This window comes from Citrobacter sp. T1.2D-1 (genome assembly GCF_950098555.1).
In the GTDB taxonomy this organism is placed as follows: domain Bacteria; phylum Pseudomonadota; class Gammaproteobacteria; order Enterobacterales; family Enterobacteriaceae; genus Citrobacter_A; species Citrobacter_A telavivensis.
Map to the genome: position 1 here is coordinate 1 of NZ_CATNHH010000002.1, position 55,341 is coordinate 55,341.

At 51.1% G+C, this 55,341-nt stretch carries 65 protein-coding genes and 4 pseudogenes (1 of these 69 only partly in view); 24 read left to right on the forward strand and 45 right to left on the reverse strand.

What is annotated here, in order from left to right; translation table 11 throughout:
- Nucleotides 1-163 precede the first annotated feature (163 nt).
- Both QQZ17_RS03420 and QQZ17_RS03425 read right to left on the reverse strand, forming a co-directional pair.
- Nucleotides 164-682, reverse strand: coding sequence for a hypothetical protein (locus QQZ17_RS03420; RefSeq protein WP_152405009.1), 519 nt, complete (start codon nt 680-682; stop codon nt 164-166).
- Between the two features lie 221 nt (nt 683-903).
- Complete coding sequence (locus QQZ17_RS03425) at nt 904-1,113, reverse strand: Fur-regulated protein (protein WP_235922385.1); 210 nt, start codon at nt 1,111-1,113, stop codon at nt 904-906.
- A gap of 19 nt (nt 1,114-1,132) precedes the next feature.
- Here QQZ17_RS03425 and QQZ17_RS03430 point away from each other — a divergent pair, with 19 nt between their 5' ends.
- On the forward strand, nt 1,133-1,747 hold the full coding sequence (locus QQZ17_RS03430) for a hypothetical protein (RefSeq protein ID WP_235922384.1): 615 nt from the start codon (nt 1,133-1,135) through the stop codon (nt 1,745-1,747).
- A 120-nt stretch (nt 1,748-1,867) separates the two neighbouring features.
- On the opposite strand, the gene QQZ17_RS03435 is transcribed toward QQZ17_RS03430, so the two are convergent.
- From QQZ17_RS03435 to QQZ17_RS03580, 30 genes and pseudogenes are all read right to left on the reverse strand, one after another.
- Entirely contained in the window at nt 1,868-2,323 is a 456-nt protein-coding gene (locus QQZ17_RS03435; protein WP_152405012.1) for a hypothetical protein, read from the reverse strand.
- A 237-nt stretch (nt 2,324-2,560) separates the two neighbouring features.
- Nucleotides 2,561-2,830, reverse strand: a complete 270-nt coding sequence (locus tag QQZ17_RS03440; protein WP_152405013.1) for a hypothetical protein — start codon at nt 2,828-2,830, stop codon at nt 2,561-2,563.
- A gap of 6 nt (nt 2,831-2,836) precedes the next feature.
- Entirely contained in the window at nt 2,837-3,451 is a 615-nt protein-coding gene (locus tag QQZ17_RS03445; protein WP_044266508.1) for a glycoside hydrolase family 19 protein, read from the reverse strand.
- 156 nt (nt 3,452-3,607) lie between these two features.
- Nucleotides 3,608-3,889, reverse strand: a complete 282-nt coding sequence (locus tag QQZ17_RS03450) for a phage holin family protein (RefSeq protein WP_152405014.1) — start codon at nt 3,887-3,889, stop codon at nt 3,608-3,610.
- Complete coding sequence (locus QQZ17_RS03455; protein ID WP_152405015.1) at nt 3,876-4,271, reverse strand: phage holin family protein; 396 nt, start codon at nt 4,269-4,271, stop codon at nt 3,876-3,878. The genes QQZ17_RS03450 and QQZ17_RS03455 overlap by 14 nt, the downstream gene beginning before the upstream one ends.
- A 189-nt stretch (nt 4,272-4,460) precedes the next feature.
- Nucleotides 4,461-4,895 carry an IS200/IS605 family transposase gene (gene tnpA / locus QQZ17_RS03460; protein ID WP_152406345.1) on the reverse strand — a complete coding sequence of 145 codons (435 nt, stop codon included), beginning with the start codon at nt 4,893-4,895 and terminating at the stop codon, nt 4,461-4,463.
- Nucleotides 4,896-5,063: 168 nt separating this feature from the next.
- The gene (locus QQZ17_RS03465) at nt 5,064-5,438 is read right to left on the reverse strand and encodes a hypothetical protein (RefSeq protein ID WP_152405016.1); all 375 of its coding nucleotides are present in this window, start codon (nt 5,436-5,438) and stop codon (nt 5,064-5,066) included.
- 83 nt (nt 5,439-5,521) lie between these two features.
- A complete protein-coding gene (locus QQZ17_RS03470) occupies nt 5,522-5,857 on the reverse strand; it encodes a hypothetical protein (RefSeq protein WP_152405017.1) in 336 nt (111 codons plus the stop codon).
- 41 nt (nt 5,858-5,898) lie between these two features.
- On the reverse strand, nt 5,899-6,438 hold the full coding sequence (locus tag QQZ17_RS03475) for a hypothetical protein (protein ID WP_152405018.1): 540 nt from the start codon (nt 6,436-6,438) through the stop codon (nt 5,899-5,901).
- Nucleotides 6,439-6,533: 95 nt separating this feature from the next.
- Nucleotides 6,534-7,331, reverse strand: a complete 798-nt coding sequence (locus tag QQZ17_RS03480; protein WP_152405019.1) for an antitermination protein — start codon at nt 7,329-7,331, stop codon at nt 6,534-6,536.
- Nucleotides 7,321-7,467, reverse strand: coding sequence for a YlcG family protein (locus QQZ17_RS03485; RefSeq protein ID WP_152405020.1), 147 nt, complete (start codon nt 7,465-7,467; stop codon nt 7,321-7,323). The genes QQZ17_RS03480 and QQZ17_RS03485 overlap by 11 nt, the downstream gene beginning before the upstream one ends.
- Entirely contained in the window at nt 7,464-7,820 is a 357-nt protein-coding gene (locus QQZ17_RS03490) for a RusA family crossover junction endodeoxyribonuclease (RefSeq protein WP_152405021.1), read from the reverse strand. The genes QQZ17_RS03485 and QQZ17_RS03490 overlap by 4 nt, the downstream gene beginning before the upstream one ends.
- Nucleotides 7,817-8,107 (reverse strand): DUF1364 domain-containing protein, encoded by a 291-nt coding sequence (locus tag QQZ17_RS03495; protein WP_152405022.1) that lies wholly within the window; start codon nt 8,105-8,107, stop codon nt 7,817-7,819. Before QQZ17_RS03495 ends, QQZ17_RS03490 begins: the two co-directional genes overlap by 4 nt.
- Nucleotides 8,108-8,109: 2 nt before the next feature.
- Nucleotides 8,110-8,310, reverse strand: coding sequence for a hypothetical protein (locus QQZ17_RS03500; protein WP_152405023.1), 201 nt, complete (start codon nt 8,308-8,310; stop codon nt 8,110-8,112).
- A 5-nt stretch (nt 8,311-8,315) separates the two neighbouring features.
- Nucleotides 8,316-8,783 (reverse strand): DUF1367 family protein, encoded by a 468-nt coding sequence (locus QQZ17_RS03505; RefSeq protein WP_152405024.1) that lies wholly within the window; start codon nt 8,781-8,783, stop codon nt 8,316-8,318.
- A gap of 34 nt (nt 8,784-8,817) precedes the next feature.
- Nucleotides 8,818-9,066, reverse strand: coding sequence for a hypothetical protein (locus tag QQZ17_RS03510; RefSeq protein WP_152405025.1), 249 nt, complete (start codon nt 9,064-9,066; stop codon nt 8,818-8,820).
- Nucleotides 9,067-9,182: 116 nt separating this feature from the next.
- The gene (locus QQZ17_RS03515) at nt 9,183-9,374 is read right to left on the reverse strand and encodes a DinI-like family protein (RefSeq protein WP_268878927.1); all 192 of its coding nucleotides are present in this window, start codon (nt 9,372-9,374) and stop codon (nt 9,183-9,185) included.
- Nucleotides 9,375-9,766: 392 nt separating this feature from the next.
- Nucleotides 9,767-9,996, reverse strand: a pseudogene (locus QQZ17_RS03520) (hypothetical protein).
- Nucleotides 9,993-10,295: a hypothetical protein gene (locus QQZ17_RS03525; protein ID WP_152405026.1), complete on the reverse strand. Its 303-nt coding sequence runs from the start codon at nt 10,293-10,295 to the stop codon at nt 9,993-9,995. The pseudogene QQZ17_RS03520 and the gene QQZ17_RS03525 overlap by 4 nt, the downstream one beginning before the upstream one ends.
- Nucleotides 10,292-10,546, reverse strand: a complete 255-nt coding sequence (locus QQZ17_RS03530; protein WP_152405027.1) for a DNA polymerase III subunit theta — start codon at nt 10,544-10,546, stop codon at nt 10,292-10,294. The genes QQZ17_RS03525 and QQZ17_RS03530 overlap by 4 nt, the downstream gene beginning before the upstream one ends.
- Before the next feature lie 270 nt (nt 10,547-10,816).
- Nucleotides 10,817-12,895: a TonB-dependent receptor domain-containing protein gene (locus QQZ17_RS03535; protein ID WP_152405028.1), complete on the reverse strand. Its 2,079-nt coding sequence runs from the start codon at nt 12,893-12,895 to the stop codon at nt 10,817-10,819.
- 81 nt (nt 12,896-12,976) lie between these two features.
- Nucleotides 12,977-13,417 (reverse strand): DUF2946 domain-containing protein, encoded by a 441-nt coding sequence (locus tag QQZ17_RS03540; RefSeq protein ID WP_235922383.1) that lies wholly within the window; start codon nt 13,415-13,417, stop codon nt 12,977-12,979.
- 347 nt (nt 13,418-13,764) lie between these two features.
- Nucleotides 13,765-14,127 (reverse strand): annotated as a pseudogene (locus tag QQZ17_RS03545) (DUF550 domain-containing protein); the annotation flags it as partial.
- A 477-nt stretch (nt 14,128-14,604) separates the two neighbouring features.
- Complete coding sequence (locus QQZ17_RS03550) at nt 14,605-14,913, reverse strand: DNA-binding protein (protein WP_152405029.1); 309 nt, start codon at nt 14,911-14,913, stop codon at nt 14,605-14,607.
- Nucleotides 14,910-15,644 carry a hypothetical protein gene (locus tag QQZ17_RS03555; protein ID WP_152405030.1) on the reverse strand — a complete coding sequence of 245 codons (735 nt, stop codon included), beginning with the start codon at nt 15,642-15,644 and terminating at the stop codon, nt 14,910-14,912. The genes QQZ17_RS03550 and QQZ17_RS03555 overlap by 4 nt, the downstream gene beginning before the upstream one ends.
- Before the next feature lie 11 nt (nt 15,645-15,655).
- The gene (locus tag QQZ17_RS03560) at nt 15,656-16,351 is read right to left on the reverse strand and encodes a replication protein P (protein WP_152405031.1); all 696 of its coding nucleotides are present in this window, start codon (nt 16,349-16,351) and stop codon (nt 15,656-15,658) included.
- A complete protein-coding gene (locus QQZ17_RS03565; RefSeq protein ID WP_152405032.1) occupies nt 16,348-17,346 on the reverse strand; it encodes a replication protein in 999 nt (332 codons plus the stop codon). Before QQZ17_RS03565 ends, QQZ17_RS03560 begins: the two co-directional genes overlap by 4 nt.
- Nucleotides 17,347-17,568: 222 nt before the next feature.
- Nucleotides 17,569-17,718: a hypothetical protein gene (locus QQZ17_RS03570; protein ID WP_284554112.1), complete on the reverse strand. Its 150-nt coding sequence runs from the start codon at nt 17,716-17,718 to the stop codon at nt 17,569-17,571.
- A 9-nt stretch (nt 17,719-17,727) separates the two neighbouring features.
- Nucleotides 17,728-18,271: pseudogene (locus tag QQZ17_RS03575) on the reverse strand (toxin YdaT domain-containing protein).
- A 2-nt stretch (nt 18,272-18,273) separates the two neighbouring features.
- Entirely contained in the window at nt 18,274-18,507 is a 234-nt protein-coding gene (locus QQZ17_RS03580; protein WP_152405034.1) for a transcriptional regulator, read from the reverse strand.
- Nucleotides 18,508-18,610: 103 nt separating this feature from the next.
- On the opposite strand from QQZ17_RS03580, the gene QQZ17_RS03585 reads away from it, so the two are divergent.
- Together QQZ17_RS03585 and QQZ17_RS03590 are read left to right on the forward strand one after the other, a co-directional pair.
- On the forward strand, nt 18,611-18,997 hold the full coding sequence (locus QQZ17_RS03585; RefSeq protein WP_152405035.1) for a helix-turn-helix domain-containing protein: 387 nt from the start codon (nt 18,611-18,613) through the stop codon (nt 18,995-18,997).
- 105 nt (nt 18,998-19,102) lie between these two features.
- A complete protein-coding gene (locus tag QQZ17_RS03590) occupies nt 19,103-20,044 on the forward strand; it encodes a hypothetical protein (RefSeq protein WP_152405036.1) in 942 nt (313 codons plus the stop codon).
- 27 nt (nt 20,045-20,071) lie between these two features.
- On the opposite strand, the gene QQZ17_RS03595 is transcribed toward QQZ17_RS03590, so the two are convergent.
- Together QQZ17_RS03595 and QQZ17_RS26360 are read right to left on the reverse strand one after the other, a co-directional pair.
- A complete protein-coding gene (locus tag QQZ17_RS03595) occupies nt 20,072-20,278 on the reverse strand; it encodes a hypothetical protein (protein WP_152405037.1) in 207 nt (68 codons plus the stop codon).
- A 358-nt stretch (nt 20,279-20,636) separates the two neighbouring features.
- Entirely contained in the window at nt 20,637-20,867 is a 231-nt protein-coding gene (locus QQZ17_RS26360) for an ECs_2282 family putative zinc-binding protein (protein ID WP_442548503.1), read from the reverse strand.
- A gap of 119 nt (nt 20,868-20,986) precedes the next feature.
- Between QQZ17_RS26360 and QQZ17_RS03605 the strand changes: the two genes are divergently transcribed.
- From QQZ17_RS03605 to roxA, 12 genes and pseudogenes are all read left to right on the forward strand, one after another.
- A complete protein-coding gene (locus QQZ17_RS03605; RefSeq protein ID WP_257791121.1) occupies nt 20,987-21,112 on the forward strand; it encodes a hypothetical protein in 126 nt (41 codons plus the stop codon).
- Nucleotides 21,109-21,303, forward strand: coding sequence for a DUF1482 family protein (locus QQZ17_RS03610; protein WP_152405039.1), 195 nt, complete (start codon nt 21,109-21,111; stop codon nt 21,301-21,303). Before QQZ17_RS03605 ends, QQZ17_RS03610 begins: the two co-directional genes overlap by 4 nt.
- Nucleotides 21,303-21,461, forward strand: coding sequence for a YdaE family protein (locus tag QQZ17_RS03615; RefSeq protein ID WP_152405040.1), 159 nt, complete (start codon nt 21,303-21,305; stop codon nt 21,459-21,461). The genes QQZ17_RS03610 and QQZ17_RS03615 overlap by 1 nt, the downstream gene beginning before the upstream one ends.
- 21 nt (nt 21,462-21,482) lie before the next feature.
- Nucleotides 21,483-21,834 (forward strand): annotated as a pseudogene (locus tag QQZ17_RS03620) (DNA breaking-rejoining protein).
- A gap of 127 nt (nt 21,835-21,961) precedes the next feature.
- The gene (locus tag QQZ17_RS03625; protein ID WP_152406348.1) at nt 21,962-24,970 is read left to right on the forward strand and encodes a RecE family exodeoxyribonuclease; all 3,009 of its coding nucleotides are present in this window, start codon (nt 21,962-21,964) and stop codon (nt 24,968-24,970) included.
- Between the two features lie 10 nt (nt 24,971-24,980).
- Nucleotides 24,981-26,063 (forward strand): RecT family recombinase, encoded by a 1,083-nt coding sequence (locus QQZ17_RS03630; RefSeq protein WP_152405042.1) that lies wholly within the window; start codon nt 24,981-24,983, stop codon nt 26,061-26,063.
- A 41-nt stretch (nt 26,064-26,104) separates the two neighbouring features.
- Complete coding sequence (locus QQZ17_RS03635; protein WP_042997814.1) at nt 26,105-26,344, forward strand: DUF4060 family protein; 240 nt, start codon at nt 26,105-26,107, stop codon at nt 26,342-26,344.
- Between the two features lie 64 nt (nt 26,345-26,408).
- The gene (xisR, locus tag QQZ17_RS03640) at nt 26,409-26,624 is read left to right on the forward strand and encodes an excisionase family protein (protein WP_044266475.1); all 216 of its coding nucleotides are present in this window, start codon (nt 26,409-26,411) and stop codon (nt 26,622-26,624) included.
- A complete protein-coding gene (locus QQZ17_RS03645; protein ID WP_152405043.1) occupies nt 26,624-27,910 on the forward strand; it encodes a site-specific integrase in 1,287 nt (428 codons plus the stop codon). Before xisR ends, QQZ17_RS03645 begins: the two co-directional genes overlap by 1 nt.
- Nucleotides 27,911-27,983: 73 nt before the next feature.
- Nucleotides 27,984-28,655 carry a two-component system response regulator PhoP gene (phoP, locus tag QQZ17_RS03650; RefSeq protein ID WP_187696627.1) on the forward strand — a complete coding sequence of 224 codons (672 nt, stop codon included), beginning with the start codon at nt 27,984-27,986 and terminating at the stop codon, nt 28,653-28,655.
- Nucleotides 28,655-30,118: a two-component system sensor histidine kinase PhoQ gene (gene phoQ / locus QQZ17_RS03655; protein ID WP_152405045.1), complete on the forward strand. Its 1,464-nt coding sequence runs from the start codon at nt 28,655-28,657 to the stop codon at nt 30,116-30,118. The genes phoP and phoQ overlap by 1 nt, the downstream gene beginning before the upstream one ends.
- A gap of 96 nt (nt 30,119-30,214) precedes the next feature.
- Nucleotides 30,215-31,336: a [50S ribosomal protein L16]-arginine 3-hydroxylase gene (roxA, locus tag QQZ17_RS03660; RefSeq protein WP_152405046.1), complete on the forward strand. Its 1,122-nt coding sequence runs from the start codon at nt 30,215-30,217 to the stop codon at nt 31,334-31,336.
- A 103-nt stretch (nt 31,337-31,439) separates the two neighbouring features.
- On the opposite strand, the gene pepT is transcribed toward roxA, so the two are convergent.
- A complete protein-coding gene (pepT, locus tag QQZ17_RS03665) occupies nt 31,440-32,666 on the reverse strand; it encodes a peptidase T (RefSeq protein WP_152405047.1) in 1,227 nt (408 codons plus the stop codon).
- A gap of 251 nt (nt 32,667-32,917) precedes the next feature.
- Between pepT and potA the strand changes: the two genes are divergently transcribed.
- The 4 genes from potA to potD all read left to right on the forward strand — a co-directional run bounded on the left by potA (nt 32,918) and on the right by potD (nt 36,823).
- Nucleotides 32,918-34,054, forward strand: a complete 1,137-nt coding sequence (gene potA / locus QQZ17_RS03670) for a spermidine/putrescine ABC transporter ATP-binding protein PotA (RefSeq protein WP_042319574.1) — start codon at nt 32,918-32,920, stop codon at nt 34,052-34,054.
- Complete coding sequence (gene potB / locus QQZ17_RS03675; RefSeq protein WP_152405048.1) at nt 34,038-34,895, forward strand: spermidine/putrescine ABC transporter permease PotB; 858 nt, start codon at nt 34,038-34,040, stop codon at nt 34,893-34,895. Before potA ends, potB begins: the two co-directional genes overlap by 17 nt.
- Nucleotides 34,892-35,683, forward strand: coding sequence for a spermidine/putrescine ABC transporter permease PotC (gene potC, locus QQZ17_RS03680; RefSeq protein WP_152405049.1), 792 nt, complete (start codon nt 34,892-34,894; stop codon nt 35,681-35,683). The genes potB and potC overlap by 4 nt, the downstream gene beginning before the upstream one ends.
- A 93-nt stretch (nt 35,684-35,776) precedes the next feature.
- A complete protein-coding gene (gene potD, locus QQZ17_RS03685; protein ID WP_152405050.1) occupies nt 35,777-36,823 on the forward strand; it encodes a spermidine/putrescine ABC transporter substrate-binding protein PotD in 1,047 nt (348 codons plus the stop codon).
- A gap of 97 nt (nt 36,824-36,920) precedes the next feature.
- Here the strand turns inward: potD and cobB are convergent, their stop codons facing one another.
- The 5 genes from cobB to lolC all read right to left on the reverse strand — a co-directional run bounded on the left by cobB (nt 36,921) and on the right by lolC (nt 41,896).
- On the reverse strand, nt 36,921-37,742 hold the full coding sequence (cobB, locus tag QQZ17_RS03690; RefSeq protein WP_152405051.1) for a Sir2 family NAD+-dependent deacetylase: 822 nt from the start codon (nt 37,740-37,742) through the stop codon (nt 36,921-36,923).
- Nucleotides 37,743-37,757: 15 nt separating this feature from the next.
- Nucleotides 37,758-38,669 carry an N-acetylglucosamine kinase gene (gene nagK, locus QQZ17_RS03695; RefSeq protein WP_152405052.1) on the reverse strand — a complete coding sequence of 304 codons (912 nt, stop codon included), beginning with the start codon at nt 38,667-38,669 and terminating at the stop codon, nt 37,758-37,760.
- 89 nt (nt 38,670-38,758) lie between these two features.
- On the reverse strand, nt 38,759-40,003 hold the full coding sequence (lolE, locus tag QQZ17_RS03700; protein WP_152405053.1) for a lipoprotein-releasing ABC transporter permease subunit LolE: 1,245 nt from the start codon (nt 40,001-40,003) through the stop codon (nt 38,759-38,761).
- Complete coding sequence (gene lolD / locus QQZ17_RS03705) at nt 40,003-40,704, reverse strand: lipoprotein-releasing ABC transporter ATP-binding protein LolD (protein ID WP_152405054.1); 702 nt, start codon at nt 40,702-40,704, stop codon at nt 40,003-40,005. Before lolD ends, lolE begins: the two co-directional genes overlap by 1 nt.
- The gene (lolC, locus tag QQZ17_RS03710; protein WP_152405055.1) at nt 40,697-41,896 is read right to left on the reverse strand and encodes a lipoprotein-releasing ABC transporter permease subunit LolC; all 1,200 of its coding nucleotides are present in this window, start codon (nt 41,894-41,896) and stop codon (nt 40,697-40,699) included. Before lolC ends, lolD begins: the two co-directional genes overlap by 8 nt.
- Nucleotides 41,897-42,147: 251 nt before the next feature.
- Between lolC and QQZ17_RS03715 the strand changes: the two genes are divergently transcribed.
- The 3 genes from QQZ17_RS03715 (at nt 42,148) to ldtC (ending at nt 47,928) form a co-directional block, all read left to right on the forward strand.
- Nucleotides 42,148-43,221, forward strand: coding sequence for an acyltransferase family protein (locus QQZ17_RS03715; RefSeq protein ID WP_152405056.1), 1,074 nt, complete (start codon nt 42,148-42,150; stop codon nt 43,219-43,221).
- A 95-nt stretch (nt 43,222-43,316) separates the two neighbouring features.
- Complete coding sequence (gene mfd / locus QQZ17_RS03720; RefSeq protein ID WP_152405057.1) at nt 43,317-46,763, forward strand: transcription-repair coupling factor; 3,447 nt, start codon at nt 43,317-43,319, stop codon at nt 46,761-46,763.
- A 199-nt stretch (nt 46,764-46,962) separates the two neighbouring features.
- Entirely contained in the window at nt 46,963-47,928 is a 966-nt protein-coding gene (ldtC, locus tag QQZ17_RS03725; RefSeq protein ID WP_152406349.1) for a L,D-transpeptidase LdtC, read from the forward strand.
- Between the two features lie 103 nt (nt 47,929-48,031).
- Here ldtC and bhsA read toward each other — a convergent pair whose 3' ends face one another.
- Nucleotides 48,032-48,289 carry a multiple stress resistance protein BhsA gene (gene bhsA, locus QQZ17_RS03730; RefSeq protein ID WP_152405058.1) on the reverse strand — a complete coding sequence of 86 codons (258 nt, stop codon included), beginning with the start codon at nt 48,287-48,289 and terminating at the stop codon, nt 48,032-48,034.
- Nucleotides 48,290-48,532: 243 nt separating this feature from the next.
- On the opposite strand from bhsA, the gene comR reads away from it, so the two are divergent.
- Together comR and QQZ17_RS03740 are read left to right on the forward strand one after the other, a co-directional pair.
- Nucleotides 48,533-49,168 carry a TetR family copper-responsive transcriptional repressor ComR gene (gene comR / locus QQZ17_RS03735; protein WP_152405059.1) on the forward strand — a complete coding sequence of 212 codons (636 nt, stop codon included), beginning with the start codon at nt 48,533-48,535 and terminating at the stop codon, nt 49,166-49,168.
- 233 nt (nt 49,169-49,401) lie between these two features.
- Entirely contained in the window at nt 49,402-51,588 is a 2,187-nt protein-coding gene (locus QQZ17_RS03740) for a TonB-dependent siderophore receptor (RefSeq protein WP_152405060.1), read from the forward strand.
- Nucleotides 51,589-51,645: 57 nt separating this feature from the next.
- On the opposite strand, the gene QQZ17_RS03745 is transcribed toward QQZ17_RS03740, so the two are convergent.
- The 4 genes from QQZ17_RS03745 to nagZ form a co-directional block, all read right to left on the reverse strand.
- The gene (locus QQZ17_RS03745) at nt 51,646-52,185 is read right to left on the reverse strand and encodes a glycine zipper 2TM domain-containing protein (RefSeq protein ID WP_152405061.1); all 540 of its coding nucleotides are present in this window, start codon (nt 52,183-52,185) and stop codon (nt 51,646-51,648) included.
- A gap of 185 nt (nt 52,186-52,370) precedes the next feature.
- Entirely contained in the window at nt 52,371-53,675 is a 1,305-nt protein-coding gene (ndh, locus tag QQZ17_RS03750; protein WP_152405062.1) for an NADH-quinone dehydrogenase, read from the reverse strand.
- A 246-nt stretch (nt 53,676-53,921) separates the two neighbouring features.
- Complete coding sequence (ycfP, locus tag QQZ17_RS03755) at nt 53,922-54,464, reverse strand: alpha/beta hydrolase YcfP (protein WP_152405063.1); 543 nt, start codon at nt 54,462-54,464, stop codon at nt 53,922-53,924.
- A 21-nt stretch (nt 54,465-54,485) separates the two neighbouring features.
- Nucleotides 54,486-55,341 carry the 3' portion of a beta-N-acetylhexosaminidase gene (gene nagZ, locus QQZ17_RS03760; protein ID WP_152405064.1) on the reverse strand. The gene runs 170 nt beyond the window's last position, so 856 of the gene's 1,026 nt are visible here — the last part of the coding sequence; the start codon falls outside the window, past its right edge — the gene reads right to left on this strand; it ends in the stop codon at nt 54,486-54,488.

Here is a 55,341-nt window from a genome sequence, read left to right on the forward strand (position 1 = left end):
CGCGATCAACAACCTGTTTGACTGCTTCAATTTTAAACTCTTCGGGATAACGCTTACCGCTCATGGGCACCTCTCTTTAAGCCATCTTAAATGACTCTGAGGTGTCTGTTAAACCCGTGGCGATTCAATCTGATTTGTCACTGTGACGATTCAGATGTAGTAACTAGGTCGAGGGCTCAAAGTACATATCAATAACTAACAAAGCGTCCAACGCTGAAATGAAAAATTTCTGGTTCTGGCGACCCTGAGTGTACTCATTATACGCTTTGTAAATTCCTTCCCACAAATTTTCAACATTTGTTCCTTTGAATAAGCCTTCGCTAGCAAACCACAAGCGGGCACAGTTTTGCATCGCATCCTCAAGCTTTTCAAACTCCCGCGCATACCCTTCAAATGCTTTAATCTGTTTATCAACTAATTGTTCCCTGGCTTCACCTTGTGTTCCATACAACAAATCTCGCCCAAGCATTAGATGCCCTACGTTGATGGTTTCAGGTAACCAAAGGACAACAAACTTCATTTCAAGTAATGCCAACTTAAAATCCTTCTTGGATTTGAGAATTTCCTGGGCCTTCCAAGTACTAAGCGCAGATTTTGCGATAAGAAGCGTAGCAACGGACGCAGCGGCTGATACAGACGAAACAATCACACCGGATAGCGTAATCACATCTGAAGTAGTCATATTCAACTCCATGAAATATATAGAGGAATAATAACACTATTTTCAGTTCCATAGAATATCGAAGCCCTTCAGTGAACCTCTTCTGTAAGCCTATCCACACTCTCGCAGTAGCCACGCTCGTGCCCGTAAGTTCTCATTTTGCAAGGCTCACCACTGAAAGCTCTCTTTGTGATGCGCGTGTGATGCGCTTGGAAGAACTGCTTTGGCTGTCTGTTTTTATATCAGGATTCATTACCTGACTGTTTGCGGGTAAAGTTCGTAGTGCGCTGATCGTGCAATATGATTTTCCTTGGGAACAGATAGGTACTCTGCCCCAAAAAAATCTGAATATTTCCATCTATTCCATATCCAGCGCATTGACCATCGGGATACTGAAGGGAGATTCCATCATCTCTTAGAAAGATCACCATCTCTTTTGTTTCATTTTGCATATAGCTACCTGGAGGGTTTATGAATGCAAGGATTTTCATGGACTATTACCATGAGATTGATTTTCCATCTTTATTCGCGAGAGCAGTGGAAAGCGATGACGATGTGGGTACTACATTGCGCATTCACCTACTTTGTGAGCGCATGGCCGAAGCATGGATATGCGCATACTGTGACTGCCAAGATCTCTTTGGAAGAGATAAAAACAAACTTTTAATCGAATGTAATACTAAAATATCCATGGCGGGAAACTTGGGAATTCCCCCAGAACTTGTGAAATCACTTAAAACCATCAACTCAATGCGTAATGACCTTGCACACAACCCATCAATACAAAGCATTGCAGATTCAAGGATCCAGAGTCTGAAGGATACGCTGACTGAATATTTTAAACAGCACCCAGTGGAACCCTGCATGGAAGAATCAAAACTGGGTATTTTTAACACCGAGAATCAATTAATCGAAGAAGTTTCCTTGGATAGTGACAGTTCAAAAAACAGACTTAAGCTAATCTTGCTTTTCAGCAAGTTAATGCAGGCGTTAGTGCAATTAGTTGCCGCTAATCATAAGGGGCGTTGGGATAACCAATTTAGCCAATTCGTATACCATGTCACCATGAACGCAACAAAGAGATAAATCCAAGCCCGTTTTGTGCGGGCTGTTGCATTATCACAGGCACTCAGTGAATGCCTGCTGAAAAACCTAAACTAATGGCAACTAACCGGAGGTGGTGATGAAATCATCACGCCAAAATAATCAATCTTGCAACGTGTTAACTACGCTGCGCAGATCATTTTTAAGCTGCTTAGTTATGATTTCAATATTAGTATCGAACCAACCCGTATCCTGATCAGAAAACTCATAACCAGGTGAAATGAGCCCAAGCATACCTTTCTTAGACTCTAACGGGGAACGACCTTCCACTCCTTTCGTTATGGCAAGCACTTGATACGGAAGATAACTTAAATCCTCCTCGGTCATACCTGCTCTAGACGCCACATCAGCAACACACGTCATGATTGTGCCACTACAAACTTTTTCCTCAGTAATTGCAGTACTAATAATAACAAGACTAATTCTATCTAAATCCTTCTGGTCAATATAATTCCCTGCCATAGAATTTCTGAATGTAAGCGACATAACTTCCATCCAATGAGCGATATACTTTCTTATCTTTGCAGAAGCGATATTGCGTCTGAATTGCTTGAACATTAGATTCTCCATTTTATGAGAACTAATAGTTTAACCTAAAGATAACAAAGCCAAAAGCACAGTGGTCACATCAGCTAAAAATTCCTCTATTGCGAGGATCTACCTGATTTCTGGCAGTTCACCTGCCACGCTTTGTTATGCGCCAGGATGTCTTTCTTCGTCTGCTGCTCCAGCACATCCCAGTCGTGATCCGTTCCGTAGATGGGTTTAACCCAGTCACAGGCAGTGTCCGTTACTTCAGGTTTTGCGGGTAAATTTCTCACGCAACTCGCGGTCAACATCATCATCAGGAAGATGATTAACGGTCTGCTGTACATCCCTAGCTCCTTTTGTTGCCTCTACCCGGCGTTCTGCAACGGCTTCAGTAGCTGCTGCTCGTTCTTCGGTGCGCTGGATTGCCGCTTTGGTCTCAGCGATAGTGGTTCCGCGTGATTTCCCAAAACCAAAAGCACCTGCAATTGCTGCCAGGACAGCAACAACCAGGCCAATAATCATTTCAAGTCCCATATGACCTCACACCAATGCAGCTTTAGCTTTGGCGTAACGTTCACGCCGGTCTTTAATGCCGTTCTGTCCGCCGTTGATAATTTGCGTGACGCGTTCCACATCCCCCGAATGCAGGAGACAACCGCGTAACGTGAAATACCACGCCGCCGAACGGGCCGAATGTCGCTCTTGCGTCAAAAGTTCTGGCGTACTGACAACGTCAAGCTTCAGCGCCGAGCCACATTTGGTGTAGTTCTCACGTCCAGTGATTTGCAGCAGGCCGCGACCGCGATATTTCCAGCCATCACCCGGGCAGTTATTACCCATGCGGTCACCGTAAACCAGATTGGCAATTTGCGGCTGGTGAGCGACCTGCTTACCATCAACGCGCCCCAGTATTTCGCACTGATACGGCGTTAGTCGTTTACCGAATGTTTTCTTCAGCCCGTTTACCGAGTAGTTAAAGCTCTCTACCAGAGAGGTAAAACCAGCAGATTCATGCCCGACTTGTGCAATGAACATGGCCTGATCATTAATTGCTGTAATGCCAAACTCTTTCATTGCCGCATCGATGTGCGGAAACCAGCGCGCAGCTAATCCGGCGCTTATACCAGCCGCCTGCTGAAATTGTGATTGTTTCATGTGATTAATCCGAAATTGAGGCAGGACAAAACCCAAATCAAAGGATGTGATGTAATACCCGCGAAACAGAGTTTGACTAAAGTCGACACTCCACCTCATTAAAACAACACAAAGCCTCGAACTTTCAGGGAAGCGGAGATGTCGCGCTTCCCTTTTTTATTTCTGAAGAATGTTAATTAAGCGTGCCAGGTTCCCCCGTGCGCGAAGCACGATGGCGCAGATGACCAGATTGACGATGACCACCATCCAGTGTGATTCCTGATAGAGACCAAACAGATACCTGAACGGGATGCTGGCGTATATCAGCACAACAAAGTAGGCCAGCAAAGATATCATCGGGCGATGTCTCGCCCCGTCACGTTGATAGAACATCAGAACAAGAACGATGACCCCGCAGATTAACGCATTGATCATCGCAGAAGGATCATTTGTTACCATTGCTGGTCCCTCCTCCGCGTAAACGAGAGAGAATGCCAAACAGGCTGCCCAATTCCTGGCTGTTGACGAACGTCAGCAGCTTAATGGCAATTGCTGCAACGAGCACCGCACCCAGCGCATCGAGTGGCCTGTCACTGTATCCCGTCCATTTAGAAAAAAACGAACCAACTAGTGGAGCACCAAGAACGCCAAAGATGAAAGAAGTGATGAAGTAACCCACCAACTTAAAGCGGCTGATGTTCACCGCCGTCGCAACGTAGAATACTGCACCAGCAAAGGCGCCAAACACTACGCCGTAATCAATACCGGTTGCCAGGCCGAACATGCTGGCCCCCATCAGTCCACCAGCCGCTACAGTAGAGCCAGAAACAGGATCGGACATTTAGCCCCCTCTTATTGCTGTGAGTCCTCTCAGAAATGAGGGGAAATAGAATCAGGCTTCACGGGCTGGATTTATCAACAAAGCACGTAGTAAGTGATACCCGTGAGCCTGAAAGTAAAAGACCACCTTCTGAGAAGGTGGCTTTTGAGAATGCCCCCTGTAAGGGGGGCTATTGTCTCCTTCCGCTTACTACTCCAGCAATTCCATCTGCTGTTCATGCGTTTGTTCCGTTTTCTCCTGATGCCGCACATATCGTCTGATAATTTCCTCGTTCACACCGACCGTATCTACAAAGTAACCACGTGACCAAAAGTGGTTGCCCCATAGCTTCTTTCGTATATGTGGAAAACGATTGTAGAGCCTGATAGCACTGCGGCCTTTCAGATGCCCCATCAGAGTTGATATCGAGATTTTAGGTGGGACAATTACTACAAGATGTACATGATCTGGCTGTACATTTAATTCCAGAATCTCACAATCTTTTATACCGCAGAGTATGTAGATTGTCCTGTAAAGCTCCTTGCCTAACTTATCTCTCAGGATCCTGAAACGGTACTTGGGCGTCCAGACTATGTGGTATTTGCAACGCCAATATACATGTGATGAACTCCTGTAAAGCCACATGTCGGTTTGTCTCCTTTTACTTGTGGTGAGTAAGCAGAGATATTCCGGCATGGGCATTCTTCAGGCTATAGCCTTACAGGATCAATCACCACCTCCCCAGGAGGTGGCCTAAGATTGACAGTAAAAAAGGCCGCCTCTTGGCGACCTCTTGAATTTCATGACTAATAACTACTTTTTATTATCAATTCCTGTTAGTACGTTTTTAATACAGATAGGCATCATTCTATTTTTGAGAAAATCTCGCGCTTCAGAGTAAGGCGTATCCATTTCCTTAATCATTTTTCGACTTCCGTCAGCACCTTCAATTGATACTTTAATAAAGTCAGTTTCATCAATAGAAAAGTCAGAAAAGGCGTAGCCCTTAGCTTTGAAGGAAGCTACCTCATCGCTAACGATATTGGTAGTATTTTCATTCGTACCAGATGCCCTATCCGTTATTTTCCACTCAGTGTCGCAGAGATCCTGAGCCGCCTTCTCATGATCAACAAGAGCAGCATTTGAAGAGACGCTCCATATCAATAATATTGATAACAGATACCTCATGATTTAACCCCATGTAATTCATTGTTATTAATAAGTTATATTAATCTACATGGTAGCTTAAAACATTGATAGTCCACACAACTTCAACTATAGATGCCCCCATAAAAGGACAGGGTTGAAGGGTATTGCTGTGTAAGTTGAATTAATGCCGCAAATAAAAAAGCCTGGCAATCACCGAGGCTTAAATTGTTGCCAGTTACCGCTCCGGCGCGATCAGCAAAAGCTATCGCGGTATCAGATTGTGGTCCTGCCCATGTGAGCTTTTGCGGACGGTTGGAACATGTAGGCTCCGCAACACTCCCCGCACTTTGTCTTATTGGCGTCGGGAATCCATAAAAGAAAACCCCGCCGAAGCGAGGTTTTTTAATTCTTGTAACGTCACAGGTGTAATAACCCATCGTTGGAATCAGGTTAGCCATTTTCCGCCACAATTACAAGCACTGATGTCACATTTTGCGCATCACTTGTGGATGTATGACGCAGCCTCATAAGCTGGTTGTTGTTCTTTGATGAGCGCGTCAGCTTCTTTGGTGACAGCATCAAGCAATATTGTGTTTTCTGCTAAGTCCTTAGTTTTCTCTTCGAGCGTTAGCGTGAATAACGGATGATGCTCAGATCGATATATGACTGCAGTTGATAGCTCGATAGTTGCGTCAGACTTAAGCACCATGTTGTCAACATTGAGATCCTTGTTTTTATCTTTAGATTTCCCAGAATTAATTAAATCAATTTGCTCCTGAAATTTCTTTCTCACTTCTTCTTGGTACCCATTCACGCCGACTTCGTTAGTCAGCACCCAGTCATCGGTGAATTTTTCATCCTTAAATTTTACCTTGATGGTAATAACATTTTTTTCCTGGTAGACGTTACCCAGCTTCACTGCACCGTTTTCAAGTTCAATAACGTGCTCATCTTTCAGCTTGATGGTATCAGATACAATCAGCGCAGAGACTATTAAACAGGCACCAACGAAAAAGCCGCTAATTCCTAATATTTTCATACATAATCCTTTGCAATGGAATTATATTATTTACTAAATAATTCATAACCTTACATTATCAATAATCTTACATTTACGAATTAACGCAAGACAAATTATCTGGTCACCCATTGCAGCACCTTTTCTGCAAACGATTCTTCAATATGGCAATACTCCACCAGCCGATCGAAGAACAGTTTGAAATTTCTGCGCCAGGTTGTTTCGGTTACGCCAAGAGCCTTGAATACTTCAGTATCCTTTAACCTTGGGTAGCCACGACCAGTGCAACGGGGGCATTTTTTAAAAACAGGAAGCCCCTGCAACTCGGATTTTTTCTTATCCAGTACCTCGCCGCGGCCACGGCACCGGCATTCATTTTTTGTGTGCCCCTTTCCGTTACACGCTTTGCAGATCACCCTAACCTGCTCGCGGACGGTTTTCGCTTCCTCCCAATCTGATGGTGAGATTCCCTTCGTAACCTTTACCCACTTCGGAGGTTTCCCGTCCGGGTATGTCACTTTGTTGGTGAATATCTCAGCATCAATAAATCCGGATCCGGCGCAACTACTGCATGTCACTATGCTGGCAGCGCTTAGCGAATAATCCCGGAAAACATATCCTGCCAGTACCCGCAAGAACTCAGCGCGCTGCTGCTCTGACATTGCCTGCAGAGGCTTATTCCGGCTGGCGCGCTGAATGGCAAGTTCGTTAATGAAGGAAATAATATTATCAGGTTGCAGAACACCGGCTTTTGCCAGGTAAAGCTCTATGCCTATCGCTGATTTTGACGTTGCCAGACCCAACGCGGCCATCACATCAGTGATCGTCAGCGTATCTGCTGAAATACCGCATGGAACGGCGCCGGGCATCATGGATTTAGGCGAAAAATATTTTGGTAAGGAATCAAGCTTCATTTCGATGCTCCCGTTTTGCTTCAATGCGGATATAATTGCGAAGGATGCGGTATGCCACCGGAAAAGATCCCCGGTAACGATAAATACGAAGACGTAGCCAGCGCCAGCGAAGAGACTCAATAACTTCAGGCTTCACTTTGCCTCCTCGATGATGATCTGCCCTTTCTCGCCCCAGATTTTGGTAACCCGGCCATCCCAGACGTGACTATCTTCATCAAACACTGCATCCAACAGCGCCTTTTCCAGATTGTCTTTGTCAGGTTTCTGCTGATGTGGCTTCCCGGCGTGTCGGGCTCGCTTCTTCTTGCTCCAGCTTTGGGGCATGGGGATAACGAATGTGATGTGATAACCGGCTTCCGGTAACTTGATGCCCAGAAGACGAACCTGCGCTTTGTATGACCAGTACGCCGCTGTCGCTGGCCGTTTGTGCCACCTGTCGCGCTGAGTCATTCTGGGCTTGCCGATCGGCGTGATGTCGTAGACTGTCATGATTTTATGAGGCCCTCCTTCAACCAGATAACCTGGGTTCGGGCCATCCACTCCAGCGCACACTCCTTCGCATATTCCGCATCAACCAGATGAGTTCGGCGATCAATCTCGTCATGGCATGATGAGCGTGCGATAGTCGCGATAAGGTCAGGCGGCTTGATGCCGGTGCCACATAACCCGGCAATGCGAATATGAGCCAGCACAGATGTCTCAGGGTTACCGTTGCATACTCCCGGAATACGCACCTGACATTCCCGGCCACGCGCAGCTTTTCGAAGATTAGCCATGTTCACCCCCAGACCTTTTGTCGGAAGGTTCTCGGCGTCCGTGCCAGACGTCCGCACTCCGGCAATTTCACGCTGACCGTCCAGGTAAGGAAATCAGGATTGAGGCTTTTTTCGGTCCTGATACCGCGAGCCCGATAATCTGCAATCAGGCGATCTGCCTGCTCGGTGGTACATTCCGTGTGGTGAAAATATGAATATTTCATCACCCTCACCCCGCAAAGCTCATAAGCTGGGCGGCGGCATTCTCGGCCTCTTCCCTGCTGTTGAAAGTGCGGGACAATATCCAGCGCCACAAAACATCGAGTGCAGTTTTATACAGGTCCTGGAATTCTGTTTCGTCCATGTTCGCGAAGGCGATACTACGGGGATGTTTGCGGAGAGTTCCATCAGGTAACTGGATTGCGTCATAGTGCCCGGCTTCGACGGTCACCCATGCGCGGTAAGCGTCGAAGGATTTGCACAGACTTATGCCGTTCGTGATACGCCGACTGGCGATCTGCTCCAGATACTGCTCAGCAGCATCCAGCAGAGCGCTTTCATTGCCGCCGTATGAGGCAAGGAATCTGGCATAACCATTAACGAGTTTGATTTTTGATTGCAGAATATCGCTGGTCTCCGGCGTTGCGGGGATCAGGATTCCTGAGGACTGCTTGATGAGTTGTAATTCGTGCGCCATGGTTTTCTCCGTGGCGCAGCAGGTTAACGGCTGTTCAGACCGTTGATTTCATATTATCAAAAGGTGGAGTCACCCGATAGCCGAGACGACGAATAAACTGCGCAAAGCCATTGGGAGTAAAAACTTCTTCGTCATCCAACAAGGGCCGCATTGAGACCATGCCGTTGACGCGATAGATAAGATGCCTGCCCGATGAAGGAAAGCTAAACACCACGCAGCCGTCAGACCTTCTTACAATGTCATACCAGTTGTCTTCTGACGTTTGCAAAGCTGAATCACTCACATTCTGTTCTCCCTTCGAGCGACGTACAGACGCGATTAAAGATTGTCGGCAGCAGCATCAAAGGGATACGCAAATTGCGGTATTCTGAAAAATGCGCGCCACCATTAAGCGCAATGTTAGTAAAACCAGTCGTCAGCGCTTTCCCGTATCTCCTGCAGGATGTTTTCGATTTTTTTTATCATCTTTATTCCACAGAAACCGCTCAAACCATCAAAATCAGTATGACGGATTATCAGACTGCAATCCCCATACTGATGACTAAGGCGTTTGAGCAGCCCTTTCTCCAGTGCTGATAGCGCTCCTCTCAGAAGTTATTTAGCGCGATCAATGGTTAATTCAACTTTCATAATAGCCCCCACCGGACATACTGTATTTTTATACAGTATACCTATGTGAGAAAATGATCAATGTCTTAAGAGCACAAATTGCTAATATACTGTCAGGATAGAAAATTAAAAACCGCCGTAGTGGTTTGAATTGAATAGTGTTTTTTGACAGAGATTTCTTTTGGTTGGCAAAGCTCCGGCAAATTCGCGTGCACAAGCACCTCAACAAACGGCTGCGAGCTCCCATTTTACGCTAAGTAGTAGTCCATCCATCAAATTGGCTATGCACGAATAGTTTCTGGGGAGATAGATTATGGAAAACCAATTTACTTGAAGGGGGGGTGGTAATGTCAGGGTATCAAATGAATAACTATTTAGCTTTCGTCTGTCATTTTTTTGTAAAACAACCATTCATCCCAGACATTTTCAGGATCGATGTCAGGATATCCTCTTTCTTTCACCATATCCCTGGCGACCTCAATTGGAACTCTGATTGCAGCAGCAGAATCGCGTATTGACTCAACCTCTTTTCGGGTTAACTCCCGGCCGGCATCTCTTTCTTTACCAGAACTGCAACCAAGGCAGGGATGAACACAATAGTCATTTTTTGTTGGTATCCAATTTTCGACGGGATTCAATCATATGAACATAGAACGCGTGAAACTCTTCGTCCTGACTAACGACCATCTCCGGAGGCAGTGACTCTCGCTCCTTATCCCATTGAGCAAGTACGTCCTGACATTTTTCATATGCCTCATCAACGATTTCAATAGCTGGCCTGTCGGTGTTGATATACGGGATTGTATTATTGTTGAGGCATACAGCAATTGGAGACCCATAACTGTATTCTTCCCCCAAAACTGGGGTAGCAAAAACGATAATAGCCAGTGTTATCCATTTCATTTCTTATTCGCATCTTCCATTTCAATGTAACGCGGATCGCTACTCTTCGGCAGCGTCACGCTGATCTCCCTATAATGCCTCAAGCGCTCCAGAAAGTAATCTCTCAGATGTTCAGACTGCTCACGCATTACCTGTTCAGCTATAACCGGCATGTTCAGGCGCTCTTTGTACGCCACGCCAGATGCGGCGAGGTCAACGTTAACCTTGTCACGTTCTTCCTGACTCTTTGCTGCGATATTATGACTCAGCATGATGAATCCCCCCTCGATGCTATAAAGGGATTATACATTACATCACCATTTCTTTCGGCTGGTGCAGTTCCAGCTAATTAGCACGCACCAGAGCTTCAGTGAAGAGCGGCGAAACCACTTTACCGCAACAGGCTACCGACTAGCCTTTCGCATACTTCACACTACGGAAGTCCCGGTCAATAATATACTGCTCCGATAAACGCTGGAGCAGTATATAGAGTTATCAAGGCAAAACATAAGTGGCACTTTTACTGTCATGCAAAAATGTCATTAAAAAGTGAGATTTATTTTACCCCAAAAGGTTCTGCCTGATTCATTAACTGATGTGTTTGCTGAATAACCGAAACTGCTGTTTCCAGCAAGATTCAGGTGTTCGCTGTACGTTTTGTCAAACAAGTTATCAACGCCGGCGCTAATTTTAACGTACTTATTAACTTTGTATGCAGCATTCGCCGAAAACACAGCAAAACCAGGACTACTATTAAAATCTTTACCAACGACGTTGCCTTCGTTAATAGCAACACGGTTCTGGCTGCTGACAAGACGCAAAAGGCCAGTACTGCTCCAGTCGCCCTGTTCCCAGGTCAGCCCCAGACGGGCTTCAAGCGGTGGCGTCTGTGGTAAAGGCTGATGGTTAGATGTATTTTCCCCCCAGGAATAAGCAATGCTGGCATCCGTTTTCCATGAGTCTGACCATTTATACGCAATACCTGCCTCTCCCCCCATAATGGTTGCATTGACGTTATCAACCTGGCTGATAGAGGCATTATCAGGATCATAGCGGAACAGAATAAAATCATTAACACGACCAATATAAGCGGATACCCAAGTGTTTATACGTTCACCGTTGTACTGAGCGCCTATATCAATCTGAGTTGTTTTTTCCGTTTTGAGTTTATCGAAGGCATCACCCGAACCTCCAGGTCCATAAGTCGGCGAAAAAATCTCCCAGTAATCGGGGAAACGCTCCGTGTAGCCTATACCTGCATAAAACATAACCGGTAGATCAGCCATATTATGTTCGAAGCGAACAAAACCGGCCGGTAATGTATCAGTCCGTTTTGCTGAACCCATATCAGTGTAATTATCAACCAGAACGCGATCGAGACGTGCGCCCCCCTTCACCTTGTTCTGCTCAGTTACACTCCAGGTCAGTTCGCTGAAAAGACCGTAATCGTGGAAACGGGCGTCCTTATTCCAGCGATCATCAATTTTATTACGGTGTGTACTAAGTTGCGTATCTGCGCCACTGCGAAGCTCAAAATCTGAGAAAAGGAAGGTTCCCATCATTCTTCCACCAACAGTACGGCGATCAACCTCCATCGCCATTGGCATACTCATATTCATCGAAGAGTCTGAGTCCATTGCTGAGTCCATTGAGGAACCCATAGCATCTCCCATCTCATCACCTGACATCCCCCCCGACATACTACTGCCCGGAGAGCGCAGGGAATAGTTATCCATAATATGATCTGCATAGTTGTAATATACATTTGCCTCAAACTTATCGAATACCTCGCCAATACCCGATTTTTCAAAGCGCATTCCTAAGCTTTCCCTCTTAAACTGCGAACCATCCATACCGCGACCAGCATAGCGTGCTTCACCATCGCCTTTACCTGCAGTAAGCTCGAGAAGTGTGTCTTTGTCTGGTGTCCAGCCTATAGCCATATCGCCATTCCACTTATCCCATCTGGAGGGCACGCGGTCTCCATTTCCATCCTTGTAGTCATCCGAACGTGACTTATTGCCAATGAGGCGAAGATATCCCTCCTCACCGCCCAGACTGACATCAGCGTTTTCATCCCAGCGATTGTTTGACGCAGCAAGAAGACTGGCAGTACCCTGCACCCCCGCTTTTTCAAAGCGCGGCTGTTCACGATCAAAACGGATAGTTCCCGCCGAGTTTCCAGGCCCCCAGAGCACAGTTTGTGGGCCTTTAATCAGAGTTAATACATCAAAGCTTTCAGGAGAAATATAGGAGCTTGGTGCATCCATGCGTGCCGGACAGGCACCAAGCATTTCACCATTATCAGTCAGAATTCTCAGACGAGAGCCAAACATGCCACGAAACACAGGATCACCGTTGGTTCCACCGTTACGTATCTGTGAGAATCCAGGTATAGTTTTCAGATAATCCGAGCCGTCGCTTGCCGGAACTGGCTGACGGGGTATTTTGGGCGAGGTAACAATTTCGAGCGGAGTGGAAAGTGGCGCAGTTACAATCATCACAGAATCATTCGTTATCTGAGAATGGTCGTGCTTTTCTTCTGCAAAAGTAGTGTCTGATATCAGCGCCATCAGGACAAGAGAAGCAACTGGCGTACGTACAAAATAGTGGGTTTTCATAAAATACCTTACTGTTTTTCAGGCGTAACAAAATCTGCCCTTAAAAATGAGCATGACGTTACTGACTTACTGTTTTGTTGTTTAAAACGAAGACTGAAATACAGCAGGCGGGGCACGGGCACGCTGAGGTGCCCAGGGTTGAAAGAGCGTGACGCAGTTAAGCGGAATTAATGAGAAGCGAAGGACAAAAAGCAGGAGCAACCACAACAAAAATACAAGCGCAAACTGGATAAACGGCAGTTGCACAAGTAACTGACAATATCCGCAGGCAATCTCTTCCATCGGAGACATTGCCTTACCAGACATCATCAGCTGATCCATCAGCGAAGACGGTTCACAGACCGCAGACATCGCCATGTCATGGTGTATCCCTGACATGGTCCCTGGCATAGAATGCGTGATGTGCTGACAACCTGTCCGGTGGGCTATCGTTCTGGAGATGGCCGGAGCAACGAACAGCATGGCGACAGCAATCAGCGCCAGCCATGCGGCTATGTGATTAGTTCGTATGCGCCCTTGCAAAATGTTTCCAGTTATTAATTTATCTGCCGAAAGTGTATCTGATTTAATCTTTGAGTGTTACAAAAAACTGAATAGGAACGATAAGTATTCTTATTATCTTGGGAGTGTAGGATTATGTGCTCTTAGAGTGGAAGAACAAGAATCACTTTCGAAATATTTGCAATTACATAGCGAATATTGCTGCCATCACGTTGTATTGAAGCTTAATAGCTAAAACATTATGCTGACTTCCGCTGGCCCGACGGTTTCAGGAACATCCGCCAGCGGGAGGTTTTCCAGCTCGACAACCCTGTTGGTGGCCTATTGCAGTAGCTGACCCATCACTTGTGCTCCTGCTGTTGATCCGCTTTGATGTGCAGCCTCGGTTCTCCGTCTTTCGGCTCGGGCCATTGCCGCGTCATATTCACCGCCAACTTTTCTTCCATCGCTGCGGTTATTTCCGTATCGCTGATACCGGAGCGGCGTTGGGCGTCCCAGAGCAGGAACTGCATGTCTGCCCACTCACTGAGGTCGTCAGGTTCAGTTGCGGCTTCCAGCGCTTCTTTGCTGAGGTGTTTAAGCGAGCCAACCGGGCCAACATTGCCGAACGTCTTATCTGACCATTCGGCATGGCGCTGACGGATTAGATTGCGTAGTTGGAGTGATGCGTCTTTCTCGTCTGGCAACACAGCCTTACCCTGAAGCAAGGCGGCAGGCAATACGGTTACCATGCTTGTCTCGTCCTTATTGGCTGTTTGTTCCGGGTACGCACCGTGGGAATATAAATCAACTGACACCTTTAATTTCCCAGCAAACACATCAAATCCATTGACGCCATCTTTTTGCATGTACTCTGCAACAACCATTGTTAGAAGCTTCAAAGTTGCATCAATATCGTTGCAGTTCAACTTCTCAAGAAATTCCGTAACCAGCTTCTTCTTATCGCTTATATTCATCTCACTCACCCTTACCGATGCCAGCGGCTATTCTGGCGTAAACAATAACGCCGTCATCAGGACGCTTACGCGGTAGATAAATTCCCGGTCTTGGCCATAAAGCAATGAATCGAGACTCGCTGCGTTCAAGTCTGTGAAATGCTCTCTCGCTCATAACACCAATTGGACGCAACGCCGCTTTCTCAGCCTCCAGCTCTGCTATGCGCTTCTTTGTGGCTTCCAGTTGCCCCTGAAGATGTTTGTATGTTGCTATCACGCCTGTACCCTCCGCTCGAAATAGACATACTGGTTAATTGCGCTGAGCGGCATTTCCAGCTTTTCGGCAATATCCCGGCGGCTGACGCCCTCCTGATGTAACTCCCTCGCCAATTCAACATCATGCTGACGGTACCGGGCCGACTGATGGTGATCACCACGCAGATACAACTTGATTCCCTGCTCACGTGCTTTTGTGCGTACCGCAGCGCCAGTTCTTCCAATAAGTCGGCCAATATTTTCTACAGTCATGGTCCCGGCGGACTGCCGAATAATCATGATTTCTGCCCTAACCCACCTGCTCATAAATCCTCCCCACTGAATAAACTCAGCGCACGGCGATGTTTGTTAACTTCCCGAACGGCTACACGGAGTTTCTCCAGTCCTTGCAGGTTGGATTTGACTTTGCGGATCTGGTTGCTGATTTCCCGTAGTGATGGGAGCTGCATTGGCTGAGATGGTTTTCTCAGTACAGGGATGCTCTCCAGGAATGTTTCGGTCCCTGCCGAAGGTATCGCAACTCTCGGCGTGATCTCAATTTCCGGTAGTTCTGCAAACACTGGCTCCGGGGTAATTTCCGTTTCGTCAGGAAGTCCCCACTTAACGCCTTTCCCCTGACCGATTTTTTTGATGTGTCCGCGCTTTGCCATCAGGCAGAGATTTGACGCTAAGCCTCTTGGATCTCGTCCGACAGCCGACGCCAGCGCTACGGTATCCATGTTCCCGTTTTCGGTTAGTAGTGCGACGATTGCCTCAGGTTTGATCGGCTCAGTAACCTCACCGCGCAGCAGTTTCTTTGGGGTGTCGTTTAAATTTTTCGCACGCAGTACGGTCTTCGCTGGCGCTGACCGAATACTTGTTTTTCCGTCAGCATCGCCTGTTACTTCCCATCCACCATCGAAAAAATCACACAATCCCTGTTCACGCTGTTCGCGGAGTATATTCAGCGCTTCAACAGGTTCGATTTCCAGGCGTGCCGCGACTTCACGGTATGTTGCTTTACCCATTGCTTTTAAAACATCGATTACGGTTTCCATAGTGTCTCCTGTTAAATCAAACCGGCGTCTTTGCGTTGTTTGTACTTAGCCATCAGCATCTCAACCGGAGTAGGCCCGGCTGCTACTTTTGGCGCGGACAGTGTACGGCGGATAGGGGGAACCGGCTTACCGGACAGCGCTCGCTTTTCCCAGTCATGCAGGATGTCACCAGCGGCACGGATAAGTTCCTTTTCACTGAGTTGTCCATCTGTTCCCCGACGACGCAACTCAAGGCAGACGTGGTAATACAGCGGGTTTTTATCCCTCCATGGGAACTGCTCACTCGCCGGATAGCGAAAAACAAGTTTCCGCCAGCGCCAGTATTCGCTCATTATGTCGTCCACACTGACGCCCATCGCACCACTCCCCTCACGGCACCACGAAATAAACTGACCCGGCGATGGCCAGAACGGCGACTGACTGGAGCGGGCTTTCTGCATTCCGACGGAAATCTGTTCACGGGAGGTGATGCCTGACTCGGCGAAAGCGGCGATCCATTGCTGCTTCGCAACGCGAATATCATCGTCAGTGCGGAGGTTCGTCTGAGTGGATGCCGGAAATACCTGCATGAGGTTTTCAAAAAGCATATCCACCAGTTCTTCAGCGTCAGTGTTAACAACCTTTCTGTCGTCATAAGAATTGCCAGCTATGCGCGATAGCATTTCGCTGTCGCGATTCTGAATCGCACGATAAAGATCCGGGGTCATATAAATTTCTCCCATGCTTTAGCACTGTTCCAGTGCGGGCCAGTTTCGGATTTGTTTGCGCTGACATCTGAGCGTGGCTTGCGGGTAGTGTCTTCGCGGTGAAGGGTTAACGTGTCCCACTTGGCGCGGAGCTTTGCGGGGGAGAGAATATTTTTGTACCAGAACGAGTCTTTGCAGGCCCATCGGAACAACTCACAAATCTCTTTGTGGGTGCGTCCGTCCAGTTGGCGCATAAGGCGTATATCATTCGCCCAGCCAGCCATGTTCGGCTTTTTCAGGGATGGTTTGGTGATGTCGCGCAGCGCCAACATCCACTCTGCGCAGCGGAGATCGTCAGATGTCCCCCACTTGTCACCTTTCGGTGTCTGGACAGCTGCATCAGGAACAATTTTGGAAATTCTCTGACGTACATTAAATACGTTAGTATTTAATATATATTGTTCATGATGTGCGCTTGTTTGTGCGGATGTATGTGCGCTTTCATGTGCGCCACACCCATCCAAACCAGCACTGTTACTGGCTTCGCCATGTGCGGTCATATGTGCGCTTGTATGTGCGGAAGTTTGTGCGGGCAAATTGTCCACTTTTTGAGCATATTCAGCATAATTTGAGATCGTGATCACACGCCCTCTTTGCCGCTCCCCCTCAATGGAAATCATCCCTTCACGCACAAAAAATGTCAGCATTCTCTCAACAGCATCACGACTTGTTGGGTTGCCTTTTCTGTCACGTAGTTTCTGGCCCAGATCGGCCGCCGTAGTCACCAGTTGTCCGGTTTGTAGCGGCCATTGGCGACCTTTAAAGCTCGCTGTATATGGCTGGCTGGCAGCGCCCAAAAGTAGGTTATCCCACAACGTGCGTAGGTAAACATCTTCTGACCATGGCTGCTTGAGTACACTCCGGTACAACGGGATGAATCCGGTCTTCTGGTTTTCCATCCGGTTGCTCCTGACGGCGGTACGCGCCGCAAAATCGGCGTAGGCGACATTAGACATAGCTATGCCTCCGTTGCCTGGTGTTTTGAAAAACTCTTTGTCATAATGACCTCGTGATTTCGCCTGGAATTACACTCGAAGACTGGCTGTGTTGGCGCACAACAGTCTTCACCCTTTCAGAACAAACCTTGCCGCTTGCCCCGTTTAGTCCGTTTTGAATCAAACCGATCCGCCGGCAACGTTTGTTGCTCAGCCCATAATTTCGCGTGGCGTAAAACATCATCAAAAATCCTCCCTTTCCTGCTCGCCTGGCTCATGCGCTTGTACATGTCGACAGCCAGAAATGCCCCCCCCCTGCGCTACTGCCGCAGTGAAGCCCTGCCGGATTAACTCTTCCCGGACATGCTTTTCGATAAATTCCATATGGTTCATCTGAACACCTCATATGACACCTGGAGCCATAGCAGCGATACCACTCAGAACCTGAACAACGACCTCACCTGGCAACATGTTCAGCAGATGCTCAATCCCTTCCCTGACCTCTTTCACCAGTTGGTGTTGTGGTGCATTCAGCATTACGGCCTGTTTTGCCTCGCTGATTTCCTTCTCCATCGCTGCATAACGCGTCATGAAACAATCCTGTCCGATAAGGCGCCCACGAAATTCCAGCGGCAAAACAGCCAAGATTGCCGGAGTCAGCTGACGGATGTTTTCGCGCGCATATCCGGTGTCGCTGTCCAGCCAGCGGAAAAGCTTCTGTCGCTTACGGCTCAAGTCGCGAGGAAAATCCAGCCCGGCCCCCCCCCTGTCGTTCCCATTCTTCAATGATGATCCCGGCGACTACGTCCTGGTTGTCCAGCGATGCCGACCACGCACGAACAGCAGCACGAATCTGGTCATGCTTATCTGCCTGATGCTGGTGATTGCGATTTATCATCGCTGCCGGATGGAATCCGGTATTTTGTTGAACTGAAATTGAATGCACGGTTACGCCCTCACTTCCTGCGCCGGTAATCCATCCGTGGGGTTCGGATACAAATCAGGGCGCAATTCGTGGGGAGTAACACCAGTTGCATTGAAAATTGGTAAAACACGATCGGCTGGAACGACGCCCTTGTATCGTGTTTTCCAGCGACTAACCGACATCGGTTTAATACCTAGCTTTGTGGCTAAGTTGCTGGCAGTGCCAGCTTTCTGAATGGCCTTTTCTAATCCGTTCATGAGTATCTCCACAAGATTTACAAACAAATTAAGCCTCAGACTTAAATAAAGATCAAGTCTTGAGCGAATTTTAATTTATAAGCAAAAGGCTTATTCTTCTGATATGGCTGAGAAAAAAATACTTAACCCAACTCTCATCGAGCGTTTGACAGAACTGACGCAACGAGGGATGACAAAATCTGATATGGCAAGGGTTGCGGGTATTACCCCGCAATCCGTAAACGGCTGGTTCAAAAAAGGTGTTATTAGTAAAGAATCTGCGTTAGCTGTTGCCGACGCTGCTGGGGTATCCGTCCCTTGGCTACTTGGTGAGGATGTTGGAGAGAAGGATGGCCTTAAGCCTGACGAACAGCGCCTGCTGGAGCTCTACCGCCAACTGCCAGAAGAAGAACAACAGAACATGTTGCGGATAGTGTCGCTGCGGCTGAAGGAGCTCGATGAGCTGTACGCGAAGTATATGGGGCGCAGGATTAAGGGTGATGCGGAGTAACATATAGCAGACGTACAGGAAGCATGGGTAATCATGCAAAAGAAGTCCGTTGAACCTAAAACAATATCGTAAATTAACTGTATATGCGATCAGGTGAGTGCCATAATGGATGCAGGCAGCAACTCGGAAACTAATGATATGAAGTTCAGGATAGTATACGACGGTCCAGCACTGGAGACGCACGAAATGAACGTGCGTGACCTTGCTCCTGCCCTCCTGTCCTTGTCAGATGCATTAGAGGAAGCCGGAAAAACAGTTTATGGAAACAAGACCGTTGTTTCCGTAAAGGTTAACGCATCATTCAAAGCTGGATCATTTGGAATAGATCTGATTGCCTCATCTACATCCTGGATCAAACAGGCTGTTGATTTTTTTTCTGGCGATACAGCAACAGCTGCCGCTAATCTTATTGCTTTAATTGGTTTTTGCCCTGGCCCTAGAGAAAAAATTTGCAAGGGTCTAATCCAACTAGTTAAATGGATTGGACCAAGAGAAATAAAAAAGTTACACAATCTGCCTGATAGCAACGTTGAAGTCTTTGTTGATGACGATAGTGAAATTTTCGACAGCAAAGTGATTGAACTGTATAGAAATATTAAACTTCGTTCTTCCTTGCAAGAAGTCATAAGCAAGCCATTAGAGCAAGAAGGCATCAACAGTTTTGCTTCCACTGTCGATGATGGGCTGACATTCATGACGATCGACAAGCAAGAAGCGCATTATTTCAAAGTTGAGCTACCTGCAGAGTCAATAATTTCAGAGTCCACGGTAGAGAAAGCTCTTCAGATTAAAAACATTTCTTTTAATGAAGGCAGCCGATGGAGATTTACTGATGGTTCCAGTAGCTTTTTGGCTGAAATTAAAGACCAGAAGTTTATCAGTGATATTGATAACAACACCTTAAACTTTTCTAAAGGTGACATGTTGCTTGTTGACCTAAAGGTAACTCAGTACATGATTGGCGATACCATAAAAACCACATTCGAAATTGAGCATGTGAAAAAACAGCTGAATCCACAAAGACAAATAGATCTCCCATTCGAATGAATATACCCGGCCACCGCGCCGGGTTTTTTATTGCCCTTTTCTCACCATAGCAGCCACATCTCGCAAACCCTCTTTGTATATGGCGTTACCCACAGAGTGACGCTTGGCTTCCAGACTATCCACAATCGTATCTTGGCTTATCTCCATTCCGGCGATTATCAACTCAACAACCGCACCACCAATCTCACCCGCAATGAATGCTGCACGGACCTCTTCCATTTCGTCACGATCCATAGCCCACTCTCATTGATGTTTATCTGACCATAAGCATCATCCACTCCCGTACATTCGTCATAAAAATAAGTCTAAAACTTAATTATGTTTTCAGTCTCACGCTTGACACCAGTTAAGTCTAAGACTTAATATAAGCTCACAGTAACACAACCACCTAGGCAGGACGCCCACGAAGTAGCCGTCCGGGGCATACGAAACACCGGATGAGGTGGAGTTATCAACGCGCAGTAGGTTTAAAAGTTCCGCTGGCCGGCGACAAGGCAATGAGGGTTAGATGAGTAAGGTAGTAAAGGTGGCGCCTATTGAACTCGAAATAGACGCCACGGAAGTAATCAATCAGGTCGAGGAACTACTGGGGTTACTTGAGCTTCCAGCCCGTTCCCTTGAAGGCATCCCTGAGGATGTCGTCAACCTGCTTTTTGACAACATCCGTCCCTTGCTTAACGACATCGTCCTTAGTGATTTCTCGACCACAGTCGGCACAACTGACGCCAACAAAATTAGTCTCAAAGTCGAAATTATCGGGACGCTTGAGCATCTCGCTACCGCAATCAGGACAGGCGACCTTCATGGTTTGCTTTTCGAGCATAGATTAATCCTTCCTTCTGTTGGGGGATTAAAGGTTAACCAAATTCTTGCTGTTGGGGAATAGCAGAATCCACTGAGCCTGAAGTGGTGAAAAGACAGGCATAACAGGAGGATATAAAAATGATTGATTTCGCACGTCAACCAGCACGCATCCAGGCCGTTCGCGGGAATGCTTTTACTGCACCACTGCGTTTCCTGTGGCGAGTTCTGAAAAATGGTAATAGTGCAACGGTAGCTAACAAATGAACACGCTGTACGCATTGGTGCTGACGATCGCCATGGCTAACGGAGACTTCCAGGAAGGCATCATCGGCGTATACGGAAGCAAGGAACAGTGTGAATCCGCAGCCAGTGAGCAAAGCAGTATCACTGATTGTTATCCGCTCGAAGGTATCGTTCAAAACGGAGAGTTGCCAAAACACTTTAAGGACAGGTGATGAAAAAAGAATGTGGTTATTGCCACAAGCCTGTTGAAGAAGGCGCAGAAGTAAAGAGTACCCTGCTCTATCTCAACGGTACGCAACTGGCACAGAAAGAAAAAGAATATTGCTCTAAACAATGCGCTGAATACGACCAGATGGCGCACGAAAGTTAATTAGTACCCCTGAAATATGAAATGAAAAATTCGCCATTAATTTGGCGCGGCTTCTTACACCCTTAATTTAATAACTGGAGATGTTATGGAAATCGTAAAAATCGAAATAAACCTGAAAGCAGTGAATAAAGAAGTGGCTGTATTCAACTGCGAGAAGAAAGTATCAGGCGTTATTCATTCAGCCGCAACGGGCGCGGTCACGGTCATTCTCGACGGTGGCTATGTATTCGGCAAGTTCGACAGCCCTTTCTGTGCTGTAGATGCAATTTCAATGCTGTCCATGAAAGTAAGTGATGGCGATAGCGCAGGGTTTGGTAACTACCGCAGCTACAAACTCGATTACTCAGAAAAAGCTTTCAGAACCGTTCATTAAGCAAAAGCCCACACGAGGTGGGCTTGCCCTGTCCGGTCTCACCGACCAAAGCGAACCGGACATTCTACCTGGTAAAACCGAGGTGCCACTAAGGCGCCTCCATTCTACACGAAGTGAGGATAAAACAATGAGTGGAACTAATCCCGTATTTTTAGTCCGCAAAGCAAAAAAATCATCAGGCCAGAAAGATGCAGTTCTCTGGTGCTGTGATGATTTTGAATCGGCAAATGCCACACTGGATTATCTCCTGATTAAATCAGGCGCAAAGCTGAAAGATTATTTCAAAGCTGTCGCTACTAATTTCCCTGTCGTCAACGAGCTGCCGCCGGAAGGCGAATTGAGTTTAACCTTTTGCGATTTCTACCAGCTCGGCAGCGACAACATGACCTGGGCGCAAATTCCAGGCGTGACACTGCCATCATCTGAAGCCGTTGCCGCCGCCCGTCAGCGTATCGTTGATGGTGTTGATACCGAAACAGGCGAAGTGCTGGAAGACCATACAGAAACCTTTGGCAACGAAAATAACGCTGTAAAGCCTGGAGATCTCCCTGCTTACGCTTACAACGTCAACGGCGAACTGATGGAGGAAGTGGAAAAGGAAATGAACCAGCCGGTCGCCAGAATGAGCGAACGCCACCGTATACTCTCTCAGTTAATTCTTGATGATGCATTCTCACATCACGTGACACCGGTACAGCTTGCCGAAGTAAGCCGCCTTGAACTGGACATGAGTAACAGTTATATCCAGGACATGTTGCTTGCCTGCCATAACGTACCAGCCATTCAAAAGCTGGATACTCCAAACCTGTGGAAATTTACTGACGCCTTTAAACGGATTTTCCCGCAGGACAAACGACACACCCTGCATTTGATGATGAATTTTGCACAGGCATTTGTTGATACAGAATACATCGATCGTGGCCTGCTCGTTAAAGAATGGGTGAAAGGCAATCGTGTGTCTGAAATTAATCGCACACCATCTGGCGCGAACGCCGGTGGCGGTAATAAGACTGACCGTCTTACTCCACTGACAAAAACCGGGCTCGAATATGAAATAGCACTTGGCCTGATCGCCCGTAACAAAGAGTTCGATATTTACAGCCCTTCCTTCGAGATCGATGTTGAAGCCAACGCCATTATTAATCTCTCCCGCTCAGGGGAAGATAACGTACTCGATGAATTTATTGCGACCTGCAAATTGTTTGAAGAAATGCCTGGTGGGATGGATTACTCACGCGCCTGCAATGTCGCTACGGTAAAAACAACACCAGAGGAACTGTTTAAATCTCCTTTCCGTCATCGCGAGTATCTCAATCGTGTCATGACAGAAACCGACCACGCACACCCGGATGAAATTATCGTTGATATTGCCTGCGGTCGCTCATCAATGCCAATGCCTCAGAAGGTGACAGCAGAAGAAGTTAATAAAATTCTTGCGGCTTCACGTGGTGATTACGTTGAAGGTATCAGCGACCCGAACGATCCGAAATGGGTGAAGACAGAGTCAAGCCAGCAGACCACGCAACCGGAAAAAGCGACCGATGGCGTTTTCGACGCTGCCACTTTAATCAAGAACTCTTCGACTCATGGCACTAAAAAGGATCCGGAGACCACCAGCAATGTGCAGGTTCAAGAAACTAACGGTGATGAAAAACAGGCTGGTGATGCGCTGTACACAGGCGAAAGTAATCTGGGGAATGGTGAAGAAGCAGATGCCGGAGAGCAAGCCATTCTGAACCAGAGTCAGGCTGAAACGCACCAAAATGCCGACTCAGTAAACCATTCTGAACCAGAAGCGCAACAAAATGCGCCAGAAACGCAACTGGATGAACCAGCACCGGAGTGGCCGTCATACTTCGAGCCTGGCCGTTATGAAGGTGTTCCAAACGACGTTTATCACGCCGCAAATGGTATCAGTTCAACGATGGTAAAAGACGCACGAGTGAGCCTGATGTATTACGACGGGCGCCACGTATCTAAAACCATCAAGAAAGAACGCTCCAAAGTTCTGGATATGGGAAATCTGGTTCATGCGCTGGCGTTACAGCCTGAAATTCTGGATGAAGAGTTCAGCATTGAACCGGTTATCCCGGAAGGCGCTCTCACGACGACAGCAACGATCCGCGCAGTTATCGACGACTACAACAATGGTTTGCCGGTGCAGCTCAGCGCAGACGATATTAAAAGGTTCCTGGAGGAATACAACGCCACCCTGCCGCAGCCAATTTCTTTAGGCGATGATGTTACCCAGACTGGCGAAAGCTACATGTCGTTACCGCCTGAATTCCAGCGAGTGGACGAAGGCCAAAAAGTTACAGCAGCCAAAATGAAGGCGTGCATCAGGGAATACAACGCCACTCTGCCGGCGCAAATGAAAACCAGCGGTAGCCGCGACACGCTACTGGAGCAACTGGCAATCATCAATCCTGATCTCGTTGCGCAGGAAGCACAGAAACCTCAACCGTTGAAAGTATCTGGCACCAAAGCGGATCTGATTCAGGCCGTGAAATCCGTCAAGCCTGACACAGTGTTTGCCGACGAGCTGCTTGACGCATGGCGTGAAAACCCAGGCGATAAAATCCTGGTTACCCGCCAGCAATACGCTACCGCGCTGGCTATCCAGTCTGCGCTCTATGCTCACCCTGAGGCAGGTAAGTTACTGCAAAACCCAACACGCGCTGTTGAAGTCAGCTATTTCGGCATTGATGACGACACCGGGCTTGAAATCCGTGTTCGCCCGGATGTTGAACTCGAGTACGAAGGTCTGCGTATCGGCTTCGACCTGAAAACAATCAGCATGTGGGATGTGAAGGAAGATGCCCTGAAATCGCGGCTTCACCGCGAAATAACCATGCGTGATTACCACCTCAGCGCCGGTATGTACTGCAACGTTGCCGATCTGGACAAATTCGCCTGGATCTTCGTGAACAAAGACGAGGGTTATCACTGGGTGGCTGTTGTGTGGGCTTCGGAATCACTGCTGGAACTCGGAAAGCTTGAGTATCGCCAGACGATTCGTTCCATCGCGAACGCCATGGACACTGGCGAATGGCCAGCACCGATAACTGAAGACTACACCGACGAACTGAACGATTACGATCTGCGCCGTCTCGATGCGCTGCGTGAAATGGCTTAAGGGGGAAACTATGGAAAACAAAAATATAACTGTTGCCGATCAGAATGCAGTAGTTAACTCAAACATTGCTTTGTTTGACTCGCAGTACCTGAACGCTATCAGTGCATTTGCTCAGATGATGTCTCAGGGGGCTGCAACGGTTCCTCGCCATCTGCAGGGTAATGCAGCAGATTGCATGGCAGTAGCTATGCAAGCCGCACAATGGCAGATGAATCCTTTCGCTGTGGCGCAGAAAACGCACCTGATCAATGGTGTTCTGGGTTACGAAGCACAACTGGTTAACGCGGTTATTTCCCGCAGTGGTGTACTGGCAAGCCGTTTTGAATATGAATGGTATGGACCATGGGAAAAGGTAATCGGCAAATTCAACATCAAAAAAGGTGAAAAAGGCGAGTACCGCGTACCGGGTTGGACAATGGCTGATGAAGAAGGTATCGGCATCATTATCAAAGCGCGCCTGAAAGGTGAGGATCAACCGCGAGAACTCGACCTGCTGCTTGCTCAGGCACGCGTTCGTAATTCCACTCTCTGGGCTGATGATCCGCGCCAGCAACTTGCTTACCTCGCAGTGAAGCGCTGGGCTCGCCTTTTCTGCCCTGACGTCATTCTTGGCGTCTATACGCCAGACGAACTCGATGAGCGGGAAGAGAAGATTATCAACCCCACCCAGAGCACCCAAAGCATCACCATGCAGGATATTAATGCAGATAACCTGCAGACCACCAGTACGCAGGAAGCTGATGTAAACATCGATGATGCTGCAGAGAAATTCCGTGCGCGCATTGATTCGGCTGAGACGCTGGAAGATGCAACCGCTGTGGGAAACGATATCAATACGGCAAAACCTGCATTAGGTACGGCACTGTTCACTGAGTTGAAAAATAAAGCTACCCGCCGTTATCACCTGGTTAAGCATCGCACCATGCTTGATGAAGCAATCAACAGTCTGCCACAGCCTGACGCACCGGATGCTGCAACATGCTTTGAAATGGTAGAGAAAAAACTCTCTGCTGCGAAGCGACATCTTGGCGACGATCTGCACGATAAGTACCGCATAACTCTTGACGACATGAAACCGGAATACATCGGCTAATTGAACAGGGAGGGATAACGCCCTCCCTCACAGGGGGTTTTATGCGCCTTATCAATCGCAGTAAACAATCGCCATTGGGCCGCCGGGCATGTGATGCAGCACTGGCAAAGCATGTTGAACGATACGGTGACTATGGTCGCAGCGACAGGAAGGAAACATACACAGTGAACGTGGACGGCGTAAAGATCTGGGTAGAAGTTGTCAACCGCCATAAGAGCTATGTAGCTACCGCTATGACAGGCATGCGCCGGTTAAGAACTCTGCCCGGTCGGTTTAACTGATAACGAATTATCAATGTCAATACACCGGCGCATCTATACTGGCGCCGGTTACCTGAGGTTAACCATGTCACAGGTAATTTTTAACGAAGAGTGGGTTGTTGAGTCCAGACTGACCGAAAAAACAGGTCTTACTGAAGGACAGATTAAAAATTATCGCCTTAAGCTATGGATTGAAGGTATTCACTTCAAGCGCCTTACTGCGCTTGGACAGACTGACAATTCCAAAGGTCTGCTTTGGTACAACTACCCGAAGATTAATCAGTTAGTTCAGGATGCTTAATGAAATACCCGACTGGCGTTGAACTGCATAATGGGAAAATCAGAATCACATTTACCTATCGCGGCATCCGCTGCCGCGAAGTTCTTCGCGGCTGGGTTGTTAACAGCAGCAATGTTAAGAAAGCAGGAAATCTGCGCGCGGCAATTGTAAGCGAAATACAACTCGGGAAGTTCGACTATCCAGCACGCTTTCCTGAATCAAAAGCACTTAATAAATTTTCCTCCACAAAACGGCTCACTACGTTCAAGGAGCTGAGTGATTTTTTTACGGACACAAAGGCGCTGGAGGTGTCGGACGCTACATTGCAATCCATCACATCTGTAGTTAACACCCTAAAACGCGTTGTGGGTGAGAACACGCGTCTGGTTGATATTCAGCATGCCGATATTCTGAATTACCGTAAAGAACTGCTAACAGGGGGAGTGATTAATCCTGCTATGCCAAATCTCATCAAACAAGGTAGATCCCCTTCAACAGTCAATAAACAAATGGCTGTTTTATCAGAAATGCTGAAGCTTGCGAACAGAAGTCAGTTTATATTACATGCACCCTATGAGGGGGTATCGAGGCTAAAGCTCTCTAAAGCAGATCCCGATCCACTTTTGCTCCATGAGTATCAGGCGCTGATTGCATCACTTCCACGCAAACTTGCCTTGATCATTATTGTTGCAGTGCATACGGGGATGAGGCCTGGAGAGATTTGTGCGCTGGCATGGGAGGATATTGACCTGAAAAAAGGTGAGATTCATGTATCCAGAAGCCTGACGAACAAACGGTTGTTTGTTCCGCCCAAAACAGATGCCGGGATAAGAACGATCACATTGCTGAAACCCGCTCTTGATGCTCTGCTGGAGCAGTACGAAATCACCGGAAGCGGACCTAAACAGGAAATTCAGTTTCATCATCGTGAGATCGGGAAAACCGAGCAACAAAAGCTTCGCTTTGTTTTTATCCCCGGAGAGAGTTCATATACAAAGGAAGGTTTTTTTTCTAAATATTCGATTTCCTATGGCTGGAAACGAGGTACTAAACTTTCTGGTATCCGGGAGAGAAACGCCTATCAGTCACGGCATACTTACGCTTGCTGGACACTGATGGCTGGAGCGAACCCTTCATTCATTGCCAGCCAGATGGGGCATGAAGATGCACGCATGGTCTACGAGGTTTATTCGAAGTGGATTGGTGACATGAACCAGGATCAGGTCAGTATTCTGAATAATCAGATGCCAACGGCACTGCCCCCAGGACGCCCCCAAGGGCGCAGCAGAATGAAAAAAATCATTTAATTTCATCGTGCTGGTTTCAACTTTCATAATCAGCGTTAAACTATTCATATCGTAAATACAGTGAGAAAAGATGATGCGTGTACTGGTTGTTGAGGATAATGCGTTATTACGTCATCACCTGAAAGTTCAGCTTCAGGATGCCGGACATCAGGTTGACGATGCCGAAGATGCCAAAGAAGCCGATTATTACCTTAACGAACACCTGCCTGACATCGCGATCGTCGATTTGGGTCTCCCGGATGAAGACGGACTTACACTGATTCGCCGCTGGCGGAGCAACGACGTTTCCCTCCCGGTCCTCGTCCTGACTGCCCGTGAAAGCTGGCAGGATAAAGTGGAGGTACTGAGCGCGGGTGCGGATGACTACGTCACCAAACCGTTCCATATTGAAGAAGTCGCCGCGCGGATGCAGGCGCTAATGCGTCGTAACAGCGGCCACGCTTCGCAAATTATTTCTATTCCCCCTTTCCAGGTTGATCTCTCGCGCCGTGAACTTTCGGTCAATGATGAGGTGATTAAGCTGACCGCGTTTGAGTACACCATCATGGAAACGCTGATCCGCAATAATGGCAAAGTGGTCAGCAAGGACTCGCTGATGTTGCAGTTGTATCCGGACGCCGAGTTGCGTGAAAGTCACACCATCGACGTGCTGATGGGGCGCCTGCGTAAAAAAATACAGGCGCAATATCCGGACGACGTCATTACCACCGTGCGGGGTCAGGGATATCTTTTCGAACTGCGCTGATGAATAAACTGTTGCGTCATCTTTTCCCGCTGTCTCTGCGTCTGCGCTTTCTGCTGGCCACCGCCGGCGTGGTGCTGGTGCTCTCTCTTGCCTATGGCATGGTTGCGCTGGTCGGCTATAGCGTAAGCTTTGATAAGACGACATTTCGCCTGCTGCGCGGAGAAAGTAACCTCTTCTATACTCTCGCCAAATGGGAAGACAATAAGATCCACGTCGAACTTCCCGAGCACCTCGACATGCAAAGCCCCACGATGTCGCTTATCTATGATGAGAGCGGCAAACTGCTGTGGGCCCAGCGTGATGTGCCCTGGCTGGTGAGACTGATTCAGCCTGACTGGCTGAAAAGCAACGGTTTCCATGAGATTGAAGCCGATATCCGCGCCACCAGCACGCTGCTTAATGACGATCACTCTGTTCAGGAACAGCTGAAGGAGGTACGGGAAGATGACGACGACGCCGAAATGACCCATTCGGTGGCGGTGAACGTCTACCCGGCCACGGCACGAATGCCGCAACTGACGATTGTGGTGGTGGATACCATTCCGATTGAGCTTAAACGCTCCTATATGGTCTGGAGCTGGTTTATCTATGTGCTCGCGGCTAACCTGTTGCTGGTCATTCCTCTACTCTGGGTCGCGGCCTGGTGGAGCCTGCGCCCTATCGAAGCGCTGGCGCGCGAAGTGCGGGAACTGGAAGAACATCATCGCGAGCAGCTGAACCCTGCGACAACGCGTGAGCTGACCAGTCTGGTTCGCAACCTGAACCGCCTGCTGAAAAGTGAGCGCGAACGTTATGACAAGTATCGCACTACGCTGACCGACCTCACCCACAGCCTGAAGACGCCGCTGGCCGTGCTGCAAAGTACGTTGCGCTCAATGCGCAGTGAAAAAATGAGCGTCAGTGACGCTGAGCCGGTGATGCTCGAACAGATCAGCCGGATTTCTCAGCAAATCGGCTACTATCTGCATCGCGCCAGCATGCGCGGCGGCGGCGTCTTGCTGAGTCGCGAGCTGCATCCGGTCGCGCCGCTACTGGATAGTCTCACGTCGGCGTTGAACAAAGTGTATCAGCGTAAAGGGGTGAACATTAGCCTCGATATCTCGCCGGAAATCAGCTTCGTCGGTGAGCAAAACGACTTTGTCGAGGTAATGGGCAACGTTCTGGATAACGCCTGTAAGTACTGCCTGGAGTTTGTCGAAATTTCTGCCCGTCAGACCGACGATCATCTGTACATTGTGGTGGAAGATGACGGTCCGGGGATCCCACAGAGCAAGCGCGATTTGATATTCGACCGCGGTCAACGAGTGGATACGATGCGTCCGGGGCAAGGCGTCGGGCTGGCGGTGGCGCGAGAGATCACCGAGCAATACGACGGTAAAATTGTTGCCAGCGACAGCCTGCTCGGCGGCGCGCACATGGAGGTGATTTTTGGTCATCAGCAGCCGGGGCCGAAAGACGACTAAACCAAAATGTAATAAATATGAGCCAACTGCACGCATCTGGTTAAGCATCCGTTATAATCGGTGACAGATACCCGCCCCAGCCTGTGGAAGCTCAATATGGAATACCAATTAACACTCAACTGGCCCGAATTTCTTGAACGTCACTGGCAAAAGCGCCCGGTGGTGTTAAAACGCGGCTTTAATAACTTCATCGATCCCCTCTCTCCTGACGAACTGGCAGGGTTGGCGATGGAAAGCGAAGTCGATAGCCGTCTGGTAAGCCATCAGGATGGTAAATGGCAGGTCAGCCACGGTCCGTTCGAAAGCTATGACCATCTCGGCGAAAATAACTGGTCATTGCTGGTACAGGCGGTGAACCACTGGCATGAGCCGACCGCCGCGCTGATGCGCCCCTTCCGCGCCCTGCCCGACTGGCGTATTGACGATCTGATGGTCTCATTCTCCGTACCCGGCGGCGGCGTAGGTCCGCATCTCGATCAGTATGATGTGTTTATCATTCAGGGAACCGGTCGCCGCCGTTGGCGGGTGGGGGAAAAGCTGCAGATGAAACAGCACTGCCCGCATCCAGATCTGCTGCAGGTGGATCCTTTTGAAGCCATCATTGATGAAGAACTGGAGCCGGGCGATATTCTCTACATTCCGCCGGGATTCCCGCACGAAGGCTATGCGCTGGAAAACGCGATGAACTATTCGGTTGGCTTTCGCGCACCGAATACCCGCGAACTGATCAGCGGTTTTGCCGACTATGTCCTGCAACGTGAACTGGGCAGCACGTATTACAGCGACCCCGATATGCCGCCTCGCGATCATCCTGCCGACGTTCTACCGCAGGAAATGGACAAACTGCGCGCCATGATGCTGGATCTCATTAATCAGCCGGAGCATTTCAAACAGTGGTTTGGCGAGTTTATCTCCCAGTCGCGTCATGAACTGGATATTGCACCGCCGGAGCCGCCGTATCAGCCTGATGAGATCTACGATGCCCTGAAACAAGGCGATGTGCTGGTGCGTCTGGGAGGATTACGGGTACTGCGTGTGGGCGATGACGTTTATGCCAATGGCGAAAAAATTGATTCCCCGCACCGTCCGGCGCTGGAAGCGCTCGCCAGCCATATCGTGCTGACCGCGGAGAATTTTGGCGACGCGCTGGAAGATCCCTCGTTCCTCGCCATGCTGGCGGCGCTGGTCAACAGCGGATACTGGTTCTTCGAAGGGTAACATGGAGATTATGCCGGATGGCGACGCTAATGCGTCTTATCCGGCCTACGGTTCAAATGTCCTGTAGGCCGGATAAGCGTCACGCCATGCGGCATCAGCCACGCTACGACTGCTTCGCCGTTAACTCGGCAATCCGTACAATCACCTGCACCGCTTTTTCCATGCCTTCCAGCGTCACAAACTCATGCTTGCCATGATAGTTGTAGCCACCGGTGAACAGATTCGGGCACGGCAATCCCATGAAAGAGAGTTGCGCGCCGTCGGTGCCGCCGCGGATCGGTTTCATATCCGGTTGAATGTCACAGTCACGCATCGCCTGCTGAGCGATATCCAGTACATGCGGATGCTCAGCCACTTTTTCACGCATATTGTAATAACTGTCTTCAATCACCAGTTCAATGTAACAGTCCGGGTGTAACCCTTTCCCGACCTTCCTGGCTATCTCCATCATCTTACGTTTGCGCGCTTCAAACTGCTTGCGGTCGAAATCGCGAATGATGTAGTGCATGTCCGCGCGATCCACGGTGCCCTTCATGCTCGCAAGATGGTAGAAACCTTCATAACCTTCGGTCATTTCCGGGCTTTCATCCGCCGGAACCTCGGCATGAATACGCGCCGCCAGGGATAATGCGTTTACCATGACGCCTTTCGCCGTCCCCGGATGCACGTTGTTGCCGACGATTTTGATATTCACCGAGGCGGCATTGAAGTTCTCAAACTCCAGTTCCCCCACGCCACCACCGTCAACGGTATAGGCCCATTTGGCGTCAAAAGCCGCAACATCAAAGTGCTTCGCCCCTTTGCCGACCTCTTCATCCGGCGTAAAAGCGACGCGAATATCGCCATGCGGAATATTTTTATGCTTCAGCACCGCCAGCGCGGTCATGATTTCCGCCACACCCGCTTTGTCATCCGCACCCAGCAACGTTTTGCCGTCGGTGGTGATCAGCGTTTGTCCGAGCAACTGATGCAGCACCGGGAACATCACCGGTGACAGCACTTCATCGCCAATGCCCAGAGCGATATCACCGCCGCGATAATTCTCAACAATCTGCGGATTCACGTGCTTACCGCTAAAATCCGGTGAGGTATCCACATGGGAAATGAAGCCAATAGCAGGGATATCGCCAGGGACATTCGCTGGAAGCGTTGCCATCAGCGTCCCTTTGTCACTTAATGTCACATTGACCAGCTCCATCTCTTCGAGCTGCTGTTTGAGCAAATTTAATAACTTCCACTGTCCCTCAGTACTGGGAACCTGTCTCACACCCGCTTTCGATTGGGTATCCAATGAAACGTAGTGCAGAAAACGCTCAAGTAGTTTATCCATGCAGTCACCCTCACTATTTGTGACAACATTATCAGTAAGCCACAAAAGACAAATATTGCGTCAGGTCACTTTTATCCCCGCAAACGAGAATATTTCGCTTCCGAACCCCTTACTGACTATAAGACTACGCCAGTTATTGGCAACAAACATTGGCGATGACAACGGTTTGCCGTAGAATTACGGCCCTCATTAAGAGTCACCAAGGTGGTCAACCACAAACCCCGCATCGGTCAGCCATCCGTTGCGTTTACATGGGACAGAGTAAGAAATTGAATAAACAACCGCGTTCGCTTTCACCGCTGGTTCTGTTGTCAGGTATCAGCAAAAGCTTCGATGGAAAAGAGGTCATTTCCGAGCTGGATTTGACAATCAATAATGGCGAGTTCCTCACGCTGCTTGGCCCTTCTGGCTGCGGTAAAACAACCGTTTTGCGCCTGATTGCCGGTCTGGAAACCGTAGATTCCGGGCACATCATGCTCGATAACCAGGACATCACCCACGTACCGGCTGAAAACCGCTATGTGAATACCGTCTTTCAAAGCTATGCGTTATTCCCCCACATGACCGTCTTTGAAAATGTGGCGTTCGGATTACGTATGCAGAAAACCCCCGCCGCCGACATCACCCCGCGCGTCCTGGAAGCACTGCGAATGGTGCAACTGGAAGAGTTCGCTCAGCGTAAACCGCATCAACTCTCCGGGGGACAACAGCAGCGCGTGGCGATTGCCCGTGCGGTGGTCAACAAACCGCGTCTGCTGCTGTTGGATGAATCCCTCTCCGCGCTGGACTATAAGCTGCGAAAGCAGATGCAGAACGAACTGAAGGCCTTGCAGCGTAAGCTCGGCATCACGTTCGTGTTCGTGACGCACGATCAGGAAGAAGCCCTGACCATGTCCGATCGTATCGTCGTTATGCGCGATGGGCGAATTGAACAGGACGGCACACCGCGTGAAATCTACGAAGAGCCGAAAAACCTGTTTGTCGCCGGATTCATTGGCGAGATTAACATGTTTAACGCCACGGTAATCGAGCGTCTGGACGAACAGCGTGTTCGTGCTAACGTCGAAGGCCGTGAATGCAATATCTACGTCAACTTCGCCGTCGAGCCTGGACAGAAACTGCACGTTCTGCTGCGCCCGGAAGATCTGCGCGTGGATGAAATCAACGACGACAATCACATTGACGGCCTGATTGGCTACGTCCGCGAGCGTAACTATAAGGGCATGACGCTGGAGTCGGTGGTTGAACTGGAAAATGGCAAGATGGTGATGGTCAGTGAATTCTTCAACGAAGACGATCCGGACTTTGACCACTCCCTCGACCAGAAAATGGCCATTAACTGGGTAGAAAGCTGGGAGGTCGTACTGGCTGATGAAGAACACAAGTAAATTCCAGAATGTGGTGATTGTCACTATCGTCGGTTGGCTTGTGTTGTTTGTCTTTCTGCCCAACCTGATGATCATTGGCACCAGCTTTTTGACCCGCGACGATGCCAGCTTCGTCAAAATGGTCTTTACGCTGGACAACTACGCGCGCCTGCTCGATCCGCTCTATTTTGAAGTACTGCTGCACTCGCTGAATATGGCGCTGATCGCCACGCTCGCCTGCCTTGTGCTCGGCTATCCTTTTGCCTGGTTTCTGGCGCGACTGCCGGAGAAAGTTCGCCCGCTGCTGCTGTTTCTGCTGATTGTCCCCTTCTGGACCAACTCGCTGATCCGTATCTATGGGCTGAAAATTTTCCTCAGCACGAAGGGTTACCTGAACGAGTTTCTGCTCTGGCTGGGGGTGATCGAGACGCCAATGCGCATCATGTTCACCCCGAGCGCGGTGATTATCGGTCTGGTGTATATCCTGCTGCCATTTATGGTGATGCCGCTGTATTCCAGCATTGAGAAGCTCGACAGACCTTTGCTGGAAGCGGCGAAAGATCTGGGTGCCAGCAAGTTGCAGACTTTTATCCGGATAATCATCCCGCTGACCATGCCGGGCATTATTGCCGGTTGCCTGCTGGTGATGCTGCCCGCGATGGGGCTGTTCTACGTCTCAGACCTGATGGGCGGCGCGAAAAACCTGCTGATCGGTAACGTTATCAAGGTTCAGTTCCTCAATATCCGTGACTGGCCGTTTGGTGCGGCAACCAGCATTACGCTGACGATTGTGATGGGCCTGATGCTGTTGGTTTACTGGCGCGCCTCCCGACTGCTGAACAAAAAGGGAGAACTCGAATGATCGGTCGACTGCTTCGCGGCGGTTTTATGACCGCTATCTACGCGTACCTGTACATTCCCATCATTATTTTGATTGTGAACTCCTTTAACAGTTCGCGCTTTGGCATCAACTGGCAGGGCTTTACGACCAAATGGTACGGCCTGCTGATGAACAACGACAGCCTGCTGCAAGCGGCGCAACACTCGCTGACGATGGCCATTTTTTCCGCAACGTTCGCCACTCTCATCGGGTCATTGACTGCCGTTGCGCTGTATCGCTATCGTTTTCGCGGTAAACCGTTCGTCAGCGGTATGTTGTTTGTGGTGATGATGTCACCGGATATCGTGATGGCCATTTCACTGCTGGTGCTGTTTATGCTGCTGGGCATCCAGTTGGGCTTCTGGTCGCTGCTGTTTTCGCATATCACTTTCTGCCTGCCTTTTGTGGTGGTGACCGTCTATTCGCGGCTGAAAGGGTTTGACGTACGGATGCTGGAAGCGGCAAAAGATCTGGGTGCCAGCGAAATCACCATCCTGCGCAAAATCATTCTGCCGCTGGCAATGCCCGCAGTCGCCGCCGGCTGGCTGCTGAGCTTTACCCTGTCGATGGACGATGTGGTGGTTTCGTCGTTCGTGACCGGGCCTGGCTATGAAATTCTACCGTTGAAGATCTACTCAATGGTGAAAGTCGGCGTTTCACCGGAGGTGAATGCGCTGGCGACCATTCTGTTGGTGTTATCGTTGGTTCTGGTGATCGCCAGCCAGCTTATTGCTCGTGATAAAACGAAAAGCCTGTCTCGCCAGGCGTAATTGTTGACGTCATTCTGGCTGCGGACAACACGCAGCCAGAATGATGAATAAAATAGCCTGGAGAGTCAGGCGCTAATCTCAGGGGACGTTAAAATGATGAAATGGTCACGCCACCTGCTCGCGGCAGGCGCTCTTGCAATAGGAATGAGCGCCGCGCACGCGGACGACAGTAAAACACTCTATTTCTACAACTGGACCGAGTATGTTCCGCCAGGATTGCTGGAACAGTTCACTAAAGAGACCGGCATTAAGGTCATCTATTCGACCTACGAGTCGAATGAAACCATGTATGCCAAGCTCAAAACCTACAAAGACGGCGCCTACGACCTGGTTGTGCCTTCCACCTATTACGTCGACAAGATGCGTAAAGAGGGCATGATTCAGAAGATCGACAAGTCAACGTTAACCAACTTCAACAACCTCGATCCTGAGATGCTGAACAAGCCATTCGATCCAGGCAACGACTACTCCATTCCGTACATCTGGGGAGCAACGGCTATCGGTGTGAACAGCGACAGCATTGACCCGAAAACGGTCACCCGCTGGGCTGATCTCTGGAAGCCGGAATACAAAGGCAGCCTGCTGCTGACCGACGATGCGCGCGAAGTGTTCCAGATGGCGCTGCGTAAGCTGGGCTATTCCGGTAACACCACCGATCCGAAAGAGATTGAAGCGGCCTATAATGAGCTGAAAAAGCTGATGCCTAACGTCGCCGCGTTTAACTCTGACAATCCGGCGAATCCGTATATGGAAGGTGAAGTCAATCTGGGCATGGTGTGGAACGGCTCCGCCTTCGTCGCGCGCCAGGCCGGTACGCCGCTGGAGGTAGTCTGGCCGAAAGAAGGCGGCATCTTCTGGATGGACAGCCTCTCAATTCCGGCAAACGCCAAAAACAAAGAGGGCGCGTTGAAGCTGATTAACTTCCTGCTGCGCCCGGACGTGGCGAAAGAAGTCGCGGAAACCATCGGCTATCCGACACCAAACCTGGCGGCACGTAAGCTGTTAAGTCCGGAAGTCGCCAATGATAAATCGCTCTACCCGGATGCGGAGACTATCAGCAAAGGCGAATGGCAGAACGACGTCGGCCCCGCCAGCGCAATTTACGAAGAGTACTATCAGAAGCTGAAAGCAGGACGCTAATTCAGCACCATGCCGGATGACGTTGCGCTCATCCGGCCTACAAGCCGTTCATCCGTAGGCCGGGTAAGGCGAAGCCGTCACCCGGCACACATCTCCGTCACAATCCTTTCAATAATTTATCCACAAACTCAGGCACCACCTGACTTGCCGGACCGTAATATTTCTCCTGGAACTCGCTACCGACCTGGCTCGGTTCCAGATTCAGCTCAACGGTATGCGCACCGTGCAGTTTCGCTTCATGGACAAAACCGGCCGCCGGATAGACGTGGCCTGAGGTACCAATCGCGATAAAGACATCCGCCATGGCCAGCGCCATATAGATCTCATCCATGCCGAGCGGCATCTCACCAAACCACACCACGTGCGGACGCAGCGGTGCCGGGAACTGGCAGCAGTGGCATTTGTCTTCTGGTGTCACATCGCCCGTCCACTCCAGGATCTGCCCGCTCTGCGAGCAATGCACTTTCAGCAGTTCGCCATGCATATGGATGATATTCTGGTTACCCGCCCGCTCATGCAGGTTGTCAATATTCTGCGTCACCAACAGAAAACGGTCGCCCAGCGCCTCTTCCAGTTTTGCCAGCGCGATGTGCGCCGGGTTAGGCTGGATTTCAGGCTGCTGTAATTGACGACGGCGGGCATTATAGAAAGACTGCACCAGCGCAGGATTACGGGCGAAGCCTTCCGGCGTCGCGACATCTTCAACCCGGTGCTCTTCCCACAGTCCGTCTGCGGCGCGGAAGGTACGAATACCAGACTCCGCTGAGATCCCTGCCCCTGTAAGCACCAAAACTCTTGGTTTTTCCATCACTTCCGGTACCACTCTGTCTCTGAAAAAAATCCGTTGACGAAGGCGTTCGCGCAGATGGCGTTTGTTTTTCCGAAATCGACTTAACCGATGACCCCGACGCGACAGCATAGCAACCTCTTTTGATTAATCGGTAAGATGTAGGAAGGCGGCGCCACGCATCCCGCCCGCATCACCGTGTCGTGCTCGCTCAATGCGAGGAACACGTGCCACGGGAAGCAGATGACGCGGCAATCTGTCTGCCAGGTTGGTGGTGATGGCCGTAAAGTTCGACAATCCCCCTCCGATGACGACCAGATCCGGATCGACGATGGTCAGGATATTTCCCAGACACACCGCCAGCAAATCCAGATAACGCTCAACGTGCGCCCGCGCCCGCTCATCCCCCTGCTCCCACAGTGAAATGATTTCAGGCGCCTGTAAGGGTTGATGATAGTAATGCTGATACAACCAGGCAAATCCCCGTCCGGACAGATAATTTTCAATGCAGCCAAGTTGACCGCAGCCACAGCGGCGCAGCGGAAAATCGAGGCCCATCAGCGTGAGCGCATCGACCGGCAGACGCATATGACCGAACTCGCCGGTGATGTAGCTGCGCCCGGTGATCGGTTTTCCGTTAAGGATCAGACCGCCCCCCACGCCCGTGCCCAAAATCAGCCCCATCACCAGCGGATAGCGGGTAAATTCATCATCCCAGGCTTCAGACAGGGCAAAACAGTTCGCATCGTTATCGAGGCGAACGTCGCGATCGAGCCGTGCGCTAAGATCGGCACGCAAGGGTTTGCCACTGGCAGCAGGGACATTCGCGGCGTAGAGCGTGCCATCTTCCGTTTCCGGCATACCGGGGATGCCAATACCCACCGAACCTTTCACGCCAAATCGCTGGTCGGCTTCCGCCACCAGTTCGCACACGGCCTCTAAAAAAGCGTCATAGCTGTCGCGCGGAGTGGGAACACGCTTTTCCCACTGTAATTTCCGCTCGTTATCAAAGACGCCCAACGCAATTTTTGTCCCACCAATATCAAACCCGTAATACATTGCCGCTCCTTGTTTTATACACTTCATCCTTCAGGCGGCCGCTGTTCTGGTCACATGAATGAGTTTGTGTATCTCTCACGCCATTATGGTTACTGGCCGCTGAGTACTCTCGCAGGATCGATGTTACTGGCGCGCCGCGCCGGATACCAACTCGCCAACAGACTCAGCAACAGTGCGGTGACCAGCACGTAAATCACATCCAGCCAGTGTAATTCCGATGGCAGGAAGTCGATAAAATAGATATCCCCGGAGAGGAACTGATGGCCAATCAGCTTTTCGATACCATTAATGATTGGCGTCAGCTGTAGCGAAACCACTACGCCAATGACCACCCCGATCAAACTGCCAAACAGCCCCGCCAGCAGGCCGTACCAGACAAAAATGGCGCGAATCAGGCCATCTTTCGCCCCCAGCGTTCTTAATACCGCAATATCACCGCTCTTGTCTTTTACCGCCATCACTAATGTTGAGACAATGTTAAAACAGGCGACGCCGATCACCAGCACCATCGCCAGATACATAATGGCGCGGATCATCTGAATATCGCGGTACATGTAGCCGTAGGTACCAATCCAGCTCTTGATATAGACATAGCTGTTGGTCACTTCACCTGCGTCACGCACCAGTTTGTTGGCGTTGAAGACGTCACTGACCTTCAGCGCAATCCCGGAAACCGTGTTGTCCATCTCCAGATACTGCTGCGCATCGGCCATCGGGATCATCGCGAAGCTATGGTCAAGCTGACCACTCAACTGCAGAATACCGGCAACGTGCAGGCGTACACGCTTTGGCTGCATCAACTTATGATCGGCATTCGAATTGGGGATCATGATGGAGACCCAGTCGCCCTGCTTAACCTTAAGCGCGTCGGCGACGCCCTTGCCGATAATAATTTGCTGTTCACCGGCTTTGAAATCAGCCCAGGCGTTATTTTGCACAAACGAGGGCAGCGCGCTCAGACGCTGTTCCTGCTGCGGATCCACGCCTTTCACCTGGATGGCGCGCAGATTCGCCCCGCTCTCAATCAGTCCGGTAAAGTTGATATACGGCGCCGCGGCCGTAATACCCGGCACCTTCTGTACCTTCTCCAGCGCTTCACGCCAGTTGGTCCACGGCGGGTTGACCGCTTCAATCTCACCGTGCGGCACCACCGCCAGAATGCGGTTGTTCAGTTCGCGTTCAAAGCCGTTCATCGCGCTTAAACCGACGATCAAAACCGCCACGCCCAGCGCGATACCGATGGTCGAGATCACCGAAATCAGCGACACCATGCCGCCGCGCCGCCGTCCCCGGCTAAAGCGCAGGCCAATTAATAACGATAAAGGCGAGGCCATTACTCCGCCCCCATCAGGCTCAGGTCCGCCGTCAGACGTCCATCTCGCATTTCCAACTGGCGGCTCATGCGCTTCGCCAGTTGCAGGTCGTGGGTGACGACCAGAAACGCAGTGCCCTGCGCGCGGTTCAGCTCACCCAGAAGCTGGAAGATGCTGTCGGCGTTGCGCGCGTCCAGGTTACCGGTCGGTTCATCCGCCAGCACCAGGCGCGGGTTGTTGACCAGCGCACGGGCAATCGCCACGCGCTGACGCTCACCGCCAGACAGTTCAGAGGGACGATGACTGGCGCGGTGATCCAACCCTACCGCTTTCAGCATCTCACGCGCCCGGACAGTAATTTCGGCGGGTTTATGTTTACCAATCAGCAGCGGCATCGCCACGTTTTCCAACGCGGTGAAGTCCGGCAGCAGGTGGTGAAACTGATAGATAAAGCCGAGCTTCTGGTTACGCAGTTCCGCTTTCGCCGCTGACGACAGTTTGCTCATCGGCTGACCGCTAAAAATCACGTCGCCGGAGGTTGGGGTATCCAGCCCGCCCAGCAGGTGCAACAAGGTACTTTTGCCGGAGCCGGAGCTACCGACAATCGCCATCATTTCGCCTTCGCCCACGCTGAAGCTGACATCGTGCAACACATCAGTTTGCACGGAACCTTCCTGATAGCGTTTGCACAGTTTGTCGCATTGCAACAGGATCTTATTCATAACGTAAAGCCTCAGCGGGTTGAGTGGCGGCAGCGCGCCATGAAGGATAAAGCGTGGAAAGCAACGCGATGGCCATCGCCACCAGCGCAATCACAATGACCTGCAGCGGCTCTATCGCCACCGGCAGCGCCGCACCGTCCAGCAGGATGCCGATAACCGGCATCAGGGTATTAAGTTGACTGGCCAGCAGCGCGCCCAGCGCAGCGCCCAGCAATGCGCCGATAATCCCGGCACTGGCTCCCTGCACCATAAAGACCATCATGATCTGTCGCGGCGTCAGCCCCTGCGTTTGCAAAATAGCCACTTCTCCCTGCTTCTCCATCACCATCAGACCTAACGAGGTAATAATATTGAACGCAGCAACGGCCACGATCAGGCTCAACAACAGCCCCATCATGTTCTTTTCCATCCGCACGGCCTGGAACAGCTCGCCTTTACGCTCGCGCCAGTCCTGCCATTTCGTTCCTTCCGGCAGCGTCTGCTGACTGAGCGAGTCCACCTTCAGCGGCTCATTCAACCACAAGCGCCAGCCGGTGATATTCCCTGCCGGGTAGCGCATGAGGCGCGAGGCGTCCTGAATATTGGTCAACATCTGGTAGCCATCAACTTCGCTGTTCGCCGCAAAGGTGCCGATCACCGTAAACAGGCGCTGGCTCGGCAGACGCCCCATCGGAGTGAACTGGCTGGCTGATGGCACCATCACGCGGATCTGATCGCCACGATTAACGCCCAACTGGCCCGCGAGCTGCTCGCCGAGGATGACATTATACTTGCCAGGCTGGAGATCGGTTTGCTTCACATTGACCAGATACGGCGTCAGCGGATCTTTTTGCGCCGGATCGATACCCAGCATCACCCCAACCGCCACGCTGCGCGCACTTTGCAGCACGACATCACCGGTTGTCAGCGGCGCAATGCGATTCACCCCGTTCAGTTTAACGGCGTTTTCCGGCAGTTGTTGAGGATTCAGGGAGCCTTGCTCCGCAGAAAGGATGGCCTGAGGCATCAGCCCCAGGATGTTATTTTGCAGTTCACGTTCAAAACCGTTCATCACTGACAAAACCGTGACCAGTGCCATCACCCCAAGGGTAATGCCAATGGTGGAAAGCCAGGAGACAAAGCGACCGAAGCGATCTGCTGCACGCCCGCGCATGTAACGCAGGCCGATGAATAGAGCGACAGGTTGGTACATGAAATCCGTCTGGTTGCTGTTAGCAAAGTCACGAGTATATAAGCGAAAGCCGCATGGGTAAACGCCTGAACCGTAAGTGTTCGTCAGTACGCAGAGGAAAAGGATCCGCAGCTCAGTAGGCTCGTGAGATAGCCCCTGTCGACCCTGATCCTTTTCTTAAAAAATCAAAAAGCAGAATGTTACGCATTACAACACCCGCATCACCCCGCAGGATCACAGGCTATGTTGACGAATACAAGCACAGGGTCCTGATGAAACAGAAAGAACTATGGATTAACCAAATCAAAGGGTTATGCATCTGTCTGGTGGTAATCTATCACTCAGTCATCACCTTCTACCCCCACCTGACCCACTTCCAGTTACCTCTCTCGGAACTGCTGTCCAAGTGCTGGATTTACTTTAATCTCTATCTCGCTCCGTTTCGTATGCCAGTATTTTTCTTTATCTCTGGCTTTTTAATTCGCCGCTATATCGACAGCGTGAGCTGGAAAGAGAGCGTCAACAAGCGGGTCTGGAGTATTTTCTGGGTGCTGGCGCTGTGGGGCGTGGCCCAGTGGCTGGCGCTCAGCGCACTGAACAACTGGCTGGCGCCGGAGCGCTCCCTGCATAACGCCTCCAACGCCGCTTACGCCGGTTCCATCGGCCAGTTCCTTCACGGCATGCTGACCGCCAGCACCAGCCTGTGGTATCTGTATGCGCTCATTGTCTATTTTGTGGTCTGTAAAGTGTTCAGCCGCTGGGCCGTGCCGCTGTTCGCTCTGTTTGTTTTGCTGAGCGTGGCAATCAACGTTGTTGCCACCCCATGGTGGGGAATGAACAGCGTGATCCGCAACCTGCCGTATTACAGCCTCGGCGCCTGGTTTGGCGTCTCGCTGATGGCGTGGATCAAAGAGGTCCCGCTGCGCCGCTATGCGCTGCTCTGCGCGGCCGCCTTCGCGCTGGCTATCGCGGCGTGGTTGTTTAACGTCTCATTGCTGCTGTCGTTGGTCTCTATCGTGCTGATCATGAAGCTGTTCTATCAGTATGAACAGCGCTTCGGCATGCGTGAGTCCAGTCTGCTTAACGTGATCGGTTCGAACACTATCGCGATTTATACCACGCATCGCATTCTGGTGGAGGCGTTCAGCCTGCTGCTCATCCCGCAGATCAATACCGCGGTCTGGTCCCCCGCACTGGAACTGGCCCTGCTGCTGGTCTATCCATTTGCCAGCCTGTTGATCTGTACGCTATTGGGTCTTGCCGTGCGTAAACTGTCGCAGGGTCTGTTCGGTGATATCCTCTTCACCCCCCCTTCCCGCCCGCAAACCGTTGGCTATTCCCGCTAACTATTTCGCCCTCACGTGAGGGCGATTCAATTTGCTAATGAGGAGCGATCACGGATAATACAGGGCATTGCTTATCTGACGAATACCTAAACCGAATGCCTGAACAACAACGTTACACGCTGCCCGTGAAAGCGGGCGACCAGCGCCTGTTGGGTGAACTGACCGGGGCTGCCTGTGCCACACTGGTGGCAGAAATTGCCGAACGTCATGCCGGTCCTGTCGTGCTCGTGGCGCCCGATATGCAAAACGCGCTGCGCCTGCATGATGAAATCCGCCAGTTTACCGATCAGATGGTGATGAACCTCGCGGACTGGGAAACCCTGCCCTACGACAGTTTCTCTCCGCATCAGGAAATTATTTCCTCGCGTCTCTCCACGCTGTATCAGCTACCGTCGATGCAGCGTGGCGTGCTGATCGTGCCGGTCAACACCCTGATGCAGCGCGTCTGCCCGCACAGCTATCTGCACGGTCATGCGCTGGTGATGAAAAAAGGCCAGCGTTTATCGCGCGACGCCCTGCGTTTACAGCTCGACAGCGCCGGTTACCGGCATGTTGATCAGGTCATGGAACATGGCGAATACGCCACGCGCGGCGCGCTGCTGGATCTCTACCCGATGGGCAGTGAACAGCCCTATCGTCTGGATTTCTTCGACGATGAAATTGACAGTTTGCGCCTGTTTGACGCTGACACCCAGCGCACGCTGGAAGAAGTCGACGCCATCAATCTGTTGCCCGCGCACGAATTTCCGACCGACAAAACGGCGATCGAACTGTTTCGCAGCCAGTGGCGCGATACCTTCGAGGTAAAACGCGACGCGGAGCATATCTATCAGCAGGTCAGTAAGGGCACCTTGCCTGCGGGGATCGAATACTGGCAGCCGCTGTTTTTCAGCGAGCCGCTGCCGCCGCTGTTTAGCTATTTCCCGGCCAATACGCTGGTGGTCAACACCGGTGATTTAGAAAACAGCGCCGAACGTTTCCAGGCCGATACGCTGGCGCGTTTCGAAAACCGTTGTGTGGATCCGATGCGTCCGCTGCTACCGCCGGAATCGCTCTGGCTACGCGTCGATGAGCTCTTTTCTGAACTCAAACGCTGGCCGCGCGTACAGCTCAAAACCGATCACCTTCCCGCCAAAGCGGCAAATACCAACTTAGGCTTCAAGCCGCTGCCGGACCTGGCGGTTCAGGCGCAGCAAAAATCGCCGCTGGATGCCCTGCGCAAGTTCCTGGAGTCCTTCGACGGACCGGTGATTTTCTCGGTTGAGAGTGAAGGTCGTCGTGAGGCCCTTGGTGAACTGCTCGCCCGCATCAAAGTCGCGCCGAAGCGCATTATGCGTCTGGATGAAGCTGCGGATGTTGGACGCTACCTGATGATTGGTGCCGCCGAGCACGGGTTTATCGATACGACGCGCAATCTGGCATTAATCTGTGAAAGCGACCTGCTGGGCGAGCGCGTGGCGCGCCGTCGTCAGGATTCACGCCGCACGATTAACCCGGACACGCTGATTCGTAACCTGGCGGAGCTGCATCCGGGTCAGCCGGTGGTACACCTGGAGCACGGCGTCGGTCGCTATGCCGGGATGACCACGCTGGAAGCGGGCGGGATCAAAGGCGAGTACCTGATGCTCACCTACGCCAACGACGCCAAACTGTACGTCCCGGTCTCCTCTTTGCATCTGATCAGCCGTTACGCCGGTGGCGCTGAAGAGAATGCGCCGCTGCATAAACTCGGCGGCGATGCCTGGTCACGCGCCCGGCAGAAAGCGGCAGAGAAAGTGCGCGACGTGGCGGCCGAACTGCTGGATATCTACGCCCAGCGTGCGGCAAAAGAGGGATTCGCCTTCAAACACGATCGCGAACAGTACCAATTGTTCTGCGACAGCTTCCCGTTCGAAACCACCCCCGACCAGGCGCAGGCGATTAACGCCGTGCTCAGCGATATGTGTCAGCCGCTGGCGATGGACCGTCTGGTATGCGGCGACGTCGGATTTGGCAAAACCGAAGTGGCAATGCGCGCCGCATTCCTCGCGGTCGAAAACCACAAGCAGGTGGCGGTTCTGGTGCCGACAACCCTGCTTGCCCAGCAGCACTTTGATAACTTCCGCGACCGCTTTGCCAACTGGCCGGTGCGCATCGAAATGATCTCCCGCTTTCGCAGCGCCAAAGAACAGGCGCAGATCCTGGAACAGGTTGCCGAAGGGAAAATTGATATTCTGATCGGTACACACAAACTGCTGCAAAGCGATGTGAAGTTGAAAGATCTGGGACTGCTGATCGTCGATGAAGAGCACCGTTTCGGCGTGCGCCATAAAGAGCGCATTAAAGCGATGCGCGCCGATGTGGATATTCTGACGCTGACCGCCACGCCGATCCCGCGAACGCTGAATATGGCGATGAGCGGCATGCGCGATCTGTCGATTATCGCCACCCCCCCTGCGCGTCGTCTGGCGGTCAAAACCTTTGTTCGTGAATACGACAGCCTGGTGGTACGCGAGGCGATTCTGCGTGAAGTGCTGCGCGGCGGCCAGGTTTACTATCTCTACAACGATGTGGAAAACATCCAGAAAGCCGCCCAAAGGCTGGCGGAACTGGTGCCGGAAGCGCGGATTGCCATCGGTCACGGGCAGATGCGCGAACGCGAACTGGAACGCGTGATGAACGATTTCCACCATCAGCGTTTTAACGTTCTGGTCTGTACCACTATTATCGAAACCGGTATTGATATCCCGACTGCCAACACGATTATCATCGAGCGAGCGGACCACTTCGGTCTGGCGCAGTTACATCAGTTGCGCGGTCGCGTAGGGCGTTCACACCATCAGGCGTATGCCTGGCTGCTGACGCCACACCCCAAGGCGATGACGACCGACGCGCAAAAACGTCTGGAAGCTATCGCCTCGCTGGAAGATCTGGGCGCGGGCTTTGCGCTGGCGACTCACGATCTGGAGATCCGCGGCGCGGGTGAACTGCTCGGGGAAGAACAGAGTGGTTCGATGGAGACCATCGGCTTCTCGCTGTACATGGAGCTGCTGGAAAACGCCGTCGATGCGCTGAAGGCCGGACGCGAGCCGTCGCTGGAAGATCTCACCAGCCAGCAAACGGAAGTCGAACTGCGTATGCCATCGCTGCTGCCGGATGATTTCATCCCGGACGTGAACACCCGCCTGTCGTTCTATAAGCGTATCGCCAGCGCGAAAAGCGAGAATGAACTTGAAGAGCTCAAAGTGGAACTGATCGACCGCTTCGGTCTGCTGCCCGACCCGGCGCGTACTCTGCTGGATATCGCCCGGTTGCGTCAACAGGCGCAGAAACTGGGCATTCGCAAGCTGGAAGGCAACGAGAAAGGCGGCACCATCGAATTTGCTGAGAAGAACCATGTCAATCCGAACTGGCTGATCGGACTGCTGCAAAAACAGCCGCAGCACTACCGTCTTGACGGACCGACCCGACTGAAGTTCATCCAGGATCTGACCGATCGGAAAACGCGGATGGAATGGGTGCGTCAGTTTATGCAGCAACTGGAAGAAAACGCCGTGGCATGATTGTGGTGTGCCGGATAGTGGCTTCGCCTTATCCGGCCTACAAATCGATGCCTGACCGTAGACCTGATAAGCGCAGTGCCATCAGGCAAGGGTCCACGATCTTTACAACTCTTTGCACTTCCCTTGCAATTCAAGACACACCGCCCCGCCATAATTATCATTGGACTGCTCTGGCATAATAACCCTTTAATTTGTGATGATAATGAACAATATGCGATTCTCCCGCTGGCTGGCTTTTTTTGCACTCGCCGCCAGCATTACGCTTGCGCTTCCCGCGCAGGCGAATACCTGGCCTCTTCCTCCACCGGGCAGCAAGCTGGTCGGGGAAAACAAGTACCACGTTGTTGAAAATAACGGGGGTTCACTGGAAGCCATCGCGAAAAAATACAACGTCGGTTTTCTTGCCCTGTTGCAGGCGAATCCTGGCGTGGATCCCTACGTCCCCCGCCCGGGCAGCGTGTTGACCATCCCACTGCAGACGCTGCTGCCGGATGCGCCGCGTGAAGGCATTGTCATCAACCTGGCTGAACTGCGTCTCTACTACTACCCTCCAGGGAAAAATGCGGTCACGGTCTACCCTATCGGCATTGGCCAACTGAGCGGCGATACTCTGACCCCGACGATGGTCACGACGGTTTCCGACAAGCGCGCTAATCCAACCTGGACGCCGACGGCGAATATCCGTGCCCGTTATAAAGCGCAAGGGATCGACCTTCCTGCGGTGGTTCCTGCCGGACCGGATAACCCGATGGGACATCATGCCATTCGCTTAGCTGCTTACGGTGGTGTCTATCTGCTGCACGGCACCAACGCCGATTTCGGCATTGGCATGCGCGTCAGCTCAGGCTGTATCCGCCTGCGCGATGGCGATATCGAGACCCTGTTCAGACAGGTTACGCCAGGCACCAAAGTGAATATCATCAATACGCCTATTAAAGCCTCGATTGAGCCGGATGGTACGCGTCTGGTCGAAGTCCACCAGCCGCTGTCGAAAAATATTGATGATGACCCGCAGGTTCTGCCTATTGTGCTGAACAGCACCTTGCAGGCGTTTAAAGATTCTGCGCAGACGGACGCGGCGGTGATGCAGCATGTGATGGATGTTCGCTCCGGGATGCCGGTCGATGTCAGACGCCATCGTGAGGTGGATCAGCAGTCGATGTAATAACCGTTCCGGACATGAAAAAGCCCCGCTGAATCTATTTTCAGCGGGGCTTTTTTTATGTCGCGTTATTTTGCAGTAGCAGGCATCAATGAGGGGGGAATGCTTATTTATAAATTACCGCAGTACCGTGCAGGTTGTTCGGACCCGTCACAGAAGTAATGCGGAAAGATTTCGCACCCATCGCATCCGCTTTCTGCGCCAGTTCGTCCTGCAGCGAACTCAGGTTAGTCCCTGCGTTTGCAGAGATGGTGCCGACTTTTTGCTGACCAGCAGGCGTTGACTGCACTTCAACAGCCGCGACGCTTGCGAATGACAGAGAACTGAGAACAGCAGCAGCGATGAGAGTTTTTACGTTTTTCATAATTGTGACCTTTTGCAGATGATTGGGCGTCGTAAGTATTTACTTAACGATCGATAGGTAAATAATAGATGTGATCCAGGTCACACGTCAACCCATTTTTTATAACGATCGTTATATAAAATAAAAAACGCTTATCTTTCATGTAACTAGGCTAAAAATATTTTTCTCGCGAATGCGCTGGAGCCTGTGCGGATTTATTTTTATAATAGGTGTTCACTAACTCCATTAAGGTACAACGGCACCATGACAACTGAATCGACAAGTTGCGTAAAAAAAAGCCGTGGCCGACCAAAAGTGTTCGACAGGGAAGCCGCGCTTGATAAGGCCATGACACTCTTCTGGCAGCACGGTTATGAGGCGACATCGCTTTCTGACCTTGTTGAAGCAACGGGTGCGAAGGCGCCAACGCTGTATGCGGAATTTACTAATAAAGAAGGACTGTTCCGCGCGGTGCTGGACAGATACATCGCTCGCTTCGCGGCAAAACACGAAGCGCAGTTGTTCTGCGAAGAAAAAAGCGTTGAGGCGGCGCTGGAGGATTACTTCACCGCAGTAGCAACCTGTTTCACCAGCAAGGACACCCCCGCAGGCTGCTTTATGATTAACACCTCCGCGACGCTTGCCGCGGCATCACGCGATATTGCGCATACGGTGAAATCGCGTCACGCCATGCAGGAGCAGACCCTGACGCAATTTCTGCGTCAGCGGCAGGAACGCGGTGAAATTCCGGCATACAATAACGTGCAAAATCTTGCCGAGTATCTGAGCTGCATTTTGCAGGGCATGTCCATCAGCGCCCGCGAAGGCGCCAGTTTTGAGAAGCTGATGCAAATCACCCACACTACCCTGCGCCTGTGGCCTGAACTGCTTAAGGCCTGATCGTTTTTTCTGACCGGGAAACGCCGTTTCCCGGTTCTTCTTCGACGAAATCCCCACACAATAATTAATGTTATCATTTAGTTAGGTTCAACTTTTCACAAAAATCTATTGATAATAGAAATTATTATCAGCAATATTCGCATTTGATTTTACATCTGTTTCACAATGTAACAGCTGGCACCGACCGGCTAAAACACCATCACCTGCACAGATATTTTCAGAAAGGAATGCGAATGAATAAGCGTCTTTGGGTCCTCAACCCGATCCTGTTGGCTCTGACTCTGCCCGCTGCGGCGGCACAAACAGAAGAAGAAAACCTCATCGTCAGCGCCAACCGCAGCCAGAAAACCGTCGCCGAAATGGCGCAGACCACCTGGGTGATTGAAGGCCAGGAAATTGAGCAACAGGTTCAGGGCGGAAAAGAGTTTAAAGACGTGCTGGCACAACTGATCCCCGGCATTGACGTCAGCAGTCAAGGCCGCACCAACTACGGTATGAACATGCGCGGTCGCGCGATTGTCGTGCTGATTGACGGCGTACGCCTGAACTCATCGCGTACTGACAGCCGCCAACTGGATGCAATTGACCCTTTTAACATTGCACACATAGAGGTCATTTCAGGCGCAACGTCGCTGTATGGCGGCGGCAGTACCGGCGGCTTAATTAACATCGTCACTAAAAAGGGCCAGGCGGAACGCCAGGTAGAGCTTGAACTGGGCGGTAAATCTGGCTTTAACAACAGTAACGATCGCGACGAGCGCGTTGCCGCAGCGGTCAGTGGCGGAACGGATCGTGCGTCTGGCCGACTGTCCGTGGCTTATCAGCGCTTTGGCGGCTGGTACGACGGCAATGGCGACGCCCTGATGCTCGACAACACGCAAACCGGTCTGCAACACTCCGATCGTCTGGATGTGATGGGAACCGGGACTCTCGACATCGATGACCAGCGCCAGATACAGTTGGTCACCCAGTATTACAAGAGTCAGGGGGATGAGGATTACGGATTGTACCTGGGTGAAAATATGTCCGCCGTTACCGGCAGCGGCACCGCCAGCACCCGCAGCGGACTCAGTTCTGACCGTATTCCAGGGACTGAGCGCCATCTGATCAGCCTGCAATACTCCGACGCGGACTTCTTCGGTCAGAATCTGGTCAGCCAGATCTATTACCGCGATGAGTCGCTGAAATTCTACCCTTTCCCGACGCTCAGCAAAGGTCAGGTGACCAGCTTCTCAGCCTCGCAGCAGGACACGGACCAGTACGGTGCCAAAATCACGCTCAACAGCCAGTTGATGGATAACTGGGAGCTGACGTGGGGTGTCGACGCGGACCATGAAACCTTCGACTCCAACCAGAAGTTCTTCGATCTGGGCTGGTCTGTGCCGTCAGGCGGAATGGACAACCGCACGGCCTATACGACAGGGCGCTACCCCGGCTACAGCATCACCAACTTCGCCCCGTTCCTGCAAAGCAGTTATGACATCAATGACATCTTCACCCTGAGCGGCGGTGTGCGCTATCAGTGGACGGAAAATCGGGTTGATGATTTTGTGGGCTATGCGCAGCAGCAGGGGATCGCCAATGGTTTAGCGAGCTCTGCCGATGTCATTCCTGGAGGTAAAACCGATTACGACAACTTCCTGTTCAACGCCGGACTGTTGGCGCATCTCACCGAACGCCAGCAGGCGTGGTTTAACTTCTCCCAGGGCGTTGAGCTGCCGGATCCCGGGAAATATTACGGCAACGGCACTTACCAGTTGGTGGGCGATCGTTACCAACTCCAGCGCAGCGTGAACGTGGCAGATTCGCGTCTGGAAGGCATCAAGGTCAATTCGTATGAGCTGGGCTGGCGCTATACCGGCGATAATCTGCGTACCCAACTGGCGGCGTACTATTCGACGTCCGATAAGTCGATTGTGATTAACCGTAGCGATATGACGATCCGCGTGGAACCTGACGATCGCCGGATTTACGGCGTGGAAGGCGCGGCGGACTACTTTATCCCTGACAGCGACTGGAGTCTGGGGGCGAACTTTAACGTGCTGAAATCCGAAGTGAAACAGAACGGGAAATGGGAAAAATGGGATGTGACGCTGGCCTCACCGTCCAAAGCCACCGCCTGGGTCGGCTGGGCGCCAGAGCCGTGGTCGTTGCGGGTTCAGACCCAGCAATCGTTCGATCTCAGCGATGCCAGCGGCAACAAGCTGGACGGCTATAACACCGTGGACTTTATCGGCAGCTATCAGCTCCCGCTGGGTAAACTGACCTTCAGCATTGAAAACCTGCTGGATGAAGATTACACCACCTTGTGGGGACAGCGCGCGCCATTGCTGTACAGCCCAACCTATGGCAGCCCGTCGCTGTACGAGTATAAGGGTCGGGGTCGTACCTTTGGTCTGAACTACGCCTTAACCTTCTGATAAAAAAAGCCCCTCAGCCTGAGCGAATGAGGGGCTAACTTGCAGAGTACAGCTTTTTTACGCTTTGTTATTCAGAATCAACTGGCCGTTGTTATCCAGCGGGATCTGCGTGCCAGGATCCTTATCCATGCGGATCTTGCCCTGCTGGTCGCCAATTTTGTAGGTGACGTCGTAACCGAGCATTTTTTCCGATTTGTCATAGACGGTTTTGCAGCGTTGCTGTGTGGACGTATAAGTGTCGTTTTCCTGCATTGAGCCCTGGATTTGGTTGCCGGCGTAACCGCCCCCCAACGCCCCGACCACCGTCGCCACGTCTTTACCTCGTCCGCCGCCAAACTGATGACCAATCACGCCACCGGCAACCGCACCCAGCACCGAACCGGTTATGCGGTTCTCATCCTGAACAGGTTTGCGATGCGTCACCGTCACGTTGCGACACGCCTGACGCGGCGTCTTAATCGTCTCTTTGATCGGTGTTGCAGAAACCACCTGAGCATACTGTGGGCCACGATCAAACACGTTCAGACTGGCAACCGCCGCCACACCCAGCGCAGCAGCTACGCCAATCCCTATACCCGCCAACATCGATTTATTCACGGGAGATCCTCCTTCTTTGCTATTGGTTACAATTTTGCAACCAATGCAATAAGACGCCCATCAGACAGTGGATGAAAATATCGCTGATCGCGGCTAAAACAGGATGATTCAGAGAACTCTGAAGGTAGAAGAAGAATGATGAAGGCGCTCAGCACCGCCAGCAGACGGTGCTGAGTCAGGCAGGATTAATGCAGTTTCAGACGCGGACGGATCACACGGTTAATGCTGCCCACCAGCATCATCAGACCGGTTTTGAAATAGCCGTGCAGCGCGATCTGGTGCATACGGTACAGAGAGATGTAGACAAAGCGAGCGATACGCCCTTCCACCATCATCGACCCTTTCGTCAGGTTGCCCATCAGACTGCCGACGGTCGAGAAGTTAGAGAGCGAAACCAGCGAACCGTGATCTTTGTACTGATACGCTTTCAGCGGCTTGCCGTTCATCTGAGCCAGAATGTTGTTCATCGCGCAGGTCGCCATCTGATGCGCAGCCTGAGCACGTGGCGGCACAAAGCCCCCTTCCGGACGCGCGCAGGAGGCACAGTCGCCAATCGCGTAAACATCAGGATCGCGGGTTGTCTGCAACGTCGGTTCTACCACCAGTTGATTAATCCGGTTGGTCTCCAGGCCGCCAATCTCTTTCATAAAGTCCGGCGCTTTGATCCCCGCCGCCCAGACCATCAGGTCGGCTTCAATATATTCGCCGTCTTTGGTATGCAGGCCGCCCGCATCCGCACTGGTCACCATCGTCTGGGTCAGGACGCGAACGCCAAGCTTTGTTAACTCGTTATGCGCCGCTGCAGAGATACGCGGCGGTAGCGCAGGCAGAATGCGTTCACCGGCTTCCACCAGCGTCACGTTCAGCGCGTCGTTGGTCAGCCCTTTGTAACCGTAACTGTGCAACTGTTTCACTGCGTTATGCAGTTCCGCTGACAGCTCTACGCCGGTGGCGCCGCCGCCGACGATTGCAATATTCACCTTGCCGTTCGCGCCAAGATTCGCGGAATATTTCAGGAACAGGTTCAGCATTTCCTGATGGAAACGACGTGCCTGATGCGGGTTATCAAGGAAGATACAGTTCTCTTTGACACCCGGCGTGTTGAAGTCGTTGGAGGTACTGCCCAGCGCCATCACCAGCGTGTCCCAGGCAATTTTGCGCTCAGGCACCAGCAGCTCACCCTTCTCATCGCGCAGTTCTGCGATGGTGATGGTTTTCGCTTCGCGATCGATATTCATCACAGAACCCAGCTGGAACTGGAAGCCGTGGTTACGGGCATGCGCCAGATAGCTCAGCGCGTCCACGCCTTCATCGAGCGATCCGGTCGCGACTTCGTGCAGCAGAGGTTTCCACAGGTGGCTGTGATTCCTGTCAACCAGCGTGATTTTCGCTTTTTTTTTGCGACCCAGCTTGTGCCCTAACTGCGTCGCCATTTCCAGTCCGCCAGCTCCCCCGCCGACAATCACGATCTTTTTCAGTGGTGTAGTCAACGTGACCCCCTTAAAATGATTAACCAATTGTTAATTAAACGTTATAAACATAGCCTTTAATTAACAACAAGTTACGACAATGAAAATGTCCTTCGAGAGTGAGAATAACACATGCGGTGCATTGGTCATACCAAAATTGATGTGTATCAAGTTTTGCTGCTGAAAAGATAGACAACGCCGGAAAAACAGGCAAAAAAAACCAGCCCGAAGGCTGGCTTGATCCGACGATTCCGGCTGACGCAGGTTTTAGCCCAATGTCTTAAACGCCTTGATTCGCTGCAGGTGCGGCGAAATATTCTTAAACTTATGCGTCTGCTCTTCGTCCCACACGATCTCATAGAAATGGTGTAGCTCTTCAGAAGCGCGCTGACTGTTCAGGGCTTCGTCATGACGCGAGAGAATGACCAGGCAACGATCGCGATTTTTCTCGCGAAAATTGGTCACACACTTGGTCGCAATATCCGCATACTCTTCCGGACGATCGATCTTGCCTTCCATATTTTCATACGGGAACAGGTTCGGATTAAACACCACCTGGCGAACATCACAAAGAAAACCAATGCGTTCAGCCCAGTAGCCGCCGAGGCCAACGCCGCAAATCAACGGACGCTCATCAACATTGAGCTGCAACATTTTGTCTACTTCTTTCAGCAGATGCTGCATGTCATGTTTCGGATGACGCGTGCTGTAGCTTATCAGTCTGACGTCCGGGTCGATAAACTGCAGCTGCAAGACTTTTTCGTGGTTTCCCGGACTGCTGGAGTCGAAACCGTGTAAATAGATAATCATCGCATCCTCACCAAACGTGCGTTAATGACCTGCTTTCTCTTCCTGCCAGCGTTCATGTAACTGGTTGAGCTGCGCGCTGACGGTTTTCCAGCGAGCCGTGTCCATCAGTTCCTGACGCGAAAATGAACCTTTATGATACAAACGTGTAACACGCTCTGCATTGATCGGCGACAGATTATCTAACACACTGACCGCCCCTTTACGATTATTGCAGACCAGAATCATATCACAACCCGCGTCCAGCGATGCCTGCCCGCGCTCGGCATAGCTGCCCATGATTGCCGCCCCTTCCATCGACAGGTCATCAGAGAAAATAACGCCGTCAAAGCCTAGCTCCTGGCGCAAAACCGTTTTCAGCCAGTGCGGGGAACCGCTCGCCGGACGCGGATCGACAGCGCTGTAAATGACGTGCGCCGGCATGATGGCGTCCAGCTTGTTTTCCGAGATTAGCGTACGGAAAACCGACATATCTTTTGCACGAATTTCCGCTTCAGGACGCGGATCGGTCGGCGTCTCTTTATGCGAATCCGCAGTAACCGCGCCGTGACCCGGGAAATGTTTGCCGGTGGTTTTCATTCCCGCCGCATGCATGCCGTCAATAAAACGGGTCGCCATCGCCAGCGCGTTGAGCGGGTCAGCATGATAGGAACGTTCGCCAATGGCGGCGCTGATATGTCCGACATCCAACACCGGCGCAAAGCTGATATCGATGTCCATCGCGATCATTTCACTGGCCATCAGCCATCCGGCCTCTTCCGCCAGCCTGCCGCCCTCTTCCAGCCCGTGCAGCGCCGCAAAGGACTGCGCGGCTGGCAGCCGGGTAAATCCTTCACGGAAACGCTGTACGCGCCCACCTTCCTGATCGACGGCGACCACC

Bases quoted from the DNA above. Each gene is read 5' to 3' on its own strand.
- QQZ17_RS03740 (WP_152405060.1), top strand. From the start codon at position 49,402: ATGAATAAGCGTCTTTGGGTCCTCAACCCGATCCTGTTGGCTCTGACT.
- QQZ17_RS03480 (WP_152405019.1), bottom strand. From the start codon at position 7,331: ATGAAGCTTGATTCCTTACCAAAATATTTTTCGCCTAAATCCATGATG.
- QQZ17_RS03560 (WP_152405031.1), bottom strand. From the start codon at position 16,351: ATGACCCCGGATCTTTATCGTGCGATTCAGAATCGCGACAGCGAAATG.
- QQZ17_RS03430 (WP_235922384.1), top strand. From the start codon at position 1,133: ATGAATGCAAGGATTTTCATGGACTATTACCATGAGATTGATTTTCCA.
- QQZ17_RS03570 (WP_284554112.1), bottom strand. From the start codon at position 17,718: ATGAACCATATGGAATTTATCGAAAAGCATGTCCGGGAAGAGTTAATC.
- QQZ17_RS03445 (WP_044266508.1), bottom strand. From the start codon at position 3,451: ATGAAACAATCACAATTTCAGCAGGCGGCTGGTATAAGCGCCGGATTA.
- potD (WP_152405050.1), top strand. From the start codon at position 35,777: ATGATGAAATGGTCACGCCACCTGCTCGCGGCAGGCGCTCTTGCAATA.
- nagK (WP_152405052.1), bottom strand. From the start codon at position 38,669: ATGTATTACGGGTTTGATATTGGTGGGACAAAAATTGCGTTGGGCGTC.
- QQZ17_RS03535 (WP_152405028.1), bottom strand. From the start codon at position 12,895: ATGAAAACCCACTATTTTGTACGTACGCCAGTTGCTTCTCTTGTCCTG.
- QQZ17_RS03440 (WP_152405013.1), bottom strand. From the start codon at position 2,830: ATGGGACTTGAAATGATTATTGGCCTGGTTGTTGCTGTCCTGGCAGCA.
- phoP (WP_187696627.1), top strand. From the start codon at position 27,984: ATGCGTGTACTGGTTGTTGAGGATAATGCGTTATTACGTCATCACCTG.
- phoQ (WP_152405045.1), top strand. From the start codon at position 28,655: ATGAATAAACTGTTGCGTCATCTTTTCCCGCTGTCTCTGCGTCTGCGC.
- potB (WP_152405048.1), top strand. From the start codon at position 34,038: ATGAAGAACACAAGTAAATTCCAGAATGTGGTGATTGTCACTATCGTC.
- QQZ17_RS03585 (WP_152405035.1), top strand. From the start codon at position 18,611: ATGGCTGAGAAAAAAATACTTAACCCAACTCTCATCGAGCGTTTGACA.
- QQZ17_RS03565 (WP_152405032.1), bottom strand. From the start codon at position 17,346: ATGTCTAATGTCGCCTACGCCGATTTTGCGGCGCGTACCGCCGTCAGG.
- QQZ17_RS03420 (WP_152405009.1), bottom strand. From the start codon at position 682: ATGACTACTTCAGATGTGATTACGCTATCCGGTGTGATTGTTTCGTCT.
- QQZ17_RS03465 (WP_152405016.1), bottom strand. From the start codon at position 5,438: ATGAGGTATCTGTTATCAATATTATTGATATGGAGCGTCTCTTCAAAT.
- QQZ17_RS03625 (WP_152406348.1), top strand. From the start codon at position 21,962: ATGAGTGGAACTAATCCCGTATTTTTAGTCCGCAAAGCAAAAAAATCA.
- QQZ17_RS03630 (WP_152405042.1), top strand. From the start codon at position 24,981: ATGGAAAACAAAAATATAACTGTTGCCGATCAGAATGCAGTAGTTAAC.
- QQZ17_RS26360 (WP_442548503.1), bottom strand. From the start codon at position 20,867: ATGCTCGAAAAGCAAACCATGAAGGTCGCCTGTCCTGATTGCGGTAGC.
- QQZ17_RS03615 (WP_152405040.1), top strand. From the start codon at position 21,303: ATGAAAAAAGAATGTGGTTATTGCCACAAGCCTGTTGAAGAAGGCGCA.
- lolD (WP_152405054.1), bottom strand. From the start codon at position 40,704: ATGAATAAGATCCTGTTGCAATGCGACAAACTGTGCAAACGCTATCAG.
- QQZ17_RS03495 (WP_152405022.1), bottom strand. From the start codon at position 8,107: ATGGCTAATCTTCGAAAAGCTGCGCGTGGCCGGGAATGTCAGGTGCGT.
- cobB (WP_152405051.1), bottom strand. From the start codon at position 37,742: ATGCTGTCGCGTCGGGGTCATCGGTTAAGTCGATTTCGGAAAAACAAA.
- QQZ17_RS03635 (WP_042997814.1), top strand. From the start codon at position 26,105: ATGCGCCTTATCAATCGCAGTAAACAATCGCCATTGGGCCGCCGGGCA.
- QQZ17_RS03580 (WP_152405034.1), bottom strand. From the start codon at position 18,507: ATGAACGGATTAGAAAAGGCCATTCAGAAAGCTGGCACTGCCAGCAAC.
- tnpA (WP_152406345.1), bottom strand. From the start codon at position 4,895: ATGTGGCTTTACAGGAGTTCATCACATGTATATTGGCGTTGCAAATAC.
- QQZ17_RS03490 (WP_152405021.1), bottom strand. From the start codon at position 7,820: ATGACAGTCTACGACATCACGCCGATCGGCAAGCCCAGAATGACTCAG.
- potC (WP_152405049.1), top strand. From the start codon at position 34,892: ATGATCGGTCGACTGCTTCGCGGCGGTTTTATGACCGCTATCTACGCG.
- mfd (WP_152405057.1), top strand. From the start codon at position 43,317: ATGCCTGAACAACAACGTTACACGCTGCCCGTGAAAGCGGGCGACCAG.
- pepT (WP_152405047.1), bottom strand. From the start codon at position 32,666: ATGGATAAACTACTTGAGCGTTTTCTGCACTACGTTTCATTGGATACC.
- QQZ17_RS03605 (WP_257791121.1), top strand. From the start codon at position 20,987: ATGATTGATTTCGCACGTCAACCAGCACGCATCCAGGCCGTTCGCGGG.
- QQZ17_RS03425 (WP_235922385.1), bottom strand. From the start codon at position 1,113: ATGCAAAATGAAACAAAAGAGATGGTGATCTTTCTAAGAGATGATGGA.
- roxA (WP_152405046.1), top strand. From the start codon at position 30,215: ATGGAATACCAATTAACACTCAACTGGCCCGAATTTCTTGAACGTCAC.
- QQZ17_RS03550 (WP_152405029.1), bottom strand. From the start codon at position 14,913: ATGAGCAGGTGGGTTAGGGCAGAAATCATGATTATTCGGCAGTCCGCC.
- ycfP (WP_152405063.1), bottom strand. From the start codon at position 54,464: ATGATTATCTATTTACACGGTTTCGACTCCAGCAGTCCGGGAAACCAC.
- lolE (WP_152405053.1), bottom strand. From the start codon at position 40,003: ATGGCCTCGCCTTTATCGTTATTAATTGGCCTGCGCTTTAGCCGGGGA.
- QQZ17_RS03450 (WP_152405014.1), bottom strand. From the start codon at position 3,889: ATGGTAACAAATGATCCTTCTGCGATGATCAATGCGTTAATCTGCGGG.
- comR (WP_152405059.1), top strand. From the start codon at position 48,533: ATGACAACTGAATCGACAAGTTGCGTAAAAAAAAGCCGTGGCCGACCA.
- QQZ17_RS03595 (WP_152405037.1), bottom strand. From the start codon at position 20,278: ATGGATCGTGACGAAATGGAAGAGGTCCGTGCAGCATTCATTGCGGGT.
- QQZ17_RS03435 (WP_152405012.1), bottom strand. From the start codon at position 2,323: ATGTTCAAGCAATTCAGACGCAATATCGCTTCTGCAAAGATAAGAAAG.
- xisR (WP_044266475.1), top strand. From the start codon at position 26,409: ATGTCACAGGTAATTTTTAACGAAGAGTGGGTTGTTGAGTCCAGACTG.
- QQZ17_RS03555 (WP_152405030.1), bottom strand. From the start codon at position 15,644: ATGGAAACCGTAATCGATGTTTTAAAAGCAATGGGTAAAGCAACATAC.
- QQZ17_RS03530 (WP_152405027.1), bottom strand. From the start codon at position 10,546: ATGCTGAGTCATAATATCGCAGCAAAGAGTCAGGAAGAACGTGACAAG.
- QQZ17_RS03715 (WP_152405056.1), top strand. From the start codon at position 42,148: ATGAAACAGAAAGAACTATGGATTAACCAAATCAAAGGGTTATGCATC.
- bhsA (WP_152405058.1), bottom strand. From the start codon at position 48,289: ATGAAAAACGTAAAAACTCTCATCGCTGCTGCTGTTCTCAGTTCTCTG.
- potA (WP_042319574.1), top strand. From the start codon at position 32,918: ATGGGACAGAGTAAGAAATTGAATAAACAACCGCGTTCGCTTTCACCG.
- QQZ17_RS03500 (WP_152405023.1), bottom strand. From the start codon at position 8,310: ATGAAATATTCATATTTTCACCACACGGAATGTACCACCGAGCAGGCA.
- lolC (WP_152405055.1), bottom strand. From the start codon at position 41,896: ATGTACCAACCTGTCGCTCTATTCATCGGCCTGCGTTACATGCGCGGG.
- QQZ17_RS03475 (WP_152405018.1), bottom strand. From the start codon at position 6,438: ATGAAAATATTAGGAATTAGCGGCTTTTTCGTTGGTGCCTGTTTAATA.
- QQZ17_RS03610 (WP_152405039.1), top strand. From the start codon at position 21,109: ATGAACACGCTGTACGCATTGGTGCTGACGATCGCCATGGCTAACGGA.
- QQZ17_RS03455 (WP_152405015.1), bottom strand. From the start codon at position 4,271: ATGTCCGATCCTGTTTCTGGCTCTACTGTAGCGGCTGGTGGACTGATG.
- QQZ17_RS03590 (WP_152405036.1), top strand. From the start codon at position 19,103: ATGGATGCAGGCAGCAACTCGGAAACTAATGATATGAAGTTCAGGATA.
- QQZ17_RS03525 (WP_152405026.1), bottom strand. From the start codon at position 10,295: ATGAAATGGATAACACTGGCTATTATCGTTTTTGCTACCCCAGTTTTG.
- QQZ17_RS03470 (WP_152405017.1), bottom strand. From the start codon at position 5,857: ATGGCTAACCTGATTCCAACGATGGGTTATTACACCTGTGACGTTACA.
- QQZ17_RS03645 (WP_152405043.1), top strand. From the start codon at position 26,624: ATGAAATACCCGACTGGCGTTGAACTGCATAATGGGAAAATCAGAATC.
- QQZ17_RS03505 (WP_152405024.1), bottom strand. From the start codon at position 8,783: ATGGCGCACGAATTACAACTCATCAAGCAGTCCTCAGGAATCCTGATC.